Origin of the sequence: Candidatus Methylobacter oryzae, from assembly GCF_003994235.2 — a bacterium.
GTDB classification, from domain to species: Bacteria; Pseudomonadota; Gammaproteobacteria; order Methylococcales; family Methylomonadaceae; genus Methylobacter_A; species Methylobacter_A oryzae.
This window is the reverse complement of the sequence record NZ_RYFG02000121.1, coordinates 1-57671: the sequence shown is the minus strand read 5'-3', so window position 1 is coordinate 57671 and position 57671 is coordinate 1. Positions and strand designations below refer to the sequence as shown.

General features: G+C 49.1%; 57 protein-coding genes. 13 read left to right on the top strand and 44 right to left on the bottom strand.

Annotation, left to right across the window (positions count from 1 at the left end; all coding sequences use genetic code 11):
- Positions 1-79: 79 nt before the first annotated feature.
- Both ssb and EKO24_RS20970 read right to left on the bottom strand, forming a co-directional pair.
- Positions 80-562, bottom strand: coding sequence for a single-stranded DNA-binding protein (ssb, locus tag EKO24_RS20975; protein ID WP_127028686.1), 483 nt, complete (start codon positions 560-562; stop codon positions 80-82).
- 17 nt (positions 563-579) lie between these two features.
- Entirely contained in the window at positions 580-1962 is a 1383-nt protein-coding gene (locus EKO24_RS20970; RefSeq protein WP_127028687.1) for an MFS transporter, read from the bottom strand.
- A 375-nt stretch (positions 1963-2337) separates the two neighbouring features.
- Between EKO24_RS20970 and uvrA the strand changes: the two genes are divergently transcribed.
- Positions 2338-5202 carry an excinuclease ABC subunit UvrA gene (gene uvrA / locus EKO24_RS20965; protein ID WP_127028688.1) on the top strand — a complete coding sequence of 955 codons (2865 nt, stop codon included), beginning with the start codon at positions 2338-2340 and terminating at the stop codon, positions 5200-5202.
- 47 nt (positions 5203-5249) lie between these two features.
- On the opposite strand, the gene EKO24_RS20960 is transcribed toward uvrA, so the two are convergent.
- The 4 genes from EKO24_RS20960 to EKO24_RS20945 all read right to left on the bottom strand — a co-directional run bounded on the left by EKO24_RS20960 (position 5250) and on the right by EKO24_RS20945 (position 9030).
- Positions 5250-5681 carry a hypothetical protein gene (locus EKO24_RS20960; RefSeq protein WP_127028689.1) on the bottom strand — a complete coding sequence of 144 codons (432 nt, stop codon included), beginning with the start codon at positions 5679-5681 and terminating at the stop codon, positions 5250-5252.
- Complete coding sequence (locus tag EKO24_RS20955) at positions 5674-7296, bottom strand: hypothetical protein (protein ID WP_127028690.1); 1623 nt, start codon at positions 7294-7296, stop codon at positions 5674-5676. Before EKO24_RS20955 ends, EKO24_RS20960 begins: the two co-directional genes overlap by 8 nt.
- A complete protein-coding gene (locus EKO24_RS20950; protein ID WP_127028691.1) occupies positions 7289-8329 on the bottom strand; it encodes an AAA family ATPase in 1041 nt (346 codons plus the stop codon). Before EKO24_RS20950 ends, EKO24_RS20955 begins: the two co-directional genes overlap by 8 nt.
- A 380-nt stretch (positions 8330-8709) precedes the next feature.
- Entirely contained in the window at positions 8710-9030 is a 321-nt protein-coding gene (locus EKO24_RS20945; RefSeq protein ID WP_127028692.1) for a helix-turn-helix domain-containing transcriptional regulator, read from the bottom strand.
- Between the two features lie 169 nt (positions 9031-9199).
- On the opposite strand from EKO24_RS20945, the gene EKO24_RS20940 reads away from it, so the two are divergent.
- The 4 genes from EKO24_RS20940 to EKO24_RS20925 all read left to right on the top strand — a co-directional run bounded on the left by EKO24_RS20940 (position 9200) and on the right by EKO24_RS20925 (position 12265).
- A complete protein-coding gene (locus EKO24_RS20940; protein WP_161990640.1) occupies positions 9200-9472 on the top strand; it encodes a DUF1902 domain-containing protein in 273 nt (90 codons plus the stop codon).
- Positions 9469-9660 carry a type II toxin-antitoxin system HicA family toxin gene (locus EKO24_RS20935; protein WP_127028694.1) on the top strand — a complete coding sequence of 64 codons (192 nt, stop codon included), beginning with the start codon at positions 9469-9471 and terminating at the stop codon, positions 9658-9660. Before EKO24_RS20940 ends, EKO24_RS20935 begins: the two co-directional genes overlap by 4 nt.
- Before the next feature lie 161 nt (positions 9661-9821).
- Positions 9822-11258 (top strand): glutamate-cysteine ligase family protein, encoded by a 1437-nt coding sequence (locus EKO24_RS20930; RefSeq protein WP_127028695.1) that lies wholly within the window; start codon positions 9822-9824, stop codon positions 11256-11258.
- Positions 11255-12265, top strand: coding sequence for a M14 family metallopeptidase (locus EKO24_RS20925; protein ID WP_338324036.1), 1011 nt, complete (start codon positions 11255-11257; stop codon positions 12263-12265). The genes EKO24_RS20930 and EKO24_RS20925 overlap by 4 nt, the downstream gene beginning before the upstream one ends.
- A 10-nt stretch (positions 12266-12275) precedes the next feature.
- Here EKO24_RS20925 and EKO24_RS20920 read toward each other — a convergent pair whose 3' ends face one another.
- The 8 genes from EKO24_RS20920 to rnd form a co-directional block, all read right to left on the bottom strand.
- On the bottom strand, positions 12276-13232 hold the full coding sequence (locus tag EKO24_RS20920; RefSeq protein WP_127028697.1) for a bile acid:sodium symporter family protein: 957 nt from the start codon (positions 13230-13232) through the stop codon (positions 12276-12278).
- 24 nt (positions 13233-13256) lie between these two features.
- On the bottom strand, positions 13257-13859 hold the full coding sequence (locus tag EKO24_RS20915; protein WP_338324035.1) for an amino acid kinase family protein: 603 nt from the start codon (positions 13857-13859) through the stop codon (positions 13257-13259).
- Positions 13860-13866: 7 nt separating this feature from the next.
- Complete coding sequence (gene pabB / locus EKO24_RS20910) at positions 13867-15243, bottom strand: aminodeoxychorismate synthase component I (protein WP_127028698.1); 1377 nt, start codon at positions 15241-15243, stop codon at positions 13867-13869.
- A gap of 95 nt (positions 15244-15338) precedes the next feature.
- Positions 15339-16451: a YVTN family beta-propeller repeat protein gene (locus EKO24_RS20905; RefSeq protein ID WP_338324034.1), complete on the bottom strand. Its 1113-nt coding sequence runs from the start codon at positions 16449-16451 to the stop codon at positions 15339-15341.
- 10 nt (positions 16452-16461) lie between these two features.
- The gene (locus EKO24_RS20900) at positions 16462-17025 is read right to left on the bottom strand and encodes an SRPBCC family protein (protein ID WP_127028699.1); all 564 of its coding nucleotides are present in this window, start codon (positions 17023-17025) and stop codon (positions 16462-16464) included.
- Between the two features lie 304 nt (positions 17026-17329).
- Entirely contained in the window at positions 17330-18031 is a 702-nt protein-coding gene (locus EKO24_RS20895) for an OmpA family protein (RefSeq protein ID WP_127028700.1), read from the bottom strand.
- 78 nt (positions 18032-18109) lie between these two features.
- A complete protein-coding gene (locus EKO24_RS20890; protein WP_127028701.1) occupies positions 18110-18523 on the bottom strand; it encodes an exosortase system-associated protein, TIGR04073 family in 414 nt (137 codons plus the stop codon).
- Positions 18524-18774: 251 nt separating this feature from the next.
- Positions 18775-19947 (bottom strand): ribonuclease D, encoded by a 1173-nt coding sequence (gene rnd, locus EKO24_RS20885; protein WP_127028702.1) that lies wholly within the window; start codon positions 19945-19947, stop codon positions 18775-18777.
- 105 nt (positions 19948-20052) lie between these two features.
- Between rnd and EKO24_RS20880 the strand changes: the two genes are divergently transcribed.
- A complete protein-coding gene (locus EKO24_RS20880) occupies positions 20053-20685 on the top strand; it encodes an MBL fold metallo-hydrolase (protein WP_127028703.1) in 633 nt (210 codons plus the stop codon).
- Between the two features lie 23 nt (positions 20686-20708).
- Here EKO24_RS20880 and EKO24_RS20875 read toward each other — a convergent pair whose 3' ends face one another.
- The 3 genes from EKO24_RS20875 to EKO24_RS20865 are packed head-to-tail and all read right to left on the bottom strand — an operon-like array spanning position 20709 to position 25461.
- Entirely contained in the window at positions 20709-21254 is a 546-nt protein-coding gene (locus EKO24_RS20875) for a DbpA RNA binding domain-containing protein (RefSeq protein ID WP_127028704.1), read from the bottom strand.
- A 30-nt stretch (positions 21255-21284) separates the two neighbouring features.
- Positions 21285-22589 (bottom strand): peptidylprolyl isomerase, encoded by a 1305-nt coding sequence (locus tag EKO24_RS20870; protein WP_127028705.1) that lies wholly within the window; start codon positions 22587-22589, stop codon positions 21285-21287.
- Entirely contained in the window at positions 22582-25461 is a 2880-nt protein-coding gene (locus tag EKO24_RS20865; protein ID WP_127028706.1) for an LPS assembly protein LptD, read from the bottom strand. Before EKO24_RS20865 ends, EKO24_RS20870 begins: the two co-directional genes overlap by 8 nt.
- 104 nt (positions 25462-25565) lie before the next feature.
- On the opposite strand from EKO24_RS20865, the gene EKO24_RS20860 reads away from it, so the two are divergent.
- The 7 genes from EKO24_RS20860 (at position 25566) to EKO24_RS22445 (ending at position 33228) form a co-directional block, all read left to right on the top strand.
- The gene (locus EKO24_RS20860) at positions 25566-26570 is read left to right on the top strand and encodes an aminoglycoside phosphotransferase family protein (protein WP_127028707.1); all 1005 of its coding nucleotides are present in this window, start codon (positions 25566-25568) and stop codon (positions 26568-26570) included.
- On the top strand, positions 26567-27253 hold the full coding sequence (gene murU / locus EKO24_RS20855) for an N-acetylmuramate alpha-1-phosphate uridylyltransferase MurU (protein ID WP_127028708.1): 687 nt from the start codon (positions 26567-26569) through the stop codon (positions 27251-27253). The genes EKO24_RS20860 and murU overlap by 4 nt, the downstream gene beginning before the upstream one ends.
- Positions 27246-27452, top strand: coding sequence for a dodecin (locus EKO24_RS20850; RefSeq protein ID WP_127028709.1), 207 nt, complete (start codon positions 27246-27248; stop codon positions 27450-27452). Before murU ends, EKO24_RS20850 begins: the two co-directional genes overlap by 8 nt.
- Positions 27453-27476: 24 nt before the next feature.
- Complete coding sequence (gene cysC, locus EKO24_RS20845; RefSeq protein ID WP_127028710.1) at positions 27477-28103, top strand: adenylyl-sulfate kinase; 627 nt, start codon at positions 27477-27479, stop codon at positions 28101-28103.
- Positions 28104-28126: 23 nt separating this feature from the next.
- On the top strand, positions 28127-29083 hold the full coding sequence (locus tag EKO24_RS20840) for a DHH family phosphoesterase (protein WP_127028711.1): 957 nt from the start codon (positions 28127-28129) through the stop codon (positions 29081-29083).
- 298 nt (positions 29084-29381) lie between these two features.
- Positions 29382-32816 (top strand): PPi-type phosphoenolpyruvate carboxykinase family protein, encoded by a 3435-nt coding sequence (locus tag EKO24_RS20835; RefSeq protein WP_127028712.1) that lies wholly within the window; start codon positions 29382-29384, stop codon positions 32814-32816.
- A gap of 250 nt (positions 32817-33066) precedes the next feature.
- Entirely contained in the window at positions 33067-33228 is a 162-nt protein-coding gene (locus EKO24_RS22445; protein WP_154671604.1) for a hypothetical protein, read from the top strand.
- A gap of 68 nt (positions 33229-33296) precedes the next feature.
- Here the strand turns inward: EKO24_RS22445 and EKO24_RS20830 are convergent, their stop codons facing one another.
- The 27 genes from EKO24_RS20830 to EKO24_RS20700 form a co-directional block, all read right to left on the bottom strand.
- Entirely contained in the window at positions 33297-34748 is a 1452-nt protein-coding gene (locus EKO24_RS20830) for an efflux transporter outer membrane subunit (protein ID WP_241674744.1), read from the bottom strand.
- 98 nt (positions 34749-34846) lie between these two features.
- Positions 34847-37918, bottom strand: a complete 3072-nt coding sequence (locus EKO24_RS20825) for an efflux RND transporter permease subunit (protein WP_127028713.1) — start codon at positions 37916-37918, stop codon at positions 34847-34849.
- A complete protein-coding gene (locus tag EKO24_RS20820) occupies positions 37915-39147 on the bottom strand; it encodes an efflux RND transporter periplasmic adaptor subunit (protein ID WP_127028714.1) in 1233 nt (410 codons plus the stop codon). Before EKO24_RS20820 ends, EKO24_RS20825 begins: the two co-directional genes overlap by 4 nt.
- Before the next feature lie 223 nt (positions 39148-39370).
- Positions 39371-40525 carry a helix-turn-helix transcriptional regulator gene (locus EKO24_RS20815; RefSeq protein ID WP_127028715.1) on the bottom strand — a complete coding sequence of 385 codons (1155 nt, stop codon included), beginning with the start codon at positions 40523-40525 and terminating at the stop codon, positions 39371-39373.
- A gap of 81 nt (positions 40526-40606) precedes the next feature.
- On the bottom strand, positions 40607-41386 hold the full coding sequence (locus tag EKO24_RS20810) for a TatD family hydrolase (protein WP_127028716.1): 780 nt from the start codon (positions 41384-41386) through the stop codon (positions 40607-40609).
- A 92-nt stretch (positions 41387-41478) separates the two neighbouring features.
- Entirely contained in the window at positions 41479-41829 is a 351-nt protein-coding gene (locus EKO24_RS20805) for a PilZ domain-containing protein (protein WP_127028717.1), read from the bottom strand.
- A gap of 2 nt (positions 41830-41831) precedes the next feature.
- Complete coding sequence (locus EKO24_RS20800; RefSeq protein WP_127028718.1) at positions 41832-42827, bottom strand: DNA polymerase III subunit delta'; 996 nt, start codon at positions 42825-42827, stop codon at positions 41832-41834.
- Positions 42824-43495 carry a dTMP kinase gene (gene tmk, locus EKO24_RS20795; protein ID WP_127028719.1) on the bottom strand — a complete coding sequence of 224 codons (672 nt, stop codon included), beginning with the start codon at positions 43493-43495 and terminating at the stop codon, positions 42824-42826. The genes EKO24_RS20800 and tmk overlap by 4 nt, the downstream gene beginning before the upstream one ends.
- Positions 43492-44490 carry an endolytic transglycosylase MltG gene (gene mltG / locus EKO24_RS20790; RefSeq protein WP_127028720.1) on the bottom strand — a complete coding sequence of 333 codons (999 nt, stop codon included), beginning with the start codon at positions 44488-44490 and terminating at the stop codon, positions 43492-43494. The genes tmk and mltG overlap by 4 nt, the downstream gene beginning before the upstream one ends.
- Positions 44480-45331 (bottom strand): aminodeoxychorismate lyase, encoded by an 852-nt coding sequence (gene pabC, locus EKO24_RS20785; RefSeq protein WP_127028721.1) that lies wholly within the window; start codon positions 45329-45331, stop codon positions 44480-44482. Before pabC ends, mltG begins: the two co-directional genes overlap by 11 nt.
- A gap of 45 nt (positions 45332-45376) precedes the next feature.
- Positions 45377-46621 carry a beta-ketoacyl-ACP synthase II gene (gene fabF / locus EKO24_RS20780; protein ID WP_127028722.1) on the bottom strand — a complete coding sequence of 415 codons (1245 nt, stop codon included), beginning with the start codon at positions 46619-46621 and terminating at the stop codon, positions 45377-45379.
- A 193-nt stretch (positions 46622-46814) separates the two neighbouring features.
- Positions 46815-47045, bottom strand: coding sequence for an acyl carrier protein (acpP, locus tag EKO24_RS20775; protein ID WP_006890004.1), 231 nt, complete (start codon positions 47043-47045; stop codon positions 46815-46817).
- 188 nt (positions 47046-47233) lie between these two features.
- Complete coding sequence (gene fabG, locus EKO24_RS20770) at positions 47234-47962, bottom strand: 3-oxoacyl-ACP reductase FabG (protein ID WP_127028723.1); 729 nt, start codon at positions 47960-47962, stop codon at positions 47234-47236.
- The gene (fabD, locus tag EKO24_RS20765) at positions 47955-48905 is read right to left on the bottom strand and encodes an ACP S-malonyltransferase (RefSeq protein WP_127028724.1); all 951 of its coding nucleotides are present in this window, start codon (positions 48903-48905) and stop codon (positions 47955-47957) included. The genes fabG and fabD overlap by 8 nt, the downstream gene beginning before the upstream one ends.
- Positions 48906-48913: 8 nt before the next feature.
- Positions 48914-49882 carry a beta-ketoacyl-ACP synthase III gene (locus tag EKO24_RS20760; RefSeq protein ID WP_127028725.1) on the bottom strand — a complete coding sequence of 323 codons (969 nt, stop codon included), beginning with the start codon at positions 49880-49882 and terminating at the stop codon, positions 48914-48916.
- Positions 49879-50907: a phosphate acyltransferase PlsX gene (gene plsX, locus EKO24_RS20755; RefSeq protein ID WP_127028726.1), complete on the bottom strand. Its 1029-nt coding sequence runs from the start codon at positions 50905-50907 to the stop codon at positions 49879-49881. The genes EKO24_RS20760 and plsX overlap by 4 nt, the downstream gene beginning before the upstream one ends.
- A gap of 93 nt (positions 50908-51000) precedes the next feature.
- Positions 51001-51183, bottom strand: coding sequence for a 50S ribosomal protein L32 (gene rpmF / locus EKO24_RS20750; protein ID WP_127028727.1), 183 nt, complete (start codon positions 51181-51183; stop codon positions 51001-51003).
- Entirely contained in the window at positions 51183-51710 is a 528-nt protein-coding gene (locus tag EKO24_RS20745) for a YceD family protein (RefSeq protein WP_127028728.1), read from the bottom strand. Before EKO24_RS20745 ends, rpmF begins: the two co-directional genes overlap by 1 nt.
- 126 nt (positions 51711-51836) lie before the next feature.
- Entirely contained in the window at positions 51837-52334 is a 498-nt protein-coding gene (locus tag EKO24_RS20740; RefSeq protein ID WP_241674743.1) for a TPM domain-containing protein, read from the bottom strand.
- Positions 52335-52336: 2 nt separating this feature from the next.
- Positions 52337-53182, bottom strand: a complete 846-nt coding sequence (locus tag EKO24_RS20735) for a TPM domain-containing protein (RefSeq protein WP_143733273.1) — start codon at positions 53180-53182, stop codon at positions 52337-52339.
- A gap of 1 nt (position 53183) precedes the next feature.
- Positions 53184-53789, bottom strand: a complete 606-nt coding sequence (locus EKO24_RS20730; protein WP_127030752.1) for a LemA family protein — start codon at positions 53787-53789, stop codon at positions 53184-53186.
- A gap of 297 nt (positions 53790-54086) precedes the next feature.
- Positions 54087-54344 carry a hypothetical protein gene (locus EKO24_RS20725; RefSeq protein ID WP_136949114.1) on the bottom strand — a complete coding sequence of 86 codons (258 nt, stop codon included), beginning with the start codon at positions 54342-54344 and terminating at the stop codon, positions 54087-54089.
- Between the two features lie 96 nt (positions 54345-54440).
- Entirely contained in the window at positions 54441-54920 is a 480-nt protein-coding gene (locus EKO24_RS20720; RefSeq protein WP_127030750.1) for a hypothetical protein, read from the bottom strand.
- A 248-nt stretch (positions 54921-55168) separates the two neighbouring features.
- Entirely contained in the window at positions 55169-55639 is a 471-nt protein-coding gene (locus EKO24_RS20715) for a hypothetical protein (protein WP_127030749.1), read from the bottom strand.
- A 45-nt stretch (positions 55640-55684) separates the two neighbouring features.
- Complete coding sequence (locus tag EKO24_RS20710) at positions 55685-56245, bottom strand: hypothetical protein (RefSeq protein ID WP_127030748.1); 561 nt, start codon at positions 56243-56245, stop codon at positions 55685-55687.
- A gap of 42 nt (positions 56246-56287) precedes the next feature.
- Positions 56288-57061: a class I SAM-dependent methyltransferase gene (locus EKO24_RS20705; RefSeq protein WP_127030747.1), complete on the bottom strand. Its 774-nt coding sequence runs from the start codon at positions 57059-57061 to the stop codon at positions 56288-56290.
- Between the two features lie 216 nt (positions 57062-57277).
- Positions 57278-57565 carry a hypothetical protein gene (locus EKO24_RS20700; RefSeq protein ID WP_127030746.1) on the bottom strand — a complete coding sequence of 96 codons (288 nt, stop codon included), beginning with the start codon at positions 57563-57565 and terminating at the stop codon, positions 57278-57280.
- Positions 57566-57671: the final 106 nt, after the last annotated feature.

The window sequence follows — 57671 nt, the reverse complement described above, 5'->3', positions numbered from 1 at the left end:
GCCATAGCTACGCAATCAACTAACCAACTATTGCGGCAGGACTCACACCTGCAAGATACTGAGCAGCTTATCGAACCGCTCAGAACGGAATATCATCGTCAAAATCGTCGTAATTCGGCGGCGGAGGCGGCATGGAACCCGAACTGCTTTGCGGCGCCGATGGCTGCGGTTGACCGGCAGGCTTCGAATATCCGCTCGGCGCATGCTCGCCGCCGAAATCGGACGTGCCGCCGCTACGGCTGTCGAGCATATTCATCGAATCGGCGACAATCTCGGTCGTATAGCGGTCCTGGCCGTCCTGGGCCTGCCATTTGCGCGTGCGGATATGGCCTTCAATATAAGCCTGGCTGCCTTTTTTCAGGTATTCGCCGGCGATTTCAGCCAGACGGTTAAACATCACCACCCGATGCCATTCGGTTTCTTCGCGGCGTTCGCCGGTTTGCCTGTCTTTCCAGCGCCGGGATGTGGCCAGACTCAACGTCGTAACGGCGCCGCCGCTCGGCATATAGCGAACCTCGGGATCGGCGCCCAGCCTTCCTATCAACATCACTTTATTCAGCATCTATTTCTCCTCATTGTTTACGCGTTGACGTACTGAGTGATCAAACCTTGCAATTGATCCTTATCGAGTTTTTGGTTATCGACTTTCAGATAAACCAAAGCCTCTTCATAATGCAGCGTAACATTTTCCACGCCGCTGATTTTAAGCATCTCGGCGACAAATTCGTTAGCGCCTTGTTCACTGAGCTGTTCCAATGAAATAAGTAGATTCGCGACATAGCGCGGCGGTTTCATCCATAAGGACACCACCAGCCAGCTGAACGCGGCAGCGGAGCAGAATAAAAATACTGCCGTCACGCCGAATTTGCCGTTAAACCAACCGCCGACGACGCCGCCCATAAAAAGCCCCATGAATTGCGAACTTGAATACGCGCCCATCGCAGTTCCTTTTAAATCGGCGGGAGCCGTTTTTGAAACTAAAGAAGGCAACGTCGCTTCCAGCAAATTAAAGCCGCAAAAAAACAACCATAAGAAGCCGATAATCCCGACCAGGTTTTGATAAACGGCCGACAAACCCGCTTCGGCGGCGATCAATACCGCAATAGCGCCCAAGAAAACCTGTTTCATTTTACGTTTCTTTTCGGCCAGGATCACGAACGGCACCGCGAACGCCATCGAAATCACAAAAACAGGCAGATAAACCATCCATTCATGCCCGGCAGACAATCCCGCGTTTCTCATCAGCGAAGGCACCACGACAAAAATCGCCATTAAAATCATATGCAACGTAAAAATGCCGTAATTCAGCCGCAACAGATCCGGATTTTTCAATACATGGAACATTTCCGCTGGCACCACTTCCGCATCCCGGTGCAATTTAGACTTTTGCGGATTCGGCACGATATAAATAATCGCTAAAATAGCCAACAAGGTCAGCACCGCGGTGACGCCAAAAACGCCCTGCACGCCGCCGAACTGGGAAATAATCGGCCCGGCGACAATGCCGACGCCAAACGATCCCCCTATGCTGATTCCGATAATCGCCATGGCTTTGGTGCGGTGAACTTCCTGGGTCAAGTCGGCGACCAAGGCCATGATAACGGCCGAAACCGCACCGGCACCCTGGAAAGCCCTGCCGACCAGCACGCCGTAGATTGTTGTCGACAGCGCCGCAATCACGCTGCCGATGAAAAACAATACCAAGCCGATAACAATCATTTTCTTGCGGCCGAAACGATCCGATAACAGCCCGAACGGAACTTGCAGCAAAACTTGCGGCAGGCCGTAAATACTCATTGCCAGACCGATCAACGCCGGCGTCGAACCTTCAAGCTGCTCGGCAAATAATGACAACACCGGCAAAATCATGAACAGTCCCAGCATCCGCAACGCATAAATGCTTGCCAAAGACCATGTGGCGCGTTTCTCCGATGGCGTCATCGAACTTGTAATGTCTTGCATTGTTGTCAAAACCAGCTTCTCCTTCTTGAACCAGAATTATCGATAAATGTTAGGCCGCATCGCGCACCTTTACCGGGCTTAGAAGAAAGTATGCAACGCATACCCGCACTAACCCAGTGGTTTATCTCACTATTTTAATGGCGGCCATTATAACAAGCTTTACTCGCCCGTTTCCGCTGATTAAATAAACGACGCTACGGATTAGGTTAAAAAAGTGCTGCCGGACGGATTGAAAATCAACGGAGAAAATAAGCGCTGTCTTTATTTGAGGATCGAGCACATCCAACTGGCCAACGAATCTGCATCAGGCGCCGTTTGTGTTCATAGGCCGTTGCCCGTATATTATAAAGTTGTTTCAATTTCCGGGATTTTTTAATGGACACCATCAGCATACGCGGCGCGAGAACGCATAACCTGAAAAATATCGACCTCGACCTGCCCAGGGACCAACTGATTATCATCACCGGGCTGTCAGGCTCCGGCAAATCGTCGCTCGCGTTCGACACCATTTATGCCGAAGGCCAGCGGCGCTATGTCGAATCGCTGTCCACTTATGCTCGCCAGTTCCTGTCGATGATGGAAAAGCCCGACGTCGATCATATCGAAGGCTTGTCCCCGGCTATTTCGATTGAGCAAAAATCCACGTCGCACAACCCGCGTTCGACCGTCGGCACGATCACCGAAATTTACGATTATTTAAGATTGCTGTACGCCCGCGCCGGCACGCCGCGCTGCCCGGAACACCAGGTTTCGTTGGAAGCGCAGACAATCAGTCAAATGGTCGACCTGGTGTTGTCGCAAACGCCGGACCAGCGTTGGATGCTACTGGCCCCGGTCGTCAACGACCGCAAAGGCGAACATATCCAGTTGCTCGACGACTTGCGCGCGCAAGGCTTTATCCGCGCCCGCATCGACGGCACCGTCTACGATTTGGACGAGCCGCCTGCGCTGGATCTGAAAAAGAAACACACCATCGAAGTCATCGTCGACCGCTTCAAAATCCGCGACGACATCGCGTTAAGACTGGCCGAATCGTTCGAAACCGCATTGCGCATCGCCGACGGCATAGCGATTGCGGCCTGCATCGACGACGACTGCAGGGATGCAGGAGGTAGAGCAACGCAGGGAGCAGTTGCCGGTGCGACCGAACTGCTGTTTTCCGAACGCTATTCCTGCCCGCATTGCGGCTACAGCCTGCCGGAACTGGAACCGCGCATTTTCTCGTTCAACAACCCGAAAGGCGCCTGCCCCAGTTGCGACGGCCTGGGCGTGCGCCAACATTTCGACCCGGAACTGATCGTCCATAATCCCGACATCAGCCTGGCCGGCGGCGCGGTCCGCGGCTGGGATCGGCGCAACGTCTATTACTACCAACTGATTTGCTCGCTGGCGAAACACTACCGTTTCGATCCGGAGAAGCCGTTTTCGTCGCTGCCGCAAAAAATCCAGGACGTCATCCTGTACGGCAGCGGCCACGAGGAAATCGAATTCAAGTTCATGTCCGGCGACGGTTCGGTCAAAAAGCGCCGCTACAGCTTCGAAGGCGTCATCGCCAACATGGACCGCCGCTACCACGAAACCGACTCGCAACTGGTGCGCGACGAACTGGCCAAATACTTGTCGCAAAAGCCGTGCACCAGCTGCAACGGCGCCCGTATCAACGAGTCGGCCCGGAACGTGTTCGTCGAAGACCTGCCGCTGCATCACGTGACCAATTTTCCTATCCGCAAGGCGCTGAGCTTTTTCTCGCAACTGACGCTGCCCGGCAAGCGCGGCGAAATCGCGGCCAAAATCATCAAGGAAATCCAGGAACGGCTGGAATTCCTGGTCAACGTCGGCCTCGACTACCTGACGCTGGACCGCAGCGCCGATACCTTGTCCGGCGGCGAAGCGCAGCGCATCCGTCTTGCCAGCCAGATCGGAGCGGGGCTAGTCGGCGTGATGTACGTGCTCGACGAACCGTCGATAGGCCTGCACCAGCGCGATAACCAGCGCCTGCTGAACACCTTGTTCCGGCTGCGCGACCTCGGCAACACCGTTATCGTCGTCGAACACGACGAAGACGCAATCCGCTCGGCCCAACATATTGTAGACATCGGCCCCGGCGCCGGCGTGCACGGCGGGCAAGTCATCGCGCAAGGCACGCTGCAAGACATCATCGCCAGCAAAGATTCGCTGACCGGCAAATACCTGTCCGGCGAAATCGGCATTTACGTGCCGGAAAAACTGACGCCGGTCGATAAAGGCAAGCAAATCGTGCTCCGCAACGCGCACGGCAACAACTTGAAAAACGTCGATATCGCTTTCCCTGTCGGCCTGCTGACTTGCGTGACCGGCGTGTCCGGCTCCGGCAAATCGACGCTGATCAACGATACCTTATACAGCTACGCCGCGCGCGCGATCAACGACGCCGGCGTGATCCCGGCCCCGTGCGACGGCGTCGAAGGCCTGGAGCATTTCGACAAAGTCGTCGACATCGACCAAAGCCCGATCGGCCGCACGCCGCGTTCGAACCCGGCCACCTACACCGGCCTATTCACGCCGATACGCGAACTGTTCGCGGCGACGCCGGAAGCGCGCTCGCGCGGCTATACGCCGGGCCGATTCAGCTTTAACGTCAAAGGCGGCCGCTGCGAAGCCTGCAAAGGCGACGGCGTGATTAAAGTCGAGATGCACTTTTTGCCGGATATTTTCGTCAACTGCGACAGTTGCCACGGTAAGCGCTACAACCGCGAAACGCTGGAAATCCGCTACAAAGGCCTTACCATCAACGAAGTGCTGGAGATGACCGTCGAAGACGCGGCCGAATTTTTCAGCGCCGTGCCGGTCGTATCGCGCAAGCTGCAAACCTTGATTGAAGTGGGCCTGAGCTATATCACGCTGGGCCAAAACGCGACCACGCTGTCCGGCGGCGAAGCGCAACGCGTCAAGCTGGCGAAAGAACTGTCCAAACGCGATACCGGCAAGACATTGTATATCCTGGACGAGCCGACCACCGGCCTGCATTTCCACGACATCAAGCAACTGCTGGCCGTGCTGCACACCCTGCGCAACCACGGCAACACCGTCATCGTCATCGAGCATAACCTGGACGTGATTAAGACTGCCGACTGGATCATCGACATGGGGCCAGAAGGCGGCGACGGCGGTGGTACGTTAGTGGCGGAAGGTACGCCTAAGCAGGTTTCGGAGAATCCGGCTTCGCATACCGGGGTTTATTTGCGGCGGTTTTTTGATTGATGGGGAAGGTAATCACGTAAGTCCGATTACGCTTACGCTAATCGGACCTACGCGGGCTCGGCTTTTAGAAAAGCAAAAATGTCTTGAATGTCTATGTGGATAAAGTAGAAAACGGGCTTTTGATAAAGAAAAAAATCATCATAGTTTATACCGGTTTTATCGCATGTTTTACTACAATTTGTTTTGTCTAATGTTATGCAGTAAGTAACAACTGTTTCTATATTCTTTTCTTTATCTTTATAAATCTTATCAATTATATAGTCGTAAAAGTGCGGAAAAAAATCAGAAAAGTTAGTATTCTTAAAATCTAAGTCCGAAATACACGCTTGTTCAACAATAGACTTATAGTCGCTTATATTCCTTACTTTAAAAAATTCTTTTATCTTTGGCAAGATCAACTCATGATTAATTTTCTCATGATTTTTTACACTTAAATAGGCAACAAAATCGCTTTTAGATTCAGATTTTTCTTCAATCATGATTTAAGTATACTTCTTGTATTTTTGAAAAATTTGCTTGAAAAACTCTTATACCATTATCTCTAATACGTCGATACAGTACTTCATCATCGACAAATTCACCAATATCTTCATCAGAACCGTTATAAAAATAGGGAATAATAAATTGACTCTGTATTATAGAGTTAGGAATATATTGATGTAGCGCTAATTCATAACAAAGTTGTTTAGTAATGTCTCGCTCTACTCTTTTTCTGGAGCTTAAAAAATACTCAATATCTCTATACTTCCAATCTAGAAAAATATGAAGTTGATTATATTTTTCTAGTGGTTCATATAATCTTCTGTATCTCTCTTCTATAGCATTTTTCTGTTTTTCAAGCTCCGGCTTTCTATAGTGGTAAAAAATATTCTTAGCTGTTGCTCTTGCGCCTCCAAGGTTTTTTCTTAACCTTGAGCAAAAATATGTATAAATAGACTCCTTCTGTTTATCTACTAATTTGACCTCGAAATCTAAAGTAAGACCATGATCTTTTATTACTATTATATCTATAATATTATTAAAAATAATAGTTATATCATTATTGCCTAACACCGAATGCACTAAATCAGGACGTATCCATCTTTTTTGGTCTCTAAACTGTAAAAAGAACGGGTTTTCAAAACCTTGCCTTTTAAAAATGGAAAAACCAGTTGAGGTGTCATTAGCTACACGTTTACCTTCAAAAACAATGTTAGTATCAGCATAAGTAATGTCAAAGTTAGCAAAAGCGTAGCTATGACACATATCTTCCCATATTTGATAAAAGTTACTAATTCCCCAAAATATACCGTTATCATGAGTGTTTTGCATATCTAGCTCACCGTAGAGAAACGATTCTATAGCGTCATAAAGCTGCCAATAGTCTTCATCTTTATAAGCTGTTATTTTATCAATGTCATCCAATATATCTTTTAATATGGTAATTGTTGTTTCAAAGGTTTCTTCATTAAATAATGACTGATCATGACTTAAATGTTGTTCCTTTAGACGATTCGCTAAATCTCTAACACGCTCATCTGAATCTTGTTCTAGCTCGCTTTCTAATTCATATAAAATAAAACAAAATAAATCGACTAAAGTTGCTGAGTCATAGTGTAAGGTTTGACGAGGTAAATGCATTTCATCAAGATAAATAACGTCATTCGGTAAGTAAATAGCATTATGCAGATATTGATCAATTTTTGAATAATCTATTTTTTCATCTAGTCCTATACGGCGCTGTATAAGGTCTAGTGCTAAATCCTGATAAGCATCAAGTAGATTTTCTATAACTGATATTTTGCTGTACAACAATACTTCATTATCTTCTTTATCTTTGAATAAATAAGCATTTGCTTTTGTTTCAATATTGTCCTTACCCGCAGGCTTTTCATCTAACGACAACAATAAGTTATCTTTCTCGAACTTTTTAAAAGTCCGATACATCCTAAAAAATAGGCGTTTAGTTGCATCAAAATCATTATCTGGAAAATTCTCAAAACCTTTGGGTAGACGAAATTCTAATTCATCATTGCTTCGTCTAATGCCAACAAAAGAATTTGAATTGTCACTATTTTCTCTTCTATCAAGTTTCAGCTCTTTGAAGTTAAACATAATACTTTTCGTTTATCGCTTTAATAAAAGTATCGACTTGCTTAGCAAAATCTCCAAAGGTGGTAAGTTCATCATGGTACTTTTTATCTTCACCGTAAAGTAGGTTGATTAGAGGTTTTTTATCTCTATTAAAAACACTATCCCATAAAAAGAACATGAGCTTATTTTGAATAGTTGATTTTTCTATTTGTTTATCTTTTATAAAGAAATGACCAATTTGCTTATCTTCTATGCCTCGAACATATTTATGGTTGCTTTTGATAAATAAATTTAATTTCCCTATAAAACTTATCCATTGTTCTCTATCTTCAAAAGCAGTACCTTTTTCACATATCGATTCAGAGTTGATATCAATAAATTCCCATTCCCATCGCCGCTTGAAAGCGCTATCCATATAATAAATAGAACTATCAGATGTATTCATCGTAGCTATAATAGAGAGATTATGCGGTATTTTAATAGTACGATTAACAAAGTCAAAGTTTAAAAACTTATGCTTGCTTTGTAATGTTTTTAAACTTTTTTCATCTATTTCACCATTTCTATCGTAAGTAAAGCTGAGTTCAATAAGCTCTAATATTTTTATAAAAGCAATTTCATTAATATTAATATAGTAATTTGACCATCCTTGATCATCTCTATCCAACAATTGAAATACAGAGCCAAATATAGCGGCAGAATTTCCTCTATTTATTTCATCAATAATTAACACAGTGTTTTCTATTTCACTTTCATCAAGTTGGTTTCCATTTTTATCGTGGACTTTCAAAATGTTCTTATAAGCTTGAGCTAACGCTCTTAAAAAGTGTCCTTCATAAAAGTTATACTCTACTTTTCCTGATCGAGTAATCGGCATTAATTTTCCAATAAAATCTCCGTGAGTATATTCAGGATGAAAAACTGTTTTTATTACATTTTCTGGTGTTTTGTTTATGTCTATTTTTAACTGATTAGGGACAATTTCAGAGTCAATTTTATGACTCTTGCCAGTTCCAGGGCTACCGAATAATATTTTTTGTATAGGGGTATTCATGTCTTTATTTTTAAATGTTAAATAGATTGTATAATTTTTGTTTCAGTCTTAGCTCAACCTAATAACTATACGTTGAAGCTTTGCAATTTTCTCTTCTACATTAATGTTGGAAATATCTTTACTTAATGAAGACTTCTCTCATAAGTCTCGAGGTTGATGTAAGGAAATGTATTTGCGTATCATCTGAATTAGCCCTAATAGAATGACTTTCACGCTGATGGGCTGTTAGCTCCACCATTATGCCGTAAAAAATTATTGCCGTATGCCAGCTTAAGCTTACAAAGCGCATCTGTCTCGATTGATATTTTTACGCTAGTTCCCAAGCTGGAGCCTGGGAACTAGCGGACTAGCGGACTAGCGGAAACGTGAAAACAATAAAATCAGACAGTTGCCACAGAAGTCCGGATTCCCACCTTCAACGCATGCTTAATAGCGACAAAGATCGCCGAGATGTTGCTCATCGTCGGATTGCCTGACTTCGACAACATCCTGTGCAAGCTCTTGGCCGGCTTGTGAATGTCTTTTGCCAGCGATTCAAACCCCATAGTCGCATTGACCAGATCGCGCTGGATCAGCTTAGCTGTATCGGGCTCGCCATTGAAAAACAGAGCTATAGCCTCATCCAATAGTGCTTGCGCAAAAGCCGGGTCTGTCTGCACACGTGCGGCGACAGTTTCTTTAAAATCACGAGTCAATGCCATAACTCACCTACCTTTTGGCGTTTGTAACTTGCGTTGCTTGTAGTCTTCCCACAGGGCTATTGAAACATAGGAACGTCAGTCACATACAGCATGGTCCACTTTCTCTATGCTATTATTTCTTCCAAACCCTTCAAATTTGAAGTGCAAAATGAATCTTCAGGAGAATTTCATGTATCGTCTAGGCTGGCCGTTTTCGACACTCTTTTCAAAAATAGGAATGCCGCTATTAATTAAAGTTGAAATTATCCATGACGACGAAGCGAACGTTTATGTCGCAACCAGCTCCGATCTAAAAGGGCTGGTAGTGGAAGCCGAAACCCTTGATGAATTGGAAAAAGAAGTATTGGATTTAGCGCCGCAATTACTCGAGCTCGATACCCCAAAATTACGCGCAAAAGCTGCAACGCATCTATCGTTTATTCAACACCCCATCACTCTATGAATGGCTATGAAAAACTGGTCAAAGAGCAATTACTCAAACACGGTTATAAATTAGTCCGTACAGGCAAAGGTTCGCATGAGATTTGGGCAACAGAAAAGGGCGTGTCTGTTACAGTCAATCATTGCTGCAAATCGCGACACACGGCAAACAGTATTATGAAAGCGGCAAATATTTCGCATCGTTTTTAAATCTATCGTATCGCTACGGGTAACGCTGCTTCGTTCCACCACCTCACTTACGCTGACTCCCAATCTCCAGATTTTTTATTAACCTATCGCTTGATACACCTCTCAACTGTGTTTATGCTGACGCCTACTCAAAGCTACGTTTGTTATCCGGGAGAATTATCATGGGTCAAGAAATTCACACCGAAATTTACCAAGCGGCTGACTTTCATCAATTCCAGCAGCGCTTGGCAATAGAAACTAAGCTGCTGGAACAGTTGATTACTCAAGGCGCCTGTTCGGAGCACGGTCCTGTTGCCGGGTTTGAAATTGAGGTTTGGCTGCTGGACGACGACATGCGCCCAGCCCCCTGCAATGCAAGCTATCTGGCGTCCTTCAGTAATCCGCTAGCCGGTGCCGAACTGTCGAAGTTTAATGTTGAGTTCAATACCGCGCCTGTTCCTTTAACGAATAATGCGCTTACCGAGCTGAATAATGATTTGCTGAACACTTGGCAGCAGGCCGGGCAACATGCCCGGCAAATGCAGCTTCACCTGTTGATGATCGGCTCTTTACCGACGCTACGGCAGGACGATCTTCATCTAGGCAATATCTCGGATATGCACCGCTACCGGGTATTGAACGAGCAGATTCTAAAAAAGCGCAATAAGCCGATTCAACTGGATATTAAAGGCCACGAGCATCTGAAAATCGATCATTACGACGTGATGTTGGAAGCGGCGGCCACTTCGTTTCAACTGCACCTGCAATGCCCGTTGAGCCTTGCCCATTTTTACTACAATGCCTCACTGCTCGCTTCCGCGCCGATGGTGGCTTTATGCGCGAATGCGCCGTTTGTGTTCGGTAAGGACTTATGGCACGACTCGCGGATTCCGCTGTTTGAGCAGGCCGTCGGCATCGGCGGATTAGGTGGTGCGGCGCTAGGCCCTTTGTGGCGGGTGAGTTTCGGTTCGGACTTTGTCCGTCATTCGATCTTCGAATGCTTCGCCGAGAATCTTGCCCATTTCCCGATATTGCTGCCGGAATGTTTCGATACCGAACCGGAACAGTTCCAGCATTTGCGCCTGCATAACGGCACGATCTGGCGCTGGAACAGGCCGTTGATCGGTTTCGACGAAGACGGCGCGCCGCATATCCGTATCGAACACCGGCCGCCCTCCGCAGGGCCGACAGTAATCGACTCTATTGCCAACGCGGCATTTTTCTATGGACTGTGCCAGAATCTGTGCGAGCAACTGCAAACGCAACAAGGCCCGCTGTTAACTTTTCCTGAAGCCAAGGACAATTTCTATCAAGCCGCCCGCTACGGTTTGGGCGTGCATCTTGTCTGGCTCGACCGGCAAAAACAGCGTTTGCCCGGCCTTTTAAAAAACGAGTTGCTGCCGCGCGCGGCCTTGGGATTAAAATCGCTGCATATCGACCCGGCAGACATCACGCTGTATCTGGACATCGTTCGCCAGCGGGTTGAAAGCTTGCAAAACGGCAGTACCTGGCAGCGCCGTTTTATGCAAAAATATCCGGGCGATTTTGTCGCACTGACCCGCTGCTATTTAGATAATCAACGCCGTAACCGACCGGTCGGCGAATGGGAAATACCTTGATCGATACACTTCAACAATTCACCGACTTGCCTGCGGGTTTGCTTGATATTCGGGCCGAAAACCTGCATCGGCTGATTCCGCAACCCGCGCTGTTCCATCTTCCCGGCGAACGATCCGATACGCTGTTTGTTTCGGTGCTGCTGCACGGCAATGAACCGACCGGTTTTTTAGCGCTGCAACGCTTATTGCAAAAATACCATCGGCAAACTTTACCGCGGCCGCTCAGTATTTTTTTCGGCAACATTGAAGCGGCGCGTTTGAATCTGCGCCGGCTGGACGGACAGCCGGATTTCAACCGCGTCTGGCCCGGCACCGCATTACCCGACTCGCCCGAACGGCGCATTGCCGAACAAATCGTCGCAACGATGCGGCAACGCAAGATGTTCGCCAGTGTCGATATACATAACAATACCGGCTTGAACCCGCATTATGCTTGCTTGAACAAGCTGGATAACGATTTTTTACAACTGGGGGCATTATTCGGACGGCTGCTGGTACATTTCACGCATCCGAAAGGCACGCAATCGGCCGCCTTTGCTGAGTTTTGCCCGGCAGCCACATTGGAATGCGGCCGCCCCGGCCAGGAGCATGGCACTGAGCATGCGTTTGAGTTTCTCGACAGTTGTCTGCATCTGGCGGAACTCCCCTCTCATGCTATTGCCAAACAGGATGTCGATATTTACCACACGGTCGCCCAAGTTACGATTGCGGACGATGCGACGTTCAGTTTCAGCGAAGAAACTGTCGACCTGTTATTGAACGCTGATTTGGACAGGATGAATTTTACCGATATTCCGGCCGGTACTGTGCTCGGAAAAACCAATCACGGCGCTATTCCGGTCATTGCCAAGAACGAGAGCGGCGACGATGTGACCGGGCGTTTTTTCAGCAACGATGGGCAACAGTTGGTCATTACCCGTCCGGCCATGCCTTCGATGTTGACCTTGGACGAGCGCGTGATCCGGCAGGATTGCTTATGCTATTTGATGGAACGCGTAGAAATATAATAAACCATCTCTAGCGTCTTCTACCCCAAATTCCAGCTAGCGCACTGCCTATCAAGCAATGCATTACCGCGGAAATGGCGGCCGGAACCGGAGCCGTCGCCATATCCGCGAAGTGCGTTTTAGCCAGCGACGCACCTAAGCCGCTATTTTGCATACCGACTTCGATTGATACAGTGCGGCATTCAGTTGTACCGTAACCCAGCCATTTCATAGCGATATAACCCAAAACAAAGCCGGTAGCGTGAAATAGGAACACCGCACCGAATAATGTCGCTCCTATCTGGGCAATCGCGGCCTTATTGCCGGCGACAATGCTGCCCACCACCAGCACGATCACGCCGACGCTGACGATTGGACCGATAGCATTGATCGCGCCTCGCACAACATAACGCTTATGCTGTTGAATACGATCCAGCGCCGTGTTAATGGCTAACCCGGCTATTAACGGTATCAATACCACCAAAACCATCGAACGGAACAGGCCCCAACCGTCAACAGGAACGTAAGCGCCTGCCAGCCATTCGGTCAGCAGCGGCGTCAACACAACGGCCAAGAACGTCGAACACATCGTCAACAGCACGCTCAAAGCGACGTTGGCGCGAGCCAGATAAGTGATCACATTAGATGCGGTGCCGCCGGGACAAGCGCCGACAAGAATCAACCCTATCGCCAGACTCGTTTCCAGTTCCAATACTTTAACCCACAGATAAGCCGACAATGGCATGATCACAAACTGCGCCAATATGCCGACTGCGATAATTTTCGGCATCCGGAATATGTCCGAGAAATCGGACAAGCGCAGAGTCAGGCCCATGCCCAGCATGATTACGCCCAGCCCGGCCGTAATGTACGGCTGGAACCATAACCATAATTCCGGCTGCCACCATGCCCATGCACAACCGGCCACAATCCATAACGAAAACCACTCGGCTATTTTGATGCAGGCCGTTTGCCAAACATTTAACATTCGTGAATCCTTTTCATCTTTGCGTTATAGAGGCGGCAATTCCTGTCGCCATAACGATCTAGCTGCCCAGTTTTGACCATTAACAATTTGTATTTGAAAAACAGTTTGAGCAACGAAAGCGCAGAATGCTTTATCGATTATGTCTTGTTCAGCAAGTTGTCGCAGGCTTAGTTTCTCATTGATGTTCGCCGACTTTACTAAGATCAGTTCGGTTGCCGAGACGGTTTTAGCCAGCCATGCCGCCAAACTGTCCGAAGTGATGTCCCAGCATGCGGCAATGCCGGCATTATCGAGCTCAATACTATCCGGTGACCAAATGACGGTTCTTTGCCGCTCTAATTGTTCTTGAATTGCCGCAACGGTATCGGCGATAACGAAACCCGGTTTAAGTGCGTTAAACATCAAGGCCATTTGCTGCATCGCTAAAAGAGCCATGTAATGCGCGGTGTTATCGTCGAATTGCCAATGTTGCTGAGCTATCCTAACCTGATCGGCAAACGCGCCGCCGCCCGGAACAATGACCACCGCCCTGCCCCGATAATTTTTTTCGACCGCATCCAGGCAGTTAACGAGGTTATCCGAGCGGGACAGGCTGCCGCCCAGTTTGATTACGACAATGCCGTCCACACGTGCATCACTTGACTGTAAAGCGTTGCAACAGGTCGAGCATCGCAGCGGCTTTGTCGAAACTTTCCTGGTATTCTTCGTCGGCCACCGAATCGTTAACGATGCCGCCGCCGGCCCAGAAGCGGATCGTATTGTTCGAATGCACCAGCGTCCTGATGGCAATATTGGTATCCATGTTGCCGTTGAAGCCGATGTAGCCGATGGCGCCGCAATAAACGCCGCGCCGGTTCGGTTCGAGTTCTTCGATGATTTCCATGGCCCGTATCTTCGGCGCTCCGGTAATCGATCCGCCGGGGAAACAGCTTTTCAGCAAATCCAGTGCATGCTTATCATCCGCCAGTATGCCGGTTACGGTGCTAACCAGATGGTGTACGGTGGCGTAGCTTTCCACATCGAACAGCACCGGCACTTTGACCGAACCGCTCTTGCAGGTTTTGCTGATGTCGTTGCGGAGCAGGTCGACGATCATCAGGTTCTCGGCCCGGTCTTTGGTGCTGGCTTCCAGATTTTCTATTTGTTGGCGATCTTCCGTGTAATCTTGCTTTCGCGGCCGCGTGCCTTTAATCGGCTTGGTTTCGACCACGCTATCGGTCAGCTTCAAGAAGCGCTCCGGCGACGAACTTAAAATTTGGACTTCGGGTAAGTTAAGGTAGCAACTGAACGGAGCGGCATTCAGTTTGCGCAAGGCTTGATAAGCCGTCCACGGCTCGCCTTCACAATCGGCCGCAAAGCGCTGGGTCAGGTTTACCTGATAGCAATCGCCTTCTTTAAGGTAATGCTTGATCCGGTTAAACGCATTGACATAGAAATTCCTGTCCATGTTGGACTTAATTTCACCGACGACCTTAAACGCATGATGATCTTGATGCGCCGGTTGGCTAAACTGCCGGATTAAATCTTGCCGCTTTTGCGCGTCGCAATTCCCTACCCAATAGCTCTTCTGGCGGTGATGATCGACGACGACCGCCCATTCGTAAATTCCTACTGCCATTTCGGCGATGTGTTCCGCATCTTCAGCGATTGCCGGCAGCGCTTCGAGACGGCGGGCCAAGTCATAGGAAAAATAACCGATGGCTCCGCCGTTGAACGGCAAATCGTCAACCGGCTTAAAATCCGGGAACAAGCGAAGCTGTTGCTTGATTAAATCAAACGGGTTTTCGGTGGATTTTATTGTTGCGCCGTTACAGGCGATTTCGGTAATTTCGCCGTGCGTGACCAGAGTACAGACCGGATCGGCCGCAATAATATCGTATCGGCCCTGGTTGCTGCCCGGAAAACCGCTGTCCAGAAAAACGGCCCAAGCCTTGTCTGCGTAAGCGGAAAATAGTTCAGAGCTATCTGTAAAATAAGGAAGAGGAACGATGTGTTGATTCGGTGACGGCATTTAAAGGGGTACTTTGATTGAGGAGGGATTGTAACGCGCGTTGTATCGGAACCGTTCAAATAATAGGAGGATTTTTAGCCCTCCTACTAACAAGACTATTTGCCCATGAACTGCCCAAACGCCCGGCTGCCTTCGCCGGTTTTAACGGTATCGATCACTTTCAAGGTTCTGGCATCGATGACCGAAACATTGCCGTCAAACCAGTTCGCGACGTAGACGTGCCGGTCGTCGGGATGGGTGCTGATACCTTCCGGTTTGGTGCCGACGGCGATCAACGCGATTTCCTTCAGGGTTTCAGTGTCGATAACGGAAACCGAACCGTCGTCCTGATTGGTCACCAACAAGCGGCTGTCGTTAAGTGCCAAAGCGGTGGCGTAAGGCAACATATTGACCTTTACGGTAGCGATAGGCTTCATCCTTGCCGTTTCGACAACGGTGACGTCATCGCTTTTTACGTTGGCAACGTAAATGCGTTCGCCCCGGGAATCGATGGTGAGTCCGAACGGATGCGTTCCAACCTGCGCGGTTTTGCTAACGGCCAATGTCTTCAAGTCAATCTTCGAAACCGAGTTACTGATCCGGTTCGCGACATACAGCCAGCGATTATCGGGGCTGACAACCAAACCGGACGGCGATTCGCCGACTCCGATAGTTTTGATAATCCGCAGATTGTCCGCATCGATAACAGAGACGGTGTTTTTATACCAATCCGCCACATAAATCCGCTTGCCGTCCGGCGCCACCGCAATACCCAACGTACCGTCGTTCACCGTAACGGTAGTGGCGACTTCACGCTTTTTGGTATCGATAACTGCAAAACCTTTGGCTTCCGGCGTACTGACATAAACTTTACCACCATCCGGCGCGACGGCAACCCCGGCCGGTTTGCCCTGAACTGCGATCGTATCGACAACGCTACCGCTTGCCGTATCGACAACAGAGACGCTATCGCCCAACTGATTGCTGATATAAGCCAAAGGCTGGGCAGCAAGCGGCGTCGATAAAAAGGCTGTAGCGATGCAAATCGCTACAGCCTTATCGCCAAGGATGGTGTGTATGCCACTAGCCAGTCGGGAACTGGCGTGGCAATCGCCAAGGATGGTGTGTATGCCACTAGCCAGTCGGGAACTGGCGTCGCGATCGCCAAGGATGGCTTGTATGCCGCCGGCCAGCCGCGAACCGGTGCGGCGATAGTTCGCGAGGAACATTCGCTAAACCTTACTTTTCAGCCAATTTTTTCAGGTTAATCAAACCTGTTTCCAAAACGGCTTTCACTGCGGCGTTAGCAGTTTCTTCGTTCATTTCTTCAGGTGGATTATTGTTCATGTAAGCGCGGTAGTAACCGGCTTTCCAGATAACTTCAGTGTTGCCGCCTTTATCGGCTAATTCAATGCTTGCTGCGTAGTCATTGACAGGCAATGCAGGAACTTTTTCTTCAGCACCGGCATGAGTAATAGTCTTTGAAGAGCTCATGTCAGTGATTTTATAAGCATAAGACATTTTAGCTTCTTCGTACTTTTTCAATTCTTCGGTAATAGTGCTGCCGTCTTTCAAGGTTAAAACGCGAACCGCTCCTTTGGTGTTATCGCCTTTAACTGTGGTACTCATAATGCTTGGATGCCAAGACATATCGCCGTAGTTCTTAATAATATCCCATACTTTTGCAGCAGGTGCATTGATGGTGATTTTCTCTTCGGCTTTTTGACGCACGGGGCCGTGAGCATTGGCTAGTGAAGTAAAAAAGAACAGCAAAGCTGAAACTAATAAAACGATTTTCTTCATATTAACTTTCCTTATGGGATCATAAAACTAAAACGCGCATTATATGACAACCAAGCGCTGCAAGCATCAGCTTAGCGTGTTAAAACACAATATTAGGAAAAGAGACTATATCAACAGCTACCGGCTTCACTGCCGCAGTGCTGTTTTTACTCTTAGCGACAATAATAACTTATAGCCAAAGGGCATAAGTTTCGTTTGAGCGGATAAGCTGCCCAGCTCAGCTTTATAGTTATTTCTCAGGAATGAAACTGAAATCGACGTATCCCTGAGGCCGTTATGACGGTCTCAGGGAAATGGATCATGATTATTTCAGTTCGGGACAATCTGCATAAGCGGGATGAACAGTAACCATCGTAACTACCCGATGATTCTGATTGCGTGTGTTCGCCGGCCCGGCAGCTTCGCCTACTGCTTTTACATTCAATTGACCGGCACTAGCACCGTGCTTGATTAACATGTTTCTGACGAAAGAAGCCCTTCTGTCCGACAGGCTCTGGTTGCTTGTTGTGCTGCCAACCGTATCGGTAGAAGCGGTGACATCGACGGTAGCATCGGGATTAGCCCTCAAATATGAGCCCAGGATGGCAATTTCATGTTCCTCGGATTTATAAGGCGTTGCGCTGCCATCCGCGAAAAATACGGCAGTGTGTTGAGCCGAAAGCGGTCCGTCCTGAACGTGGTTTTGACTATGGACTTGCGTTAACCATTGGCACATTTCCTTTTCCGATGCCAGCCGATGCTCAGCTGCAGCTTGAGCGGCATCTTTAGCTTTTTGTTGGTCATTAATATTCCAATAATGATCGTTTTTCCATTGAGCTAAAGCTTTGTTGGCTTCTGCGAGTTTTTTCTCGGCCGCTTCCTCATGCATAATAGCCTGACGGTAATGGCCTGCGTTCGCGGCATCAATTCCTGAACTCAACCCTGGAATATCTTTCTGTGGAGTTGCACAAGCCGCAAGAGAAGCAACCAATACGGCAAACGGCACCTTAATACATTGTCTTTTCATAACTTTATCCTTTTCAAATCCTGACCAAACACCACTTTCCGGCGAATGATCGCAACGATTATTTAATGGTCAAAAGGCTTATTCGCCGTCGTCTAACGGCCCGTAAGTAGTCCAATATCCCGGCATATGATGGCCAAAATAACGGCTGTCCTCACTAAAACGATCCCATATATAGGATGGAGTGATAAAGTCACTGGTAGGAATAGGAGCTGTAACCAGTTCCGCAGCTCCGAGAGTGGTTCGGCTAACAGTCTGCATGACGCCGCGCAACATTCCCCATGTTAATCCAACAAAGGCATTTTGGTCGTGGCTGATATTGATAATATTTTTCGGTATTTCGATAAAGCCGGTTGCGGCATTGGCTAGTCCTTGGCCGAATTTAGAACCTACCCCCGCTAGGTAACTCTGATGCTCATGCTCCGCATAAGCCGACCCTGTTGACAATAATGCGCTGCAAAGCACACAGGCAGTAAAGAGGTTTTTGTTATTCATTATTAACTCCTCATTCAATGTTTAATCTACCGGAAGCATTTACAATTCGAATCAATTCTGTTGCAAATACGGCCCGAAGAACCTGATTAAGGAAACCGCAAAACTTAAGATTTCCTTAAGCCAACCGTAACTTAACATTGATGCAATGTCAAACTCTGACTCTTCAAATATATAAAATCGTTAACTCAATTTAACCGCTGCATCTATTCATTATTATCTCGGAAACAGCTATAGCTGATTTTAAAATGAATCTATACAACAGGATTTTTTTCAAGAATAGCCAGTTTGTCGGCTTCAATTCCAAGCAACAATTCCCCTTTTAACAAACCAACCAGTTCCCTGCCGGCCATTTTAAAACGCCAACCGTGCAGTAACGGACACTCTTCCTCGCCGTCATTAAACAACAGCGCTTCCAAATCCTTGCGCGTTGCCAAAATAATCGGATTTAACGAGTTTTCTTCAGCGCGAATTCTGACCAGTGCCGTTAAAATATCCAGTATCGCTTCCTGCTGCTGAGTTTTTTTAGCGGGCCGGCCTTTTTCATGCAACGGAATCGGCGCCCTATTCTTCGCAGCTGTGATTAATTGGCATAATTCAGCACCATAACGGTTTACCACGCGCTCATTGATACCTCGGATATTGGCTAGTTCCCCCACTGTTTCCGGCTGCAGTTTGGCTATATCGAACAACATTTCGTCACGCAACAGCCAACTCTTGGGCCTGTCTTCAGACTGCGCTGTTTTTTCACGCCATTCGGCTAAGGTTTGAATGATGGATAATTGCCTGCCGGTCAGCTTGTTTTTACCCTTGATTTTCAACCAGGCCTTCTCCGGCTTTACCACATAAAGCGCAGGATCGGCGAGTTCAGCGAAATCACGCTCGAGCCAATCGGCGCGTCCGAGTTCTTCTAACTTTTGCAGCATCATTTGATAGATTTTGCATAGATAGATCACATCGTCGGCAGCATATTGGATTTCCGCATCGATCAGCGGCCGCTTGCTCCAGTCTGCCCGGGTATGGGCTTTGTTTAAATTCACATTCAACAAACTGGAAACCAGCATTGCGTAGCCCGGATTTTCCTGGAAACCCAGCAACGGCGCAGCAATTTGAGTGTCAAAAAGCGGCTCGGGCAATTTCCCGGTTAATTGATAAAAAATTTCCAGATCCTGCCTGCTGGAATGAAATACCTTTACAATCGCTGGGCTGTATATCGCATCAAAAAGATTATCCAGGGATGGCAGTGCTATCGGGTCAACGCATGCGACCCAGTCCGGCGTTGCTATTTGCAGCAGGCAGAATTTTGGGTAATAGGTTTTTTCCCGTAAGAATTCGGTATCGAGAGCCAACCAGGGTTCCGTCTTAATTTGTTCACACAATTTAGCCAGCTGGTCCGGAGTGTTTATATATTGGATTTTGTTTGTCATATTGTTAAACGAGCAGTTATTAAATTAACCGTAAACTCATGCGCTTTACGATTAATGGTAGTTTTTATTTCAGTGATAGAATTTAGTTTTTTGTCTTCATTTACTATGCGATTTTGTATTATTCCGGTTACTTCTTATCGGCAGAACTGTTCACTGCTGATTTGCGAACAGTCCAACAAAGCTGCGATCGTCGACCCCGGCGGCGATATTGACGCGATTATTAAAACCATTAACAAGGAAAATGTATCGCCTGAATCCATCCTGATTACCCACGGACATCTTGATCATGTCGGCGCAACCGCGGAGCTGGCGGCCTTGCTTTCGGTTCCTGTTATAGGCCCTCATCGAGACGATCAATTCTTGATCGATGCGATTCCGGAACAATGCAAAGCCTTTCGTTTTCCAGCCTGTGACTCATTTACACCGTCACGTTGGTTAAATCAAGGCGATATTGTTAAAGTTGGCGCAGAAGTACTGGATGTTTTTCATTGTCCTGGCCATACACCGGGACATGTGGTTTATGTTCACCGTAATACCAAACTGGCCATAGTCGGCGATGTGCTGTTTAAAGGTTCAATCGGACGAACCGATTTACCCAAAGGAAATTTCAATACGTTAATAAATTCAATCAAAAATAATTTGTGGCCTTTGGGCGAACAGTTTTCGTTTATTTCCGGCCACGGCCCAATGTCTACTTTTGGCGAGGAAATGCGCAGCAATCCTTTCGTTGGCGTTTAATTCTTCGACTCCGTTCGATCAAGTTAACTCCGGCTGACTTGATCGGAGCTTTTATTCTCAGATTGGGAAACACGCTGTCTTCCGCGCCGGCGATAATTGTGGTTACGTTTTTTATTACGGGCTTTTACCCGCTTTATATCCAGTTTACGTTGTTTAATTTCGACCGATTTTAAATGTAAGAATATATCCTGCGGCATTTCATCGGGCAACTCGACAAGCGTGTACTCGCCTTGGATATTAATATTGTTAATATTATTTTTATCGACCCCGGACTCTTCAATCAATACTTTTTTAAGCTCTTCGGATGTAACTTGATGTTTACTCCCTACGTCCAACCGATAGCGAATCATTTTAATGCCTGATTGAACTACGCCTGCTGCCGCACTATTCAAGAGGCTTGTTTTTTTTGTGCTCGGCGGCAACTGCTCCCTGCATTGCCCTACCTCGGCAATTGCTCTCGATCGCTGTTCCAGACGCGGTTCTACCTCCCCCATCCTTGGGGTCGTACCTCCTTCGCCCTGCATCTCTGCAGTCGTACCGCCGCAGCTATTTTTATTATCGCTGATCATTCCGATCCCAAAAGACTTACTATATTGTTTTTAAAGTCTATTCTGAAAAATTTCCACGAAAGCCTCGTCGCGCAATCTGCGCACCCAAAGCTCTGTTTCTTCTTCAATTTTACGCTTACGAATGGCCTCTCTGACCAGGTTCTTTTTAAACTCGCTACTATCGTCCTTATTTTCCCGGCCTAGAACCTGAATAATATGCCAGCCAAATTGGGTTTGAACCGGTTCGCTGATTTCATTAATGCCGAGCTTTGTCATTGCTTCTTCAAACGGTTTGACCAAATCGCCGGGAGACACCCAATCAAGCGAACCGCCTTTTAGTGCGGAACCTTTATCGTCCGAGTGCGCCCGCGCCAGCGCGGCAAAGTCGTCGCCATCGGCAATGCGGACTTTTAACGCCTGCAAGCGTTTTTTGGCCTCGGCATCGTCAACCAGTTCATTGGTTTTTATCAGGATATGCCGGACTTTAGTTTTGACAATCACATGATTATCGGCATCTTTCAACTCGATCATTTTAATAATATGGAAACCGCTAGGACTGCGTATCGGTTCGGAGACTTGACCCTGCCTCATTTGCCGGATCTCGTTAACAAACAATGTAGGAATCTCGCTCATCCTGCGCCAGCCCAAATCGCCGCCTTTCAACGCATTGGCATCGTCCGAATCGCTAATGGCCGATTGAGCAAAATCTTGCCCTGCCCGCAGTTTTTTGACCAGATCATCGGCTTTGCCCATCGCTTTCTGTATTTCCGTCGATGAGGCGCCTTCTTTAACCGCGATTAATATATGGCCCAAGTGATACTGCGTAGATTCTTCGCCGATTTTATCCTGGGTTTCCATATAGTGCTCAACTTCCCGGTCGGTAACCTTGATGCGTCCGCCGATCTCCCTGCCGCGTAATTGATTAATAACGATTTCATTGCGGATATTATCCAGAAAGCTTTGATAACTCATGCCCTGCCTTTCCAGTTCCGTTCTGAATTGTTCAACATCCATATTATTTCTTCGGGCTATATCCGCGGCCGAACTGTTCAGCATGTCTTCACTGACGGTAATCCCGGCTTTTTCCGCCAGCTGCCGCTGAAGCTTATCAACAATCATTTTCTCCAGTACTTGCTTACGTAAAACATAAGAAGGCGGAGCCTCGGAGTTACTTTGCCGTATTCTTTGTTCAATCGCCGCCACTTCGTTTTGTAGTTCACGCTCAAGGATAACGTCGTCTTCAACTACAGCGACGATCATATCAAGCACTTCAGCGCGCGCTAAAAAGCTGCCGAACAATAAATGACACAGCAATACGGTTACAATGGCTTTTTTCATGTTTTCTTTGTTAATCATCTTTCGGTGCCCGATAACCATAAATTTGTCTTTCAAAGAACTGATCCAATTTCTCGCCGATACCGGTCAAGCCCTTAAGTTCTATCTGAAAGAATACCCCCACCTGACTGACGCCGGTCGCTGTAGGATCGATGGCTAGGGTATTCTGGATAATTGGCGATTGAATAAACGTTAAGCTGTTAATCCAACGCCGCCCGATAATACGGAAACGCCAGCAGCAATTTTCCTTCTCTAAGCCTAAAAAGCTTTCCTGCGTCGAATTATTCAACAGTGAATAAGTCCAACGCCCAACCACGGACCAATCGTTATACACCGGCCAGTGCGCGGAAACATCGCTTTGGATAATATCGTAAAGTCTTTTTCCCGATGTATCCGGAATCATGGTGTTTTTTCTGTAGCGATAACCGAAATTAATAATTTCACCCGGTCCGTTAATATAGTGCAATGTGGCGTTATGCCTGACGACCCGATTCAAACTAGGATTCCATTGTGCGCCGGAACTTAGCGATACATGGTCGGTAAACCCAACGTTGAGTTCACTGACTAAATTTGAAAATTTATCGGTATCAGGAAAATACCCCGGTATAGGTTCCTGATAGCCCGGTAAAGTCACTTTTCTATCCTGAAAATAAGCGATTTGGCCGACGCTGAGTTTTAATTTGTCCCGGCCGGATTTAGCGTCAACCAAGCGCGTTGTTAACGCGGCCGTTAGCTGATTGGCATCGCCGACTCTGTCCAAACCGCTGAAGCGGTTTTCCAAGAAAAGACTGTTAAACGAAACGTCATAGAACGAGGTATCGAATATAGGAATATTGCTCTGGTCTTTTCTGGGTATATACAAATAAAACAATCTGGGCTCAAGAGTATGCAGATAAGATCGATTGGCAAAATCCACGTCCTTTTCCATATATAGACCGGTATCGGTAGAAAAGATCGGCAAGGTTCTTGTTACGCTGTCCGTAGCTAATGATGCTGCGCCTTCTTTTGGGTTGCTTAGCGAATACTGAGTAGACAGCAAAGAAATCTTTGGCGTTAAAAATGCGCTGGCCGTCTGCAATGGAAAACTGACTGACGGTTTAACATTGGTCCGCTGTCCGTTGACTAATGCGTCATGCTGAAAATAGGTATATTCAGCATCCATTGCCGTATTCAACGGCATAAAATTGAAAGCATGATTCAAGTTAAGATTAACTTGCGGCAATCTTCGATACGGCATACCGGTATCTAAAATCGCCTTATCGATGGATTGATAGCTGTCAACATGGCCGCGTAACGAAACGCCTTCATTTGCATAGCCGAGATTAGCCTGGCTTAAAAGGAAACTGCTATACGTAGACATACTGAGCGCGTTGCCTAAATCCGCAAGATAATCTTTATCCGACACTTTATTCAAATCAAAATTCGAATAAATATGAGGCGTAAATTGGGAGATATTCTTAAGAGCTAGCGAATATCGCGAGGTATCACGAAATTGGTCATAAGGCATAAACTCCAGATCCGCCGATCCTTTTGTCATCTCCGTCAAATAACGGAAATCGCCGCCCAATATAGGTCCTCTTTTGGAAAGATAGCGCGGCCGTAGAGTCAGATCGTAATTGGGCGCTATGTTCCAATAATAAGGGAGCGAGAAACTAAAACCGGTCCGTTGCGTATTGCCAAACGAAGGCGCGAGGAACCCAGAAAGCCGCCTATTATCCGTCGGAAAAGAAAGATAAGGCGAATAAAGCACAGGCGTGCCTTTGAATTCAAGCCAAGCGTTTTTAGCGGAACCTTGACCGCTAATTTTATTGATCTTCAGCTCGCTGGCATGCACGACCCAATCCTGATTGCCGGGACGGCAACTGGTATAAGCAACATCTTTATATCGGGACAGGCTGCTACTCTCCCGATAAATTGTTTTTGCCCGGCCTCTAAGCGGAGTAGCCGGAGAAATAAACAGGGCATCCCTGAGACGGGCCTGATTGGAAGCTAAGTTAAGCGACGCCGACTCACTGTGCAAGGCCAGCTCATCCTCGTTGTAATAAACGCTGCCTTGTAAATCCAGTGTCTCCGATACCGTATCGTAAGTCGCTTTATTAGAGACAGAATGCTGATCCGCATGATTCATTTCAACATTGCCGGTATAACTGTAGATTTCATTCTCGTATATTTCGGCGTAATTGGAATCGATATCCAGCGGCGCTTCATCCCGCAAATCTTTTCCGCCGGACGCAACTCTGGGCTTTTTGCTTCCCGGCGCCATACAGCTTTGCCAAGGGTCGTATTTCAATTGCGATTTAAGATTATTAAAGGTTAGCTCTTCGTTATGATCGAACGCCGGGGTAAGCAAGCTGATGCCGGGACCGGACGTTTCAATAATCTGCGGTTGCCCTTTAGGGTCGGCGCCGACCAGCTTGCAATCCCATTTTTTATCCGACGACTTGGCGTCGCAAGTCCAACCCGGGCGATTGTTTTCAGTTTGCAGTAACTTTTTATCATTTGAAGGCTGAGCGATTGGCGTAGGCTCAACGCTAACCTGCCGGGCGTCTTGATCTGTCTTGGCATTCACAGGAAGTTTAGGCGCTTCCGGCTCCAGGCTTTTCTCGGCAGGCAAGGGCTGAGCCTCAACGTTTTCAACAGGTTCGCGCTGAGGCTCCACTATGGCCGGCTGAACTTTTTCAACAACTTCCTCTGGCGCAGGCTGTGTTTCTTTAACCGGTTCGACGCGGGCAGGCGTCTTTTCCGCACCGTTATTCTCCGAAGATTTTTTTTCACCGACACAAACCCACTCTTTGTTATTTTTATCTTGTGAGCAATTCCAGAGAGATTCGTTGGCAGTGCTGACGGGCACATAAATAGAAGGTAAAAAAAACAGTAATAAACGGCGGCGCATAGGTAATATCAAGTTTAGTAGCGTAGTGAATCGTAAATCGAATAAAATGCCGGACGCTAATTTTACCTTACTACCCTACATTATACTAATCTATCCTAAACATCATGATGCCTGAAGACTTAAGAACAATATTGATGTTCGACTGGCTTGAAAACGATTTATTGCTCGATATAAGCGCATGCGCCCCTGCATCCAGCGATGCCAGTTTTCGCCGTTACTTTAGAGTCAAGACTTCAACAGAACAGTTTATTGTGATGGACGCGCCGCCGGCCAAAGAGAATATTGAAGCTTTCGTTAGGGTTGCCAAACTGCTAACGCAGTCTCAAATCAATGTCCCGGCAATTTTTCGCCAAAACCTGGCCGACGGTTTTTTACTGCTGGAAGATTTCGGAAGCCAGTGTTTTCTGGACCGGCTTAACGATTCGACTGCTTCCGATTTATATCAAAGCGCTTTCGACAGCTTGTTTAAACTGCAAAACCAAACACCGACACAAGACTCCGGCCTGCCCAGCTATGACGAAGCGCTTCTGCACAGGGAACTGGCTATTTTTGACGAATGGTTCCTGGAACAATTACTGGACATTTCAATTCCTTCAGCCGTTTGGCAGACAATCCGCAGCCTTCTTACCGCCTCGGCACTGGAGCAGCCGCGCTGCTGCGTTCACAGAGATTATCATTCCCGCAACCTGATGGTTTTAGACAACGATTCGCCGGGAGTGATCGACTTTCAGGATGCCGTCATTGGCCCAATTACTTATGACCTGGTGTCGTTATTGCGCGATTGTTATATCGCTTGGCCTGAACAGCAGGTCGAGCAATGGGCGCTTAACTATTTCGAGCGTCTCCAACAAGCGGCTCTTGTTAATTGCAGCCAGGCCCAATTCAAACGCTGGTTCGACCTGATGGGACTGCAACGCCACCTTAAAGCCATCGGCATTTTTTCCCGCTTGCATTTGAGGGACGGCAAGTCCAATTATCTTGACGACATCCCGCGCACGCTGAACTACGTCACCGCCGTTTGCGCCGCCTACCCTGAGCTTGCCGAATTTAATGACTTCCTACACCGGCACGTATTGCCCGCCCACCACAGCATCTCCAACGCCGCATGAAAGCGATGATTTTGGCCGCCGGACGCGGCGAGAGAATGCTCCCGCTAACAGACCACACCCCGAAACCTCTTCTTATTGCCGGCGGAAAAGCGCTGATCGAACATACAATAAATCAACTGGTCGCGGCCGGTTTTAATGATATAGTCATCAACCATGCCCATCTGGGCTCGCAAATAGAAGACCGGCTCGGTAACGGCAGCCGGTTCGGCGCAAACATCAGCTATTCGCCGGAAGGCGAGCAAGCGCTGGAAACGGCAGGCGGCATCATCAACGCATTGCATTTATTAGGCGAGGAAGTGTTCTTGGTGGTAAACGGCGATATAGCCACAGACTTTCCTTTTGCCGGACTCAAAAACCGGACTGTCGATTTAGCCCATCTGGTTCTGGTCGACAATCCCGCCCATCATCCTGAGGGCGATTTCGGCCTGGATCAGTCGGGGCTGGTCGTTACAAACGCCGCGGAACAATTCACCTTTAGCGGAATAGGCCTGTACCGTAGCGAATTGTTCAAGAACATACCCGCAGGGCCTAACAAACTGGGGCCTTTATTACGGCAAGCGATTGCATCCGGCCGGGTTTCAGGACAAAAAATGAACGGCTTCTGGATGGATATCGGCACGCCGGAACGCCTGCAGGAACTGGACTTTACTTACACTCAACTAAAAGGTGAAGATTATGCCTGATCATATTTATAAAAAAATAGAACTGACCGGCTCATCAACCGTCGGTATGCAGCAAGCCATCGAAAACGCAATCGCTAAAGCCGCCGAAACGACCGAAAACATGCGCTGGTTCGAAGTTGTCGAAACGCGCGGCCATATAGAAAACGGCAAAATCGCGCACTGGCAAGTCACCGTTAAAATCGGCTATTCTTTAAGTTGAATAAAGGCGCGCCACCAACGACCTGTGAATAAGCCCGAAGATAAAAGCCCCGATACGGTATGGCATCGCGCCACTGTCACCCGGCAACGCCGCGAACAAAAAAACGCCCATAAATCCGTAGTCCTTTGGTTTACCGGTTTATCCGGCTCCGGCAAATCAACGCTGGCCCATGCTGTTGAAGAGCACTTGCATCAACACGGTTTGAATACTTTCGTGTTGGATGGCGATAACGTCCGTCACGGCTTGTGCGGGGACTTGGGCTTTAGCGATCAAGACCGCAAGGAAAACATCCGCCGCATCAGCGAAACAGCCAAACTGTTCCTCGAAGCCGGCGTGATAACGCTGACCGCATTTATCTCGCCGTTCAGGGCGGAACGCGCGATAGCAAGAGGCTTGATGCCGCATGGCGACTTTATTGAAATTCACTGTTTTTGCCCGCTGACCGTTTGCGAACAACGCGACGTGAAAGGGCTGTACAAAAAAGCGCGCTTAGGCGAGATAAAAAACTTTACCGGCATATCGTCGCCTTATGAAGAACCGGAAAACCCCGATTTAAAAATCGACACCAGCCGGCTTACGCTCGAAGAAAGCGTACAACAGGTCATAGCGCTATTGCACACTAAAAACATTCTGTCCGTGCCGCTTCATTAATATCTAAGCCGATGGAGTAAATCATGTATTTCGATGTCTTCAATGGCGACGCCGACGGCATTTGCGCACTGATTCAACTGCGCCTTGCCCAGCCGCTGTCATCGACGCTGATTACCGGCATTAAGCGCGATATTCAATTACTGGATAAATTTACCGTAAGCCCAGACGATCGCGTCACGGTACTGGATATTTCGCTGCAAAAAAACATTAAGCGAGTTAATCAGTTTCTAAATCAGGGCGCTCATATTTTGTATATAGACCACCACCAGCCCGGCGATATTCCGGAACACCCCCATCTAAAAACACTGATCAATACCGACAGCTCAATCTGCACCAGCTTGCTGGTCAATCAATACCTGCATGGCAAATACCCGTTATGGGCAATAACGGCAGCCTTTGGCGATAATGTAAACCACAGCGCCGAACAGCTGGCCGCCACGCTGAATCTAACCCCAACAGAGCTGGACACCCTGCTTAACCTGGGCATCTACATTAACTATAACGGCTACGGCAGTTGCATTGACGACCTGCATTTTGCCCCCGACCGGCTGTATCGGGAAATGGCGGAATTCCAATCGCCTTTCGACTTTATCAACAACAAGCATGACATTTTCGAGCAACTGGAACAGGGTTACCGGGAAGACATGGCCAATGCCGAACGTCTTAAACCGGAGTATCAAAGCGGCGCAGGCGCGATATTCATCCTGCCGGACAGCATCTGGGCAAGGCGCGTCAGCGGCGTGTTCGGAAATTTCTTGGCCAACCTTAACCCGGACCGGGCTCATGCCGTCATTACGTCTAACAAGGAGCACGATTACCAAGTTAGCGTCAGGGCGCCGTTATCCAGCAAAATCGGGGCCGACGAATTGTGCTCCGCATTCCCAAGCGGCGGCGGACGAAAAGCCGCAGCCGGGATCAATCATTTACCCGCCGACCGGCTGGCTATTTTCATCAAAAAGTTTGAGGAATTTTATTCCTGAGTAACTGTTACAATGTCAGTAAAAAGGCTTACGTTTTAAAGCTGAGTTGAGCGGCTTGTCCGCTCAAACGAAACTTATGCCCTGTGGGTATAAAGCTGAGTTGAGCAGCTTGTCTGCTCAAACGAAACTTATGCCCTCTGGGTATAAATTTAAGGTAATGGAACGCCGATGAAATAATGAATGAGTTTTTAGCCTTTAATCTTATTCGAATCAGAGTCATCGGCTTTCTACTTTTGGCCACTAAATAATAACTACAATCTTAACAAACCGCCAACTAAGGCCGCCGGAACCAACAAGCATGAGCTCATTTACCAATCAACCTAACCCGAACCGACTGGAACAACTACAGCATATCAACCTGCAATTGGCCGCACTCGGCCAGCCCACATGCGAAGTCGAAAACGATCCGCAGTACCTCAAGATTGCAGGCGGTCTATTAAAAAATTATTCGCAACAACGCCGCCTTCTGGCGCTGACCCAATACCGTTGCCCTGCCGATCGGCGCATACAGGATTTCCTCAACGGCTACTTGGCTGAAAACAACATCAACGAAACCGTCAGCTTGCCCGGCGAAACTTTTGTGCTGGAACAAAAAGGACTGGCAAGAGAACTGTCCCTGCCTTTCCAGCATAACGAATTCCATTCGCCTTATGTCGATTCCTACCGGATTCAGCAAGGCGTGCTGCATAATCCCAAAAATGACCGCCGCACCACCAAAGGCGTGTTCCATATCGCTGCCGGCGGACTTCCGGTTCCGGCCGATAAAAGCGAAGTGCCGGTAAACGCTTATGCGGCATTGCTGAGAGCCGCGCTGACGCCTCCCGACGACCTTCTAAGCCTGCCTTTTACCAGTGCGCAGCAAAACAGCGCAAAACTCTGGGTTTCATCGCTGATGAGGCCCATCGTATGCCCGGAAGTTTCGGACACGATGCCGGTTAAAACGATGGAAGTGCGTTTCTTCGCTCCCGGCGGGCTGGTAGCCAACCTGGATTTTGTCGAATCCATTTTCGACAACGCCGGCGACCCGTTCCTGCCCGAAAACGATGCCGCACTGGATATTGACCACTGGACCGGCCATACCGGCTGCATCATTCTTGCCTCGCATCTGGTTCATTGCCGGAAAAAAGATCTCGGCCTGCCGCATTTTGACGATGCAACCGAACGGCAACGCAAAGACGGCATGTGCTGGCAACGTGAAGATGAACTGTACAACAACGGCCAGCCCTTCAAACTGGTATGCCGCAATATGAAAGGAGTCATTGTCACGATTATTGCCGATAACTATTTCGGCTACAGCAAAAAGGAAATCAAATCCCATATCAGCTATTCGGCCAACCTGTACGGAGGCGCCGAAGAAGAACATTCGGGCGGCGCGCTGGCTTTCCCGAGGGTTATTTTGGGCGAGATATTTTTGCCGCATACGTCTTCCTATATCAATGACAATTACTCTTTCGACCGGCTCTGCCTACAGTTGGCGCCGGTCATAGAGGTTAAAGAAGAAGGTTATGCCGTCGACAGAAACTATCCCGACATCGTTTACATCCCCAATTCGGCAAAGTTCAACATTCAGCAACAGCAAATCAGCTGGACGCACAACAGGCAGCAACACACGCTTAAATTGCTGTTCAACCATACCTACGTCTATCCGAACGGTTTTAAAATCCACATGGAGCGCCACCCTCATGCGCCCAGCTGGCGCTTGATCGGCACGCATCAGGAAGGCACTTTCTGCCATAAGCCGAGCACCGTATCCGGCGGCGGCAAGTCGGAGATTTCCAAATCGATTGCCGGGGCGATCATTTCCGGCGCGGTGTTTGTCGACGATTTCGACAAAGACATGGATATCATCACCGAAATATTCGAGCACGATTATTCAACACGTTTTCGCGACCCGACGCTGCATGGCATCGACAAACGGCCCCTGCTCAGCAACGAGCGGACCCTAGGTTCAGTTATCAAATTGCTGACCCCGTCCGCAACGCAATATTCGGATGCCCATAACCAGTGGCTGGACACAATCCCCCGCCATATATTAGCCGTGGCGCTGATGATCAAGCGTTTTTACAAAGAGGAATGGGGCTCGAACTGGAGAAAGCATTTCTCCGTCGACATGGTCAACAGCCACCCCGGCAACGAACTGAAATTCCAAGGCCGCAAGCTAATCGCCAGCTACTTGCGCGTCGGCTTTGACGAAAAAGGCGCGTGGCGGGTTTTCAAACTGCGCCAGGACTTCATGGCTTCGGCCAAGGTCCAGTTGGAAGACGATATTTCCGCGTCCACCGTTGTGCCTGTGCGTTACCTGAACGGGCTAAATCCGGACTATAAAAATCCCAGCGTTAAACTGGTCGAGAACTGCGAAAAAAGTTTCTTCCAACGGCCGGACGATGCAATCCACCGCGGTACCGATTTACAAACCGAACTGGATTTTTCACGCACCGACAATTTCATTTCCAATTTCCAGCCGCTAACCGCAGAAGATGCCCGCGAGTTTCTCGAAGACGTGGTTCATTTCGACGAATTCAGCGAGCCGATGCAAAACGTGATCCGCCAGGCCGTCCACTGCAAGGAAGGAGAATATTTTGTTTCCTCCGCGCATCCCCGGCTGGTCGACGGCAAACCCAGCCAAAACGTCCGCTACCTGCAACTGCGCCCGGATATAGCCAACCCTAAAATGCGTTATATCGCGGAGTTGTCTACACGCTTGGCGAGAGGCCTTAACGCCGGCCAAACGGTTCACTTCCCGGTTAACGAAGTCTTGACCGGACGGCGCAACAATCCCGCCGACCTGGAATCGGGCATCCGGCCTTTGGCGATCTATAATCCTATCCATTACCAGGAACTTCCTGAATTATTCATGGATTTTATCTGCAGCCTGACCGGAAAATCGCCATCCACGACCGGCGCCGGTTCCGAAGGCGCGCTGACCAAAGGCCCGTTCAATGCGGTATCGGCCACCGCCGACCTGAATACCGCGCTGGTGTCTTTCATTCTGTGCGGCTACGACGGCTATTCCACAGCCGCAGGTTACATAGGTTCACAGCGCCGGATCGATCACGACATCAGCTTGCTGATTCCGGAAATCTGGTCGCGTTTGCCGGTAGCCGAACGCGACCCGCAGTATTTGATTGAAAAAGGACAGCTGGAAAAACTGGAAGATTTTGAATACGAAGGCCGCACCGTCTACCAAAGCCGCTTGGGTTATCGTATTACCGAACGGTTTGTACATACCAACTTCGGCAAGATGTTCGACTACCCGACAGCGGTATTCGACGAAGCCATGTTGAAGCCGGAAACCCAGGATCTGCCCAGCTATGTCGACGGCATTGATAACGTCTATGAAGCGCAGCAGCGGGTAGCGCAGCTGTATATTCAGGATGGCTCTATCGATGACGCCTGCCCTCCGCTGAAAGCACTGCTATATATCATGGCCAACGGCGAATATGAAGGCAAAACCGCCAGCGATCCCGCGATACGGAATATGTTCACCCGCGACTATTTGTTACAAAGCGATTGGTATCAACAGCGCCTTGAAATCAAACAACAACGCGACAGTGAACTGTGGCAGCAACACAAGGCTTATATCCAACAGCAATTGCAGAATGATTCGACAAACCGTGCCGAATTAAGCCAAAAACTTGAATCAGCCGAGCGCATGCTGGCCGAAATCAACGATCCGGCGTATCTGCAACAACTGCAAGGCACTTTAGGAGCGGACTGGGTGCATCGCTCGTAAAATGCACTGTTATTGTTACCGCTTGTTCAGGCATTGCAGCCCAAACAAGCGGTAACAGCTTCTTAATGTCTACTCGCTTTACCGAGCACCTTCCCTTATCAGGTCTAGTGCTTGCTTATCCATTTGGAAAGCAAACACTACCAGGTTCTTTGCAGCTATTCATATTTATCTTGGAATAGCGTCATCTTCAAGAATAAAATCCCAGTCTTCCTTTCTGATAAAGCTGAGTTGAGCGGCTCGTACGCTCAATGTGAATTTGAATATTGCCACCGACAAGCCGATTGCTCTGGTCGTCGATAAGTCGCTCGAAGTAAAACTTGACGCCGACGTTGCAATCAACGAATTAGCACTGCTAAAAGTCACTACGCTACCGCCGGTAAAAGCAGGACTTGCTCCAAAAACGAAGACATAGTTCCGTAAGATACGCACAGCGTATCCTAGCCGACTGTTTTATGCCGTAATTCATTAACATACAGATCGTTACGGAACCGCAATTTCAGCCTCCCATCCGCCGCCAAAAGCCCTGTACAGCGAGACGATGGCTACGCACACCGCTGTTTCGGCCTTGACGCGTTCATCGGCAACGGCGAATTTGCTACGCTGGGCGTCCAGCACCGACAAATAATCATTAACCCCGTGCCGATATAGTACACCGGCGAGCCGGTAAGCTTCCATTGCCGCAGTTTCGGCCTCGTCCATGCGCTTGCGGCGCTCCAGCGATGTAGCGTGTTCGACAAAAGCATTTTCCACGTCTTCCAGCGCGAGCAGGAAAGTCTTCTCGTAATTCGCCGCGACTTGTTCCAAACGGGCATCCGCCGCGGTGATTCGAGCCTGTATGCGACCGGCGTTGAATATCGGTGCAGTCAATCCCGACCCAAGCGCATAAACACTTTCGGCAAGACTGGACATGCCGCCTACCGCCAACGCACCGAAACCGCCGTCCGCCGACAACACTAACTTCGGGAATAAATCGGCCCGCGCCGCGCCAAGATGGGCCGCCGTCGCGCTAACTTCGGTTCGCGCCAGACGCAGATCCGGCCGCTGCTCCAGCAACCCCGAAGGCAACAGTCCAGGAATGCCCGGAGACTTTGCCGGCAACGGCTCCGCATTGGCCAAGCTGCGTTCCAGGTTTTCCGGCAGTTCGCCCAGCAACGCGGCAATACGATGAATCAGGCTGGCCGCAACACAGGTAAAAACCGGAAGCGAACCTTCGGTGCTGCGCAGCAGGGTTTCCTGACCGGCAATATCCCACTGATTGCCCAAACCGGCGCGATTAAACGCCTGTAGCACTCTTAACCGTTCCTGCTGGATATTGATATTTTCCCGTAAGATAGCGATACGTTGCTGCATGCCGCGCAACTCCAAATAGTTCGTCGCCACTTGCGCCAGCAACCCTACTTGCGCGACATGCAAAATCTCCACGGCTCCCCCGGCCTGAGCGGAGGCGGCTTCCGCTTCCAGATGCCTGGTACCGAATAAATCGATTTCCCAACGCGCGGCCAGTCCGCCGCTGACCATGTTGGCGGTAGGAATCAGCAGTCCGTTAGGCACGCCGATAACCCGGTCGATCTTCTTGTCCCGACCGCCGGATACCGCCAAGTCAATGGTGGGATAGAGCGCGGATTCGGCGACGCTAACCATCGCGTTAGCTTCGCGCACTCGCGCCACGGCAATCCTAAGATCGTGATTGTTCGCCAAGGCTTGTTCAATCAGGACGTTCAGCTTCGGATCACCGAATCCTTGCCACCAGGCTTTCAAATTGGCTGAATTAACAGCCGAGGCATTGGGAGGAGCATGATGCCAATCCTTGGGCGGCTCTATGCTGTTGATTGAAGTATCGACTCGGGTCGGGGTACAGGCACTCAAAAGCAGCGTCATGATTAAAATAGCCGGAGTGCAGGCTTCGCCTGCGCGCGCAAGCAAAGCTTGCACTCCTTTGCCGGTTACAAGAGCTAAGCCGCAAGCCGCACTCCGGACTCTGCCAAGATGTTTTCGTGCCTTTCGTGTTTTTCGTGGACAAATCAACGCTTTCATTGGGCAACTCCATTACCGGATGAATCAATACGTTTCACCTTGAACCAGGCCGCATAAAGCGCCGGCAGGAAAAAAACCGTCAACACCGTGGCTACCGTCAGTCCGCCCATGATCGCAATCGCCTGCGGTCCGAAAAAATCGTTGCGCGACAACGGGATCATCGCCAATATGGCCGCCGCCGCGGTCAGCAGGATGGGCCTAAAGCGCCGCACCGTCGATTCGACGATTGCGGTCCAAGTGTCGAGCCCGGCTTTATGGTCCTGTTCGATCTGGTCAATCAGGATCACGGAATTGCGCATGATCATGCCGGACAAGGCGATGATGCCCAGCAAGGCCACGAAACCGAACGGCGCACGGAACAGCAGCAGCGCGAACGCCGCGCCGATCACGCCCAACGGCGCGGTGACAAACACCAAAAAAGTCCGGGACAGGTTGTGCAATTGCACCATCAGCAAAACCAACGTCACAACCAGGACCAGCGGAATCCAGATAAAAATCGATTTTTGCGAGATCCAGGCATCTTCCTTGGAACCGCCGGTTTCGATGAAATAACCGGCCGGCAATTGGTCCTGTATCGGTTTGAGTTTGAGGATAATTTCGGACGCCACGTCGGGCGCCATCTTGCCGTCGATCACGTCGGCGCGCACCGAAACGGCCGGAAAGCGGTTACGGCGCCAGCGCACGCCGTCCTCGAACACGGTTTCGAATTTGACGAACTGCGACAACGATGCGGTCCGGCCGTTGCCGGTGCGCACGGCCACATCGAGCAAGCGCTCGGCGGCGGTGCGCAAGTCGTTTTGCGCGCGCCAGACGATGTCGATTAACTTATCGTTTTCCCTGAACTGCCCGGCAGGAATGCCGGTGTAATACGCCTGCAAGGCTTGCGACAGGCTTGCGGTCGACACGCCCAGCGCGCGGGCCTTGTACTGGTCCAACACCAGGCGTAGCGACGGAATTCTGTCGTGCCAGTCGTCGTTGACGTCGACGGTGCCGGGATTGGCGCGCACGATTTCGGTTACGCGGCCGGCTATAGCCCGGACCATGGCGGGATCTTCGCCGAATACCCGGAACACCAGCGGATAATCCATCGGGGGGCCGACGTTAAGGCGCATCACGCGCCCGCGCACTTGCGGGAAACCGGTCGCGAACGCCTGCCGGACACGCTGCATGACCCGCTCGCGGGCGGTGTTGTCCCTGGTCATCACGACAAATTCGGACAAATTGATATTGGCCAGCTGCTGCACGATCAACAGGAAAAAACGCGGCGTGCCGCCGCCGATATAGGCCGTGTAATTCAATACGTCTTCGTCTTTGCTCAGGATTGCTTCCATGCGCTTGGCGGTTGCTTCGCTTTCGGCAAACGAACTGCCCTCGGGCAGCCACAAGTCGACGATGACTTCGGGCCGGTTCGACAGCGGAAAAAACTGTTCCGGAACTTGGGTCAAAGCCGCTACGCCGATGCCGAATAATACGGCCGTGGCGACGATAACTTTTTTGCGATGCGACACGCACCAGGTCACCCAACGGCGCAGGCGGTTGTAAAACGGCGTGTCGAACAAGTCGCGATCATGGCCGCTGCCGGGCCGGACTTTCAACAACAGGAACCCCAGATACGGCGTGAACACAACCGCGCCTAGCCACGATAGCAATAGCGAGATACCCATGACCTGAAATATCGCCACCGTATATTCGCCGGCTTGCGATTTGGCCAAGCCTACCGGCAGGAAGCCGACGATGGTAATCAAGGTGCCGGTCAGCATAGGAAACGCGGTGGCGCTGTAAGCATAAGTCGCGGCATGAATCCTGTCCCAGCCTTCTTCCAGTTTGCGCGCCATCATCTCGACGGCGATCATCGCGTCGTCGACCAGCAAACCTAAGGCCAGAATCAGGGCGCCCAGCGAGATGCGGTGGATTTCCATGCCGAACAGCAACATGCACAGCAATGTGCCCGACAACACCAGCGGCACGGTCAGCGCGACCACGGAACCGGTGCGAAAGCCCAGACTCAAGAAGCTGACCAGCAGCACCGCGGCCAAGGCTTCAAAGAAAGTGGACAGGAATTCGCCGACAGCTGTTCGAACCACGCGGGGCTGGTCGGCGACCTGATTTATATCCATCCCCAGCGGGAGCTCGCCTTCGATCAGCGTTTTGGCCTCAGCCAGCGCCTTGCCCAATTCCAGCACGTCGCCGCGCTTGTTCATGGTGACGCCCAAAGCCACAGCTTCCTTGCCGTTGACGCGCATTTTGAACGCCGGCGGATCGATGTAGCCGCGCCTGACTTCGGCGAAATCGTTGACGCGCAAGGCCCGGCCTTGAATACGTACCGGCAGGTTGGCGATGCTGTCCACGGAATCGAATTGGCCGGTAATGCGTATCGGCAAGTTGCGCTGGGCGGTATACACCATGCCGGCCGAGGCCATGCTGTTTTGCGCTTGCAGCGCTTCGCCGACCGCGTTGGCGTCAAGTCCCAATTCGGCCAGTTTTTTGTCGGAAAATTCGATGTAGATTTTTTCGTCTTGGCTGCCGATCAGATCGACTTTTTCGACGTCCTTAACCCGCAGTAGTTGTTGACGGGCCGAGTCGGCAGCTTTTTTCAACTCGGCGTAAGTAAAACCGTCTCCCGAGAACGCGTAAATCACGCTATAGGTATCGCCGAACTCGTCGTTGAAGAACGGCCCTATGCTGCCGGGCGGCAAGGTCATGCGGATGTCGTCGACTTTTTTGCGCACTTGGTACCAAAGACCGGGGATTTCTTTCGGCGGCGTGTCTTCACGCGGGGTCACGAAAATGACCGATTCGCCCGGTTTGGAGTAACTGCGCAAAATATCCAGGTTCGGCAACTCCTGGATTTTCTTTTCCAAGCGATCGGTCAACTGTTGTTCAACTTCGAGCGCCGTCGCACCGGGATACAGGGCTTTGACCACCATGACTCTAAAAGTAAACTCGGGATCTTCGCGTTGGCCCAGGCGGAAATAAGCGAAAAGCCCGCCCAATAGCAACAGCACCATCATGAAACCGGTGAAAGCGCGATGCTTCAATACCCAGGCGCTGAGGTTGAAGGCGCTCATCGGCCTGCCTCAGCGCGCGCAGCCAACAGCGATTCCAATAAATCGCTTGCTGTATTCCGGCCTGCGTTCGTCAACGGCCCGGCCTGCGCCATCCCGGCCAAAGAAAGTTTTATGCCGCCTGCGTCACGGCTATTCATAGCCGTTGTAAACCCTTGCGGCAAACGCACGGCTTGGCCTTCGATCAAGCGGTTTGTGCCGGCGCTGACGATCAGTTGCCCGGCGCTAAGCCCGGTCACTGCAACCCGCTCGCCGCCATACGCGCCGCCTATCCGCACCGGCACCGCTTTGACCGTTGAGCTGCGCTCATCAACCAGCCAAACGCTAGTCTGTCCCGGCTCATGATGGGATGTAAAAACGGCCGACAGCGGAACGGTGAAATCGCCAGACATGCTTGATGGTATCCAGACTGTCGCCGTCATGCCTAGCCGCGCATCGTCTTTTCCGTCCAGGATAGTCGCCTTAACCCGATAAGTGCGGCTGACCGGGTCGGCTGCCGAAGCAATCTCGCGAATACTTGCTTTGATGCGTTTGTCGCCGTCGGCCCACAAAGTAACGCCGACTTCCTGCCGCTGTTTGATCCCGGCAATGCGATGCTCGGGAATGTCGATAGCGATTTCCTTCTCGTCGCCCTGGGCCAGCTTGATAATCGGCTGGCCCAGGGCGACGACTTGCCCGGCTTCGGCTTCAAGCGCCGTCACCACGCCGTCGCGGTCGGCCAATAAATCGGTATAAGCCAATTGATTGTCGGCCTGTCCAAGCTGCGCTTCCAACGCCGCCACTTTTTGCCGTGCGCCAATGTAGAGGATTTGACGGCGATCCAACTCAGGCTGGCTGACGACGTATTGCTCGAACAATTCCCGGTACCGGCTTAAATCGTCCTTACTGTAGGCGCGGTCGGCTTTGGCGGCTATCAATTGGGCTTTGATGTTCTGTGCCGCAAAGCGGTAATCGCTGGGCTCAAGCTTTGCCAGCACTTGGCCTTTACGCACCCTATCTCCAATATCGACCGAACGCTTGATCAGTTTTCCCGCCACGCGGAACGATAACGCCGTTTCAAAACGCGCTTTTACTTGGCCGGGAAAGGAGCTGTCGCTTGGTGTCTGTTGGCTTGTTATTCGAACGACATTGACAGGGCGAAGGGTTTGCCGGTCTTTGCCGGGCTGCGCACAGCCTGCCAATGTCAAAAATAACAGGCTTATGGATACAAGCGGTAAATGGCGGGAATTCATCGGTACTCCGGTTTAATAGGGCTGCACGGTGTAGCCAATTTAAACCAATCGCTTGAACTGCGCGTCACCCGTTCGGGTGAAGATGCTTGGAGTGCAGGCTTTGCCTGCCGGCGCAGCAAACGGAGCCCCATCCGGACCACAGTAAGCTTCTACTGTTCAACGAGGATGGCTTAGCAGTGGGTTGATCTTGATTACTCGAGAAATGCTCTGCAAGTTCTAGGCATCATAGCGTTAACGTAGCCTTGGAACCTGCAAGCATACCGAAACCTGTCGTTAGCAGTTGTATAAGTTCGGACTGGCGATGCGTTCCGGTCTTCGCCAGTACCTGCTTTAGCTGCGTTTTTACCGTGTTGCTGCTGATACCCCGCGTTTTGGCGTAATCGCTTGGCGTTTGTCCGCCCAGCAAAGCGGCCGCGAGTTTGGCTTCGGCCGGGGAAAGATCGAAGCATTGCATCAGCAGCTTGTCGCTAATTTCTAGCGGCCTGTCCGGGTCGCTAATAAATAGCGCAACGGCCGGCTCCGAGCCGGCAAAGAACAACGATTGCTTTTGCAGCGACACCACGATTGCCGATAGCGGACGATTTGAGCGACGCCTGTGTAAGCTCAATGCATGGCTTTGCCCCTGATCTGCGGCATCGCCGATCAATTGGCGTAGAGTGCGGGTTTCATGATTGTTAGCACCCAAGCATCGGCCGGCGGCATTAAGACTAAGGCCGTCGGCACAACGGCTTAAAGTTTCCGCGATATCGTTGATAAATACGGCTTGACCGCCCTTATCGAACAAAATCAACCCGACCGGCAAGCGGTTCAAAATATCAGCGTTTGTAGCCAGCGCGCCTTTGATTTCGGAAAATCTTTTGTGGATCGTGCAAGAGCGGCGCAAATGCGGCACCAAGCGGGCAAACAGCGCCGTTTCGCCGGCGGAAAACGGTTGTTGCTTGGACCTGAAAATCGACAGACGTACCGCCAGCATATCCTGCTTGAGCAAATGGCCAATCATCGCATGAAAATAACCCTGAGGTTTAAGCCAGTCGTTATACCACTCAGTCTTGATCAGTTCCCGGGCCGGAAACAAGCGATCCGTAGTGATTAACTTGCCTTCGGGTAAATCGCTGGAGTTTTCGAACCAGACATTGGTTTTGGAATAATATCGGTCGTAAGACGCGCCAGCGTCGGGGTCGATCCAGACGGTTTGCACAAAGGAAATTTCATCGCTGCAACAAGTGGAACTGCGGCTGACGAAATCCACCAAGTACAGTGCGGTGCCCCTGCTTTGTAAGACGTCGGACAATTGCTCCAAAAAAGCCGGCCATAACTCCGGCATGAACGCGGCATCGTAGATTGTCCCGATTAAATGATCGTATTGGCTTTCGTTCATCACTTACCGCGCATCCGGCAAAACACGTACAAGCCGGTATTAAATCAGGCGGCCTTGAGCCGCCTGCAAGCGGCAAATACCCTAAGGCCGCTCAAGTTTGAATAGTCTGTAAAAATTTTCCGTCGACAATTCGGCGATCCGACTCACTGTCGTGCCGCGCAATTCGGCCAGTTTTTCCGCCACGTAGCGTACATAAGTGGGATAGTTAGGCCTGCCGCGAAAAGGCACCGGTGCCAGATAAGGCGAGTCGGTCTCAATCAAAAAGCGGTCGGCAGGCACTTTTTTGGCGACTTCCTGAATCTCTTTCGCGCTGTTGAACGTAACAATGCCGGAAAACGAAATATAAAAATTCAAATCCAGCGCTTTTTCGGCAAACTCCCAATCCTCTGTAAAACAGTGAATAATGCCCCCTACTTCGCCGGCATTTTCTTCTTCCAATATTCGCAACGTATCGTGCTTGGCTTCGCGCGTGTGAATAATCAACGGTTTGTTCAAAGCTTTTGCGGCATTAATATGATTCCTGAAACGCTGATGCTGCCAACCTAAATCACCTTCACTACGAAAATAGTCGAGACCGGTTTCGCCGATCCCGATCACTTTGTCATGCTGACCTAAAGCGATCAGTTCTTCAACGCTGGGCTCCTTACCCTCATGCTCGTTAGGATGCACGCCGACAGTCACGGATATTTGCGGATAAGGCGCCACTAAATCCAGCATTGCCGGATAGGCCTCCATATCTATCGCTATGCAGAGCATATGTTCAATTTGGCTGTTTGCCGCTTCTTTGATAAAGCAGGCAAAATCGTTTTGATAAGGTGCCAGATCAATGCGATCCAGATGACAGTGGGAGTCTATTAACATCAGTAGTTGTAAAATAAGAAGTCTGCTTAAAAACAGGCGAAAAAGTAAGCTTTAGCCTTGTACCTTGTACCTTGTACCTTGTACCTTGTACCTCACATAGTATGCGTCGATCGATCGCTCTCTAAAGCGCCGGCCAGATAGTTTTCTATTTTGTTGCGCGACACCCCGCCGTCCTGGTCGCTAAATTGTACGCCTACGCCCGCCGCTCTATAGCCTTCGGATCCCGGCGGCGTTATCCAGATTATTTTTCCGGCTATCGGCAAACGTTCGGTCTCATCCATTAAATTGAGCAGCATAAACACTTCCTGGCCCATTGTGTATTCGCGGCTGGTAGGAATAAACAACCCGCCGTTGGTGACAAAAGGCATGTAAGCTGCGTACAACGCATTTTTATCTTTAATCGAAAGGGACAATATGCCTTGTCCGGGCGCTGCATCTGCCATGGTTATTTTCTCCGGTTAAGTTCGTGCCATTGAATTAAAAGTTCTTCAAACAATAACTGCCTGTTTATCTGAGTATCCAGGCGTTGCCTGCTTGCCAATAATAAATCGTAGAATTTATAAAGCCCTTTTAATTCTAGCCGTTCGGACAGTTCTTGCAACTGGCTGCTCAAGTCAGGATTGTATAAGTTTTGAGCCTGGGCATGATACGAGCTCTTAATCAAATCGATAACCCAGGATGTCATCCAGAATATTAACGGCGACGCCGATAACTTGTGCCAGTCTTCGGCGACGATAACCGGAGATTTAAGCCGCTTCGCTATCGCGATCCATGCATTGAAGCACTCGTTACGCACCATTAATACTTCGTCGTTCAGGTAATCCAGCGCCAACAAAGGTGCCCCCTGCGCCAACGCGACATTATTTCGCAATGTCTCGGTACTGCATGACGATGTTTCTGCCAACCAATCCACGACAGTTTCTTTATCCGGCGTCGCCAAGGCCAGTTTCTGGCAACGGCTGATAATCGTCGACGGCAATTTACCCGGTTTTTCGCTGATTAATATAATCAGCGTGCGCTCCGTCGGCTCTTCAAGACACTTTAAGAAAGCATTAGCCGCGGCATTATTCATATTGTCGGCCGGATTGATAATGACAACGCGATGAGCCTCGAACTGCGGTTTTAAGGTTAATTGGGTGATCAGTCCGCGTATCTGTCCGATAGTAATGGCTTTGCCGGGCTCCTCGGGTTGCACCCGGATAAAGTCGGGGTGAGTTTCGGCGTTGATTAATACACAGCTGCTGCAAAGACCGCACGCGATACCGTTGTGCTGCGGAACGGCACAAAGCAATGCCAGCGCAAACTGCTCGGCCAACCGCTGTTTGCCCAAGCCTTTATGGCCGGTAATAAGCAAGGCCTGGGGAATGCGTTTCTGCGCGATATAACCGTAAAGATGCTCCCATAGCGGCTGTTGCCAAGGTAATGGCTGCGGCACAGTCATTTTATAATGCCGTGTCTGGAAGACGATGAACAATTCAAGGGATGCAGGCCCGGTAAAGTGCGAATAACATCGCTAATGGCCCTTTGCACTTCAATTAACGGTTGATTCGCTTTTATCAACTTGATGCGCGCGGGATAGAGTTCGGCCTGCAATAGATAAGCCCGCCTGACATTTTCAAAAAAACTGATTTTTTCCAATTCAAAACGATCAAGCGCTCCGCGCTCCCTGACTCGTGCGATGCCGACTTCAATCGGCGCATCCAACAGCAAGGTTAAATCGGGTTTTAATGAACCTTGCACAAAGTCTTCGAGCCATTTTATAGCGCTGATTTTCATGTTCCGGCCGCCGCCTTGATAGGCGTAGGTGGCGTCGGTAAAGCGGTCGCACAACACCCAGTTTCCTTGTGCCAAAGCAGGTTCAATCACATGCTTAATGTGCTGCGCCCTGGCTGCAAACATCATTAATAATTCCGCTTGTTCCGAGATCGCTTCACTTTTACTATCCAGCAACAATTGGCGTATTTTTTCGGCAAGTTCGGTACCGCCAGGCTCGCGCGTGACAACAACTGGAATGTTACGCTGCTCTAAGTAGTCTTTGATAAAGGCCAGGTTGGTCGTTTTACCGACGCCTTCTCCGCCTTCCAGCGTAATAAACTTTCCTCGGATCATTTTTTGTTCCTTTGAAATTTGTCAACGGCTGCTTCGTGGTCTTTTAAGTTCGCCGAAAACGCATGCGTGCCGTCACCGCGCGCTACAAAATACAGGCTATCGCCCTTATCCGGATGCAGCACGGCATAAAGCGCATCGCGTCCCGGCATCGAGATCGGAGTTGGCGGCAGACCGCTAATAACATAGGTATTGTACGGTGTGGCCGTGGTTAAATCCTTGGCTTTAATATCGCCCTGATAACTTTCCCCCATACCGTAAATGACGGTAGGGTCGGTTTGCAGCAACATATTCTGTTCCAACCTACGGATAAATACACCGGCTATCAAGGGTCTCTCCGAAACCGCCCCGGTTTCTTTTTCCACAATCGAAGCCAAAGTCAACGCCTCGTAAGGCGTTTTAAACGGCAGGCCTTCTGCTTTACTTCCCCATTCCCGCTGCAAAACTTGCTGCATTTTGTCGTAAGCTCTTTTTAGCAAAGACACATCGGACGTATGCTTTTCAAAATAATAAGTATCGGGAAAAAACAAGCCTTCCGGCGATTTTACGTCAGATTTGAACTTAGCCATTAAGCATCCGAAATCGGCACCGCTTAACGTATGCTCAAGATTGGGATTTTTCTCGATTTCACGCAGTATCTCTTTAAAACTCCAGCCTTCCGGAAAAGTGATAATATGCTGCTTGGTTTTTCCCTGGGCGAATAACGCCAGGATTTGCGGCACTGTCAAGCCGGAAGTTAATTCATACTCTCCTGTTTTAAGTTTTTTCAGTACGTTTAGCTGAAAAGCGATGACTTTGAACCAGAAGGGTTTGATTGCCAGCTGTTCAGCGACAAGCTTGTCGATAATGCGGTTAATCGAGTCGCCTTTTTCAATTTCTATGGTAACCGTTTTATCAAGCAACGCGGGATTATGTAACGCAGTCTGGTAATCCATCCACATCCAGCCGCTGGAAAAACTTAAAATCAACAAAATGAAGCCAATGATTTTATTGTTCATTGTTAAGCTCCATATTGATAAACCTATCCAGCTGGATTTGAATATTGCGGGTTACCGGTCCCACTGAAAAGTACGTTCTTTCGATTTGTTTGACCGGCCAAATACCGATAATTGAATTACAAACAAATACCTCGTCAGCCGACAGCAACTGATTTTTGGTGAAGGTATGCTCAACGACAGAAAGGCCATGGTCAGCCGCAAGCATCATTATCACGCCGCGCATAATGCCGGCGACGCCTGTTTGAGTCAGTATAGCGGTGTAAAGATTATTGTTCTTGATGTAGAACAAATTCGTCATTGTTCCTTCAATAACATGCTCATCGAAATCGAGCATCAGTCCTTCCTGAATCGAAGAATCGTTCCATTCTGCCCTAGCCATGACCTGCTCAAGCCGGTTCAAGTGCTTAATACCTGCCAAGGAGGGATTCAAGCCTAAACGGCTCGTGCAAATACGTGCGACTATGCCCTGCTCTGAGTATATTTGCGGATAATCAGGATAAGGATGAAGACTCAATACGCGAGTAGGTTGAATCGTATCGGGTTGGCGATAACCTCTTCCCCCCGAACCGCGCGTAACGATAATTTTAAGCACAGCCCGGAAGGAATGTTGACCGCGGGTCCATTCGCGACAAAGCCTCCCTGCTTCACAGCGTAACAATTCAGTGTCGAGAAACGGGATATGAAGCCGCTGACAGCCTGAGTTTAATCGTTCTAAATGGCGTTCGAGAAAAACAGCCTGTCCGTCTCTAACTTCAATGGTCTCAAAGAGTCCATCGCCGTATTGAAAGCCGCGATCTGATATTTCAATATGGTTTTTACTTTCACCATTGATCAGAATCATTTTTTTGATTCATAGTTTTCAGTTTTGTAATCAAGCTACTGAAAATTACTCATACCGTTTGAAAATTAACGAACCGTTCGTACCGCCAAATCCGAAAGAATTGGACATCGCTACGTCGATTTTCATATCTCTTGCTGTATTCGGCACATAATCCAAATCGCATTCGGGGTCCTGGTTTTCCAAGTTGATGGTTGGTGGAGCAATTTGATTTTTAATGCTTAATGCGCTCAGTACTGCTTCAATACCGCCCGCAGCACCTAATAAATGGCCGATCATCGATTTTGTCGAGCTGACCGCGACTTTATAAGCATGCTCGCCCAATGCGGCTTTCATTGCCTGAGTTTCACCGACATCGCCGGCCGGTGTTGACGTGCCATGCGCGTTGATATAATCGATCGCATCGGCGTTTAAGCCGGCATCGCGCAATGCATTTCTCATGCAACGCGCAGCGCCTTCGCCACCAGGTGAAGGCGTAGTCATATGATAAGCGTCGCCGCTCATGCCATAACCTACCAACTCGGCATAAATCTTCGCGCCCCGCGCTTTGGCATGTTCCAATTCTTCAAGAACCACCACGCCTGCGCCATCGCTTAACACAAAACCGTCGCGATCCTTATCCCAAGGACGGCTGGCCGCTTGCGGATCGTCGTTGCGGCGGGATAACGCTTTTGCCGAAGCAAATCCGCCCATTGCCGTTGGCGATGTAGTGCAACGCTCAGCGCCGCCGGCAATCATCACATCGGCATCGCCATGTTGAATTAATCGCGCTGCATCGCCTATATTATGAGTGCCTGTGGAACAGGCCGTAACAATCGCAAAATTTGGGCCTTTTAATCCGTATTTGATTGAAAGGTTACCTGAAATCATATTAATGATGTTGCCGGGAACAAAGAACGGCGAAATACGACGCGGACCGCTCTTATCGTAAAGCGCGTAGCATTCTTCAATACCGGTAATACCGCCAATCCCCGATCCGATAGCAACTCCGATACGTTCAGCATTAGCCTCGGTTACTTCAATACCTGAATCTTCAATAGCCTGACAGCCCGCTGCAATACCATAATGAATGAAACCATCCATGCGTTTGGCATCCTTTTCGGGAATGTATTGGCTGATATCGAAATTTCTTATAACGCCGCCAAATGTAGTAGCAAAAGGAGAAATGTCGAAGGAATCAATTGGGCCGATGCCGCTTTTACCATTGATAATACCGTCCCATGTTTCCGAGACCGTGTTAGCTAAAGGCGTGATTGCGCCTAATCCAGTTATTACAACTCGACGTTTGCTCAATGTGATTTACCGTAAGAAAAATAAAGGAGGGGATAAAGAGTTAGCTATATAGGCGGGTAGTGCTTGCGACTCATCATCGCGGCACTCAGTATGGGCTACGCTACGTTTGGCAACCGCTCAGTGCGTTGTTTTACTTTCGCGTCCATGTAGTAGCCGTAACCCCACCTACAAGCTCGTCAACTAAAGCTTAGTCTTAAGCGTTTTTTACTACGTAATCGATAGCTTGCTGAACAGTTGTGATTTTTTCAGCTTCATCGTCTGGAATTTCGCATTCGAATTCTTCTTCAAGAGCCATGACGAGTTCAACTGTATCAAGAGAATCAGCACCTAGATCATCTACGAATGAAGCATCGGTAGCGATATCTTCTTTAACACCCAATTGTTCTGCAACAATCTTTTTTACTCGTTCTTCAATGTTACTCATAATTATTGTCCTCAAACAATGTAAATTCTCCAGTATTCAACCTGAGACTTACAATAGTATTGTTATTAATTTTATTTGAAATCCCGTCTCCGGAAATTCCAGACGGCGGGGCAATTATACTTTATATTGCGATAATGTCACAATATAAAGGCATGATCATACTAATATAGCCTATATAGCCAACATCTCTACGGCATGAACATACCACCGTTTACGTGAATGTTCTCACCCGTAATATAAGCCGCGCCCTCAGACGCCAAAAACGAAACCGTATGCGCGATTTCTTCGGCTTGTCCTAAACGGGACAGCGGAATAGAAGATAACAAGGAGCTTTTAATATCGTCGCTTAACTCCTTGGTCATATCAGTATCGATAAATCCGGGCGATACAGTATTAATAGTAATATTGCGCGAACCGACTTCTTTAGCCATAGACTTGGCAAACCCGACCATTCCGGCCTTTGCTGCCGCGTAATTCGCTTGCCCCGCATTACCGGTCGCGCCAACTACGGATGAAATATTAATGATACGTCCTGCTTTGGCTTTCATCATACCGCGCAGTACTGCCTTGCTCATACGAAAAACCGAGGTCAGATTGGTATTGATAATATCGTCCCACTCTTCGTCTTTCATCCGCATCAATAAATTATCGCGAGTGATGCCGGCATTGTTAACCAATACGGCAGGCACGCCGAACTCGTCATTAACAGTTTTCATGACTTCTTCAATTGATTCCGGATTCGCGACATCAAGCCTTAGCCCCTTGCCTTGCTCACCCAGATAGGCGGAGATTGAATCAGCGCCGTTATCGGTTGTAGCAGTACCGACAACAAAAAAACCGTCCTGAGCCAATCTTTCTGCGATTGCCCGACCGATGCCTCGACTGGCACCCGTTACTAAAGCTACTTTTTTACCCATTGAGTTGCTCCAAAGCTATATTTAATGTTTCCGGGTCGTAAATAGATAATTGTTCGGCATCCTTGGCAATGCGCTTGTTCAGACCGACCAACACTTTCCCAGGACCGCATTCAACAAAACAGGTAACGCCCTGGTCATGCATAAACTTGATACTATCGGCCCAGCGCACCGGCTTATAAAGCTGTTCCCTTAATGCGTTACGAATGACCTCAGGCGCACTATGTGATGCGACGTCCACATTATGAATCAACGTCATCTTTGGCGTATCAATCACGGTATGCTGCAATTGCTCATCCAGTTTTTGTGCCGCCGGCTCCATTAATGCGCAATGAGAAGGAACACTAACCGGCAATAACACGGCCCGTTTAGCTCCGGCTGCTTTCGCCGCAAGCATTGCCCGCTCAACGGCGGCAACATTACCGGCAATAACCACTTGCCCAGGAGAATTGAAGTTAACTGCTGAAACTATTTCGTTCTCGGCCGCATTAGCACAAATTTGAACGATCTGATGATCCTCAAGTCCTAAAATTGCCGCCATTGCACCGGCACCATGAGGCACTGCCTCTTGCATTAGCTGCCCTCTTGTTGCAACGAGTTTTATGCCGTCTTCAAAAGACATAGCCTCGGAACAAACCAGAGCAGTATATTCACCCAAACTGTGCCCCGCCATCCATGCGGGACGAATATTGCTGTGTTTACACCAAATATCCCAAACAGCCACACCGGCGGCCAACATTGCCGGTTGCGTATTATGTGTTTGATTAAGCTCTTCTACCGGACCTTCCGAGACAATAGACCATAAATTCCTGCCTAACGCATCGGATGCCCGTTCAAAAACATGCTTCACCTCAGGATAACTGGCGGCCAAACCAGCCAACATACCGACCGATTGCGATCCCTGACCGGGAAAAACAAAAGCTAAATTATAAGTTTGGTTATTCATTTCGTTATTTAGTATTTAATTAATGCAGAACCCCAAGTGAATCCCGCCCCAAATGCTTCAAGCAAAACGACTTGCCCTCGCTGAATACGACCGTCTCTAACTCCCTCATTGAGGGCGAGCAGCACGGATGCAGACGAGGTATTACCCTGATTTTCAAGGGTTAAAATGACATGATCCATGGACATTTTTAGTTTTTTTGCCGTCGCAGCAATAATTCGCATGTTTGCTTGATGGGGAACCAGCCAGTCAACATCGGACTGCTGCATGTTATTTGCAGTCAAAGTTTCATCAACTATCCGTCCCAGTGTATTGACTGCCACTTTGAACACTTCGTTGCCGCGCATTTTAATATAGCCGGTTTCATCTTTACTTGCCTCGGTAGCAACTTGAGGATTCGGACAATACAGCAAATCTTCGAATTCACCGTCGGAATGAATATGGGTCGATAAAATACCGGCCTCATCCGATGTCCCCAGCAATACTGCCCCAGCACCGTCACCGAACAAAATACAGGTACCCCGGTCCGTCCAGTCAACAAGGCGCGAACATATCTCCGAACCAACAACCAAAACTTTCTTGGCCGCGCCGGATTTAATATATTGATCGGCAATGCTTAACGCAAAAATTGAACCCGAACAGGCGGCCTGCACGTCAAAAGCGACGCAGTTTTTAATCCCCAGGCGCTGCTGCAATAAACAGCCGGTACTAGGATAAACACGATCAGGCGTTCCGGTCGCAACGATAATCAAATCAATTTCTTCGGGATCGCAAGCCGCCGCCTCTATAGCTTGCCTCGCAGCAATCTCAGCCATGCTCGAGGCCGTCTCGTCAGCGCCTGCAATACGACGGCTCTTAATGCCGGTTCGTTCAATAATCCAGCTATCGGAAGTATCTACCGTCTGCGATATTTGCTCGTTGGTCCGAACCTCTTCAGGCAAATAACCACCGGTACCGATTACTCTTGAATAACGAGTCATGCATTCCCTCTCTGAGCTAAAGTCTTTTCGACTTGCTCACTTATTTTTCTAATGACATCTTTTTTTACTTCAACTTCGGCAAGATGAATAGCTGTCTTGAACGCCAGCACATCAGCACCGCCGTGGCTTTTAATAACCAAACCGCGCAATCCTAAAAAGCTCGCCCCATTATATAGGCGCGGATCAATACGTTTTTTAAATGACTTGAGCACCGGATAAACCAGCAATCCGGCCAGTTTGGTTAAAACATTTCTGCTAAAAGCCTCTTTTAATGCAGTGGCGATCATTTTTGCCGCGCCTTCAATAGACTTAAGCGCGACATTGCCGACAAACCCGTCGGCAACAATTAAATCCACTTCGACATGGCCGGCATTTAAAGAGTCACCCTCTACGTATCCTATGTAGTTTAACGATGAATTCTCCAGTAATTTTGCAGCCGCTTTAACTTGCTCATTACCTTTAACATCTTCTTCGCCAATATTTAACAGTCCCACTTTGGGATCATCAATATTTTCAACAGCTTTAACCAACTCGGCGCCCATCACTGCAAATTGGAAAAGATGCTCCGCAGTACAATCCACATTTCCGCCCAAATCAAGCGCATGGGTATGACCATTAATTGACGGCAACGTGGAAATAATGGCAGGCCGGTCAACGCCGGGAATCATTTTGAGCACAAAACGGGCCGTAGCCATTAAAGCCCCGGTGTTGCCGGCGCTCACGCAGGCGTCAGCACGTCCTTCATGAACCAAATTGATGGCAACCCGCATTGACGAGTCTTTTTTATTTTTTAATGCCTTGGATGGAGACTCATCCATTCCGACACACTGGGACGCGTGCTGAATAACGAGTCTGTCTTGGTAATCAATTAATGCCTGGGCTAACTGAGGTTTGAGAACCGCCTCATCGCCCACTAAGATTAGTTTTAAATCTGGATTGTTCTTTAAACAATCCAATGACGCCGGAATGGTGACTTCAGGACCGTAATCCCCGCCCATTGCATCAATCGAAATTGTTAGGCTCACGCTTACGGATGACTCCTGAGTTATTATAAAAAAGCCGAACCTGACCTGATTTGATCAACTTCGGCATTCATGATGCTAAGGTAAAAAGATTTATTAATCTTCGTCGACGCTGTTTACAATTTGGCGACCTTTAAAAAAGCCATCCGGTGTAACATGATGACGAATATGAGTTTCACCTGTCATTGGATCCTGAGACAAAGTTCTACCTGTTAACGCATCGTGTGAACGACGTTGACCGCGCCTTGAACGCGTTACTTTACTTTTTTGTACGGCCATTATAAATCTCCAGTATTTTTTAATTTGGCTAAGATGGAAAAAGGGTTTTGTTTAGGCGCCTGTTGTTCATTTTGTGAAAAATCCACCTCAGAATTATCCGTCTCTTGGACAAGACAATTGTGCGGATGTTTGGGAAATGTAGGCAAAACAAGTAACAGTTCGTCTTCAACAATATTCTTTAAAAGGATTTTCCCCTCATCGATTAACAATGGTTCATAATCCTCAGGCAATCTGTCCGCTTGATCCAGTGAAGTAACAATACCCAATTTAATGGCATGCTTGATAGGCCATTGCAACATTTGCAAGCAATTTTGACATTCAAGTTCCAGAACAGTTTCTATTTGCCCTTCAACTTTAGCCAATTTTCCTTCACGGCCAAAATAAAGTTCAACAGCCACCGCTCCTGTATCGCTAAACAGTATATCCGCCAAGCGATCCAATTTACTTACAGGTATTTGCCCTTTTAATTCACCACGCTTATCAGCCAAGTGCAAAGGGTCTATAAATTCAGGTAATCGAGCTAACATAACCGCGCAATATTATATGGAAACAACGAATTCGTCAATTCCTAAATAACTGCCCTACATAAGCAAATAAGATTAAGAAACCATATTTTTACTCAATAAAGCAGTTAATTAAAGAAACACACTACATTAATGCTTAACGACAACAGGCTTATTGGAAAGCTCATTGGGATTACTTCCATTGCCTGGAAAATACGTAGCCAACAACATCGTGATGCGGTCAATGCCTTGCAAAGTTCCACTCAAAAAATCACCGCGCCGGAATTCTTCCTGCATAGCCGTTGCTATCGCATCCCATTCGGCTTGCGCCACACACTTGGCAATTCCCCTGTCAGCAACAATATGAACTTCCCGGTCCGCCAACGACAAATAAATTAAAACGCCGCTGTTATATTCAGTATCCCAAACCCGCAAATTTGAAAATACTTCTAGCGCACGCTGACGGGCCGATATGCCGCGCCAAACATGCCCCAGCGCAAGCGCATCTTCAACGGCAAAACGAAGCTCGCCGCGATGCTGATATTCGGAATGCTTAATAGCTTTTTCTATCCGCTCAAGCACATCTTTAGAAAACGACATACGCAAGCGCCACGGAGGCATAAACGCATGACGAAACCAACGTTTCATATTTACCATGATCCCGATGCGCCTCCTCCGCCAAAGCGGCCGCCACCCCCGCCCCATGAACCACTGCTACCGCCGCCAAAACCGCCGCTATCATACCAACCGCGTCTCCCCGTTGACCGAGCCCCTCCGACGATAAAAAAAATCATTAAGCCGATAAACAATGCCACCGAAAAAGCCAATCCCAAAAACAATGCCGCGATTATACCGCTACCCAATCCTGCCAGCATGCCTCCCATTACGCGGCCTACTATGGCCGATAGCGCAAAACCTGCAATTAAACCGCCGATCAAAATGACTATGAAACTCCCTTCATTTTGGCTATCGGCCAAACGCTCAGCCGGTGCCGGTAAAGCTTCTCCCTCGATTAGCGTCATTAACTGATCAACTCCCGCATTAATCCCTCCCACATAATCGCCTTCTTTAAAATGCGGGGTAATTGTTTCCGCTATGATCCGCTTAGCAACCGCATCGGGAATAACACCCTCCAGCCCGTAGCCGACTTCCAAACGCAATTTTCGATCGTCTTTAGCCACTATCAGGATAACACCGTCATCAATGCCTCTACGACCGATTTGCGCCAGATCGGCAACCTCTATGCCGAACTCGGCTATATCTTTAGGCTGCGTGGTAGGCACAATCAGCACCGCAATCTGGGAACCTTTCTTGGCTTCGAACGCCGCCAACTTATTCTCCAATTCGGACACCTGTCCGGCACTAAGCGTGCCGGTAAGATCGGTGACGCGACTTGATAATTCAGGAACACCGACTACTGCCCAAGCCTCCAGGCAAAACAACAGCAGCAAAACTCCAAGTCCGCAACAAATACGAGGATATAACGCAACCGACATTCTAATGCCCGCCAACCGTTGCAGGCGCACCAAAATCAACCACAGGAGGCGTTGAGATAGCTTGCTCGTTTTCTACGGCAAAACTTGGTTTAGGCTTGTAGCCGAACATCATCGCAGTAAGATTGGACGGGAAAGAGCGCACGGTAATATTGTAATCCTTGACCGCAGCAATATAGCGATTGCGCGACACGGTAATCCGGTTTTCCGTGCCTTCCAATTGCGCTTGTAAATCGCGGAACAGACTATCGGCTTTCAATTGCGGATAGCTTTCCGCCACTGCCAGCAATCGCGAGATTGCACCGGTCATTTGTCCTTGAGCGGCGATAAACTTCTGGAACGCCTGCTCATCATCAACCAGCTTCGGCGTGGCCTGCATAGCCCCGACCTTGGCGCGAGCCTCGGTCACTTGCGTCAATACATCCTTTTCATGAGAGGCATAGCCTTTAACCGCATTCACCAGATTAGGCACCAGATCGGCGCGGCGCTGGTACTGGTTCAGCACTTCCGCCCATGCAGCCTTAATACCCTCATCGCCGGACTGCAACGTGTTGTAACCGCAGCCGGACAAAATAGTCATCATGAACAAAACAATCAGCCGTTTACACATATCAACCTCTCAGCTTGGATCTTAAAGTTTGGCGAATATAAATACAAAACCAAATAAATTCAAATAATTAAACACAAAAAATTAATTTACCACGAAGAACATGAAGAAAAGCTAAAGTAAAAATTTAGTGTCTTTGCGGTCTTATGCCTTAGTAAACAGATGAGCTTTTAAAAATTACCCTACAACCGACGGCACAAGTTGCGTAATCAGGGGCGGCATCGTAGGAGCGCTTACAAAATATTTACCGGCAGTTCTCAACACCTGTCAGCGTATTCAATACGTCATTCCGGCAGGGATTCACTCCGGGCTATCCAAATCCGTTCCAAACGGATTTATGCCGGAATCCACGACGGCAAGGATGCAGGAGGTAGGCAAAAAACTGCTCCATGCGTAAGCTGCATTGACCTCCAGGAATGGAGGAAATGCCGCAAGATTGCAAGGAGCAATCGCGGCCACCACCTCCATGTGGCTTAACAACGCCTGGAGCAGTTGCCGAGAAGCCGGGAACTGCAAAGCCCAGATCACATCCCTGTGATCTGGATACCGGCAGTCCATGCCGGTATGGCGTGCTATTTAAGCAAAGTGATAGGTGATAAGCAGTATTGCCAAAGCTATCCAGCCTGTCGGTACGATGGCGCACTTCACTGGGCATCAGGCAAGACGCAACTGCGCGAGCCGGGCGCACGCGTCCCCCCCGCTGATATCCGGGATTATTCTTAATTCCAGCACCTTTAACCGATGAAGCCTGACCTCATAATGCTCGATTTCGCGAGCCGTATCCGGGGGAGAAAAATGGTATTGCTGACGTAGAATCTCCCGGTAAGTACTTTCTTTATCCATCAGCCAAAGCAACACAAACTCCTGGGTACGCGACTGCTGTTGTTCATCGAATACCAGAAAAATATGTTCGATAGTGCAAGGTTGATCAAAGACAAGACGGATTGTTTGCTCACCGGGGCTTGCCGCCTGCCATCCCTCGCCCGCATCTTTCGTCAGCAGCAAGGCAGACTCGACAGGACGATCCGGACATTCCGAAGTAAACTCAACCTGGGCCAGATGCTCCAGATCCAAAAAAGCCAGATCGTAAGATGGGATATTTTCAGCGGCTTGACCAATCATAATTTTGCGCATTGTTACCTACCTGTTGCAGTTTATCGTATAGCCAAGATAGCGCCAGGTTCAAAACAGCCTTTCATTTAGCGATACGATGCCGCGCAGCCGCTTACCTAACGCTTCCTTACCGGAACCAAAAACCCGGACTAAGATAAAAAATAGTTTAAACCAGCGTTGATTGATAATGAAAGATAAGCATTTGAGCTAATCGGCCCCGCTCGGCTTTTCGCGCTAAGTCCGGTGTATTGCAGGCTTTGGGCTCGCCGTTATGGCCTAATCCGGCTCAGGCGCGCCTGCGAAAATTTGAATCGCCTCGCCTCGGGCACGGACGGACAACACATTGCGTCATTCGGGCCAACAACCAGCCCCGTAATTTTAATAATCCCCTCCGAAATCTCGACGCCGGTATCGCTCAGGTCCCCTTTGCTTCCGACCTCGATTGGCGGTGTGACACATTGGCCGGCAAGCACAACCATATAACGGCTCCAGTTGTTTGAACATGTACCGGGTTTCGAGCGAGCATTGAAACCGGCACACGCCCCTTCCGCGGTATAGATCGCCACGGTAATCCCGCCTTCCGCCTTGACGGTCCGGGCTTCGCAATATTCAGCCGCTCTTAGTTTCGAAACATGGCGACGGATGGCCTTGTCGATTTTCGGCGGCGTCGAGGGACATTCTTCGGCCGCAACAGCAAACGACAATGTGAGCAGGAATAATATTGCACCGAGAATTTTCATTGTAGCCTCAACGTAAGGGGCGATAGCGGCCCTTGTTTTACGGGGTCATAAATTACCGGCCTCTATCCATAACCGTTCTTTGCCTACCAGCCTATACCAATCCTCAAATTCAGAACGGTACTGCTGAAAAGGCTCGGATAATTTTGGACGGGGATCTTCGCTAAGAGAATACGCCATCCCCTCATTAAACCAATTGGGTTCACGCCATGCTTTTATCATGCCCAGTTTTTCATTCTGCAGGTGGTGAATCATTTCATGGCGCAGATAATACGGTTTCCATCCGCGAGGACTGATAACAATACCGAAAGTACCGATAGTCACGCCCGCTTGTTTTTTAAACCTGAAGGCCTGAAAGCAGGCATCGGAGTTGCAGAAAATGACACGCGGCTTGTTCTCGATTGCACCCACCGACGCATCGACAAAATGCAAAGCCTCGTCGTATAATTCGGCCGCTTCCCGGAAGCGGGACACGTCGTCCGTACACAAAGTACCATTGATGCAAGATAGCCCTGACAATTCAGGTTTAACAATTCGAACCGGCTTAATGAATGCCCAGGCAGCAATAGGGATGCAAAGCAGGCCGATAAGCAATAGACGTTTCAACATGCGAGCCTCTCAAACCCGATAACGCCGCGTTTGAGCGCCATGTTAAGCACGGGCTTCATCAGGTTTGCGTCCAAGAACGAGTAGAGTGCGGATCGGGAGGCGAAAACCTCCGTCGGCATCCCGTGTAATATCAAGTTCCGACAGCTCTTCCGCAGAGGCTGATGCAAGCCGGTCCTGTATCGCTTGAAAAGCTTCATCGCCCAACTCACACCAACGCTTAACCGTCAGGCCGCCGGGAATTTCCCGGCAGCGATTTTCGCATGCTTCAACTTTTAACCCGTTTACCTCAAAAATCTCCCGCCAATACTCTGCCGTATAAGAGCGCACATGTGTCGGGTCATGGAGCACTTCAATTTCGTGATTGAGCGCATCCAGAGCCGGATTTTCGTCGCCTTCCATATCGATAATAGCCACGTAGCCGCCTGGTTTTACCAGACGAGTCATTTCCGTCATGGCTTTGGGGAGATCGGAGAAATGATGCGCGGCCAGGCGGCAAGTAACAAGATCGAATGACGCTGACGCCAACGGTATTGATTCCGCGAACGCCTCGACTGTCTCGACCGCAATGCAGCGTTCCTCCGCAAGCCGCTGCACCTGTGCAAGCATGTTCGGTGCGGGATCGACTGCTACGATTAGCGGGGCGATATCCGCGAATCCAAGACCAGTGTGTCCTGCGCCGCTAGCTATATCGCAAACCGAATCCACGGCAGGCAGGAGTTTATGCAGACGGTCAAGCGTTGGGCTGCCTGAGTGAACCTCGCTTGCCGCATAACCGTTAGCAATGCCATTAAAACGTTTTGAAGAGGATATGTTCATATTTGTTTTTCCAGAAACATGCGGTGCAATACGCTATGCTATTGCACCCTATGAATTACGCCTTACTGCGTAAGTCGGTCTGTCTCAACCTCAATTAGCTCAACCATTCGTTCCCGCGCTCGGTGATGATGCAGCATAACGTAAAGCTACCCGGGCGCGATCCGAAAAGCTGAAAAATAAAACCGCATTATGACCGCGCTCCGGTTGAGCGCCGTGTTATGCCGAATGCAAAATTGCAGGACCTGACCCATTGTTTTTGTTGGGATTCCAAATAACATCACCAGAGACCCTCTTAAATGATTTTACTTCATCTACAAAAAACTCAATGAGTTTGTACTTTTGCTGGCTTGGGCTTTTCTTCTTCCAGGCGCATGTAATATTTGCTCTGTTTTCATTTTTGCCTTCCAAATCGCCACCATCATCCCAATATACCCCTTGGGCTGAAACAAATGTTTGTTCTTTGCCATCTTTGAATTCAACAATAAACTCATCCGGCCATTTCACTGCGTTGAATGTCTCTAGAAGTTACGCATTGACCGCTGGTTAATATTGTGGATTGAGCAGGTCTTTGCCGGGCATAAAGCCGGTGATGAACGTGGCGATAACCTCA

Excerpts from the sequence above, each read along its gene's own strand:
- EKO24_RS20950 (WP_127028691.1), bottom strand. The coding sequence starts at position 8,329 with ATGAATACCCCTATACAAAAAATATTATTCGGTAGCCCTGGAACTGGC.
- EKO24_RS20940 (WP_161990640.1), top strand. The coding sequence starts at position 9,200 with ATGTATCGTCTAGGCTGGCCGTTTTCGACACTCTTTTCAAAAATAGGA.
- EKO24_RS20740 (WP_241674743.1), bottom strand. The coding sequence starts at position 52,334 with ATGAAACGTTGGTTTCGTCATGCGTTTATGCCTCCGTGGCGCTTGCGT.
- EKO24_RS20725 (WP_136949114.1), bottom strand. The coding sequence starts at position 54,344 with ATGGACTGCCGGTATCCAGATCACAGGGATGTGATCTGGGCTTTGCAG.
- rnd (WP_127028702.1), bottom strand. The coding sequence starts at position 19,947 with ATGACAAACAAAATCCAATATATAAACACTCCGGACCAGCTGGCTAAA.
- EKO24_RS20865 (WP_127028706.1), bottom strand. The coding sequence starts at position 25,461 with ATGCGCCGCCGTTTATTACTGTTTTTTTTACCTTCTATTTATGTGCCC.
- EKO24_RS20960 (WP_127028689.1), bottom strand. The coding sequence starts at position 5,681 with ATGATTGAAGAAAAATCTGAATCTAAAAGCGATTTTGTTGCCTATTTA.
- EKO24_RS20705 (WP_127030747.1), bottom strand. The coding sequence starts at position 57,061 with ATGAACATATCCTCTTCAAAACGTTTTAATGGCATTGCTAACGGTTAT.
- uvrA (WP_127028688.1), top strand. The coding sequence starts at position 2,338 with ATGGACACCATCAGCATACGCGGCGCGAGAACGCATAACCTGAAAAAT.
- EKO24_RS20800 (WP_127028718.1), bottom strand. The coding sequence starts at position 42,827 with ATGACTGTGCCGCAGCCATTACCTTGGCAACAGCCGCTATGGGAGCAT.
- EKO24_RS20935 (WP_127028694.1), top strand. The coding sequence starts at position 9,469 with ATGAATGGCTATGAAAAACTGGTCAAAGAGCAATTACTCAAACACGGT.
- EKO24_RS20730 (WP_127030752.1), bottom strand. The coding sequence starts at position 53,789 with ATGTGTAAACGGCTGATTGTTTTGTTCATGATGACTATTTTGTCCGGC.
- murU (WP_127028708.1), top strand. The coding sequence starts at position 26,567 with ATGAAAGCGATGATTTTGGCCGCCGGACGCGGCGAGAGAATGCTCCCG.
- EKO24_RS20880 (WP_127028703.1), top strand. The coding sequence starts at position 20,053 with ATGCGATTTTGTATTATTCCGGTTACTTCTTATCGGCAGAACTGTTCA.
- EKO24_RS20970 (WP_127028687.1), bottom strand. The coding sequence starts at position 1,962 with ATGCAAGACATTACAAGTTCGATGACGCCATCGGAGAAACGCGCCACA.
- EKO24_RS20945 (WP_127028692.1), bottom strand. The coding sequence starts at position 9,030 with ATGGCATTGACTCGTGATTTTAAAGAAACTGTCGCCGCACGTGTGCAG.
- EKO24_RS20920 (WP_127028697.1), bottom strand. The coding sequence starts at position 13,232 with ATGTTAAATGTTTGGCAAACGGCCTGCATCAAAATAGCCGAGTGGTTT.
- EKO24_RS20825 (WP_127028713.1), bottom strand. The coding sequence starts at position 37,918 with ATGAGCGCCTTCAACCTCAGCGCCTGGGTATTGAAGCATCGCGCTTTC.
- EKO24_RS20815 (WP_127028715.1), bottom strand. The coding sequence starts at position 40,525 with ATGAACGAAAGCCAATACGATCATTTAATCGGGACAATCTACGATGCC.
- EKO24_RS20735 (WP_143733273.1), bottom strand. The coding sequence starts at position 53,182 with ATGTCGGTTGCGTTATATCCTCGTATTTGTTGCGGACTTGGAGTTTTG.
- fabG (WP_127028723.1), bottom strand. The coding sequence starts at position 47,962 with ATGGGTAAAAAAGTAGCTTTAGTAACGGGTGCCAGTCGAGGCATCGGT.
- mltG (WP_127028720.1), bottom strand. The coding sequence starts at position 44,490 with ATGAACAATAAAATCATTGGCTTCATTTTGTTGATTTTAAGTTTTTCC.
- EKO24_RS20715 (WP_127030749.1), bottom strand. The coding sequence starts at position 55,639 with ATGAAAATTCTCGGTGCAATATTATTCCTGCTCACATTGTCGTTTGCT.
- EKO24_RS20745 (WP_127028728.1), bottom strand. The coding sequence starts at position 51,710 with ATGTTAGCTCGATTACCTGAATTTATAGACCCTTTGCACTTGGCTGAT.
- pabC (WP_127028721.1), bottom strand. The coding sequence starts at position 45,331 with ATGATTCTGATCAATGGTGAAAGTAAAAACCATATTGAAATATCAGAT.
- EKO24_RS20810 (WP_127028716.1), bottom strand. The coding sequence starts at position 41,386 with ATGTTAATAGACTCCCACTGTCATCTGGATCGCATTGATCTGGCACCT.
- EKO24_RS20760 (WP_127028725.1), bottom strand. The coding sequence starts at position 49,882 with ATGACTCGTTATTCAAGAGTAATCGGTACCGGTGGTTATTTGCCTGAA.
- rpmF (WP_127028727.1), bottom strand. The coding sequence starts at position 51,183 with ATGGCCGTACAAAAAAGTAAAGTAACGCGTTCAAGGCGCGGTCAACGT.
- EKO24_RS20955 (WP_127028690.1), bottom strand. The coding sequence starts at position 7,296 with ATGTTTAACTTCAAAGAGCTGAAACTTGATAGAAGAGAAAATAGTGAC.
- pabB (WP_127028698.1), bottom strand. The coding sequence starts at position 15,243 with ATGCCGTCACCGAATCAACACATCGTTCCTCTTCCTTATTTTACAGAT.
- EKO24_RS20900 (WP_127028699.1), bottom strand. The coding sequence starts at position 17,025 with ATGAAGAAAATCGTTTTATTAGTTTCAGCTTTGCTGTTCTTTTTTACT.
- ssb (WP_127028686.1), bottom strand. The coding sequence starts at position 562 with ATGCTGAATAAAGTGATGTTGATAGGAAGGCTGGGCGCCGATCCCGAG.
- EKO24_RS20875 (WP_127028704.1), bottom strand. The coding sequence starts at position 21,254 with ATGATCAGCGATAATAAAAATAGCTGCGGCGGTACGACTGCAGAGATG.
- acpP (WP_006890004.1), bottom strand. The coding sequence starts at position 47,045 with ATGAGTAACATTGAAGAACGAGTAAAAAAGATTGTTGCAGAACAATTG.
- EKO24_RS20850 (WP_127028709.1), top strand. The coding sequence starts at position 27,246 with ATGCCTGATCATATTTATAAAAAAATAGAACTGACCGGCTCATCAACC.
- EKO24_RS20840 (WP_127028711.1), top strand. The coding sequence starts at position 28,127 with ATGTATTTCGATGTCTTCAATGGCGACGCCGACGGCATTTGCGCACTG.
- EKO24_RS20895 (WP_127028700.1), bottom strand. The coding sequence starts at position 18,031 with ATGAAAAGACAATGTATTAAGGTGCCGTTTGCCGTATTGGTTGCTTCT.
- tmk (WP_127028719.1), bottom strand. The coding sequence starts at position 43,495 with ATGATCCGAGGAAAGTTTATTACGCTGGAAGGCGGAGAAGGCGTCGGT.
- EKO24_RS20860 (WP_127028707.1), top strand. The coding sequence starts at position 25,566 with ATGATGCCTGAAGACTTAAGAACAATATTGATGTTCGACTGGCTTGAA.
- EKO24_RS20930 (WP_127028695.1), top strand. The coding sequence starts at position 9,822 with ATGGGTCAAGAAATTCACACCGAAATTTACCAAGCGGCTGACTTTCAT.
- EKO24_RS20805 (WP_127028717.1), bottom strand. The coding sequence starts at position 41,829 with ATGGCAGATGCAGCGCCCGGACAAGGCATATTGTCCCTTTCGATTAAA.
- EKO24_RS20720 (WP_127030750.1), bottom strand. The coding sequence starts at position 54,920 with ATGCGCAAAATTATGATTGGTCAAGCCGCTGAAAATATCCCATCTTAC.
- EKO24_RS20835 (WP_127028712.1), top strand. The coding sequence starts at position 29,382 with ATGAGCTCATTTACCAATCAACCTAACCCGAACCGACTGGAACAACTA.
- EKO24_RS20710 (WP_127030748.1), bottom strand. The coding sequence starts at position 56,245 with ATGTTGAAACGTCTATTGCTTATCGGCCTGCTTTGCATCCCTATTGCT.
- EKO24_RS20820 (WP_127028714.1), bottom strand. The coding sequence starts at position 39,147 with ATGAATTCCCGCCATTTACCGCTTGTATCCATAAGCCTGTTATTTTTG.
- fabD (WP_127028724.1), bottom strand. The coding sequence starts at position 48,905 with ATGAATAACCAAACTTATAATTTAGCTTTTGTTTTTCCCGGTCAGGGA.
- EKO24_RS20905 (WP_338324034.1), bottom strand. The coding sequence starts at position 16,451 with ATGTTCCTCGCGAACTATCGCCGCACCGGTTCGCGGCTGGCCGGCGGC.
- EKO24_RS20870 (WP_127028705.1), bottom strand. The coding sequence starts at position 22,589 with ATGATTAACAAAGAAAACATGAAAAAAGCCATTGTAACCGTATTGCTG.
- EKO24_RS20890 (WP_127028701.1), bottom strand. The coding sequence starts at position 18,523 with ATGAATAACAAAAACCTCTTTACTGCCTGTGTGCTTTGCAGCGCATTA.